Source organism: Streptococcus sp. V728 (assembly GCF_052077995.1).
Lineage (GTDB): Bacteria > Bacillota > Bacilli > Lactobacillales > Streptococcaceae > Streptococcus > Streptococcus infantis_B.
The window spans coordinates 110,389-168,059 of record NZ_JBQJJH010000002.1; the positions used below are offsets into that span (position 1 = coordinate 110,389).

A 57,671-nucleotide genomic window follows, 5' to 3' on the forward strand; every position below is an offset into this window, starting at 1 on the left:
AATTCCTTCAATCGTTATCCTACCTTATGTGGACTTCATATTGGTCAGTAATTTTTTATAAGTTCTTTAAAAATAATAAAAATAATAAAGATTGAGGAGGTGGAGTGATGTCTCTAAATAAAACACGAAAACGATTGATTATGAAGTTTCGTAGAATTTATAACAGTTATCCGATAGGTTTTAAATTAAGCACAGATGGAGGAAATACTTTCTCAGCTTTGGGGAGTATTGTTGAAACTTTTATCCCAGATTTTAGTGTTGTAAAATCTGGAAACATTAAAGCAAGTAAATTACAATCTGATGAAGTTGATTTTAAAAACTTTGAAATAACTATTACTCAAGGATTCACTAAAGAAGAATGGAATAAATTGCATGGAGGTGTTTTGTAGTGATGAAAAGACCAAACAGATACCCTTACACAAGAAGACAGTGGGGTGAAGAAATCACAATAGCTCATATGAGCGATGGCACAACTTTTAAGTTCCGAGTGGAGCGAAATGAAATTACGGGGGAAACCAGGTAATGAAAAACACACTAATTCGCATCCTTTTAGCTTGGTCGCTTGTCGCTACTTGCTTACTTTTCATGCAGCGTGAAGCACAGAAACCATTGCTAGTCTATCACGCTGATAGTAAATATCAGATTACTGGCAAGGTTGAAGCTAAGAAGAAAATCGGAAGTTTGTTCACTATCACGGTAAACGGGAATGTGTTTGTGGTTAGTGAAGAAAAGTATAAAAATATTGAAGTGGGAGATGATATTGAATTATGAACACACTAGAAAATGTAAAGCAATGGTTTATTGATCGTGACCTTGAGAATGGTGGACGATTAGACAAGCAGTCGTTAAAGCTCAGTGAAGAATTTGGTGAGCTATGCGCTGGTTATCTCAAGAAGAATGAGAAAGTAACCAAGGACAGCATCGGAGATTGTGCAGTCGTGATTGTCGGTCTTGCCTTGCTCATCGAGGAAGATGTCAATCAGATTTTTGAAGAGTCTGATGGTTTACGGAAAAAAGAAATCACGGAAACATTAATCTCAATCAATGCAAATATCAGTGAGTTTCAACTGTCACAAGGATTTGCTAGTAAAGAGATGTGCAGACATAATCTAGTACGTTGTATTGGATATCTGAAGAACCTTGGATATGATTTCGATGAATGTTTTGAAATAGCTTACCAAGAAATTAAAGACCGTAATGGTCGCTGGATTGATGGTAGTTTTGTAAAATGGGAGGACTTACCTGATGAACTACGAGCAAAGATTAAATGATAATCAACGTAAACGATTTGCATTCATGCTAAAGCAAAAGCGAAAAGACAATAAGTTATCACAAGAAGCGCTAGGTGACATTTTAGGATACAGTCAAGCATATATTTATAAATGGGAAGCATGCAAGATAAGACCTAACTTGTATCAAGTGGAAGATGTAGCAACGTACTTCAACTTACCTATAAATGTATTTATCGGAGAAAAGTAGAAAAGTTATAATACTAGAAAAAATAATCCATCAAGGAGGTAACACTTGAGAGCACTGAATAGTCGTGAACTATATTATCTAGATAGAGAACTTTTAAAATTTAAAGAAGTGGATCGTGATATATGGGTTAGAACAGCTGAAGTTATGTCAAAAAACGGTGAAGAACTCGTTGGCAGTCGAGGAAATAAAATTAGTAGACCGACCGAAAACACTGTCATAAAGTTATCTAGTGATGTACCTTTAAGGAATCTTGAGCTATTCAAAGAAACCGTTGAAACGTTTTTGAAGGAACTTACATCAGAACAAAAAGAAATTTTTGATTTAAGATGGGGGCAATCAGAATTAGAATGGGAAGAAATTGCTGATAAACTATTCGTGAGTGACGCAACCATTTATCGCAAAAGGAAAACAATTTTAAAAACCTATGCAAAAATCAAAGGGATTGCATAAAATGAGAATAAAACCTCTTGTATTCTCACTTTAAACGAAATATCATGATAGCATGAACTTCTGAAACAAAAACACACATCACACTTTGGGAAACATCCTTAATTCTAGTCAAATAAGTTGTCAAACAGAAGTGTCATCAAGAGTCAGCAAACGCTGGCTTTTTGCTTTACAGAAAGGAGGTAAAACATGGAATATGTATCACCAATAAAAGATAGCGACGACATCCAGGCCATGAAAGATTATCTGAAAGAATGGAATGAGATGTATTACATGCTTTTTATCACAGGTCTGAATACTGGATTGCGAGTTGGAGATATACTTACCCTGAAAGTGAAAGATGTCCAAGGATGGCACATTAAACTAAGGGAACGTAAGACTGGTAAGCAGATAACTAGACGAATGACCAAAGAACTCAAAAAAGAAATGAGAAGATATGTCGAAGGCAAACCATTTCATCACTTCTTATTCAAGAGTAGACAAGGACAAAATAAAGCGATCACTCGTGAGCGAGCCTATCAAATCATTCATGAAGCAGCTGAAGAACTTGGTATTGATAACGTAGGGACTCACACGATGCGTAAGACTTTTGGTTATAAATACTACAACAAAACAAAGGACGTAGGAACATTACAGAAAATGTTCAATCACTCATCACCAGCAATCACGCTTAGATACATAGGAATTGAACAAGCAGAACTTGATGATGCACTACGGAACTTTGTTATTTAATTTTTTATTTATTACTTTCACATAATGAGTTAAGCATAAATTAAAAAAATGAAACGCTTCAAAACCTATGAGTAGTGAGGGTTTAAGATTTATAGTGAGTTTAACAAAATATAAGATATGTGAAAGTGAGGGGTAAAATTGGTATAGTCCGAGGAGAAAAAAATAATGGAGCTATTAGGATTAATTGTTGGATATCCAGTCATATGCTATGCGATAATAATTTGTCTTTTACATGTTTTTGATTGGTCAGAAAGTGAAGTAGATGATTTATTATTCTCATGGGTTATATTCCTCACTTTGCCTTTTATCTTTTTATTTGTAGCAACTAGATTCTATCTAGGAAAAATAATAGGCAAAATAAAAAGATGAGAATAGAAGCTATTGTTTTCTCACAAAAAAAGAATTATTATGATAGCATGGATTTCTTGTATGAGATGGGATAGGTCGCTGGCCTGTCCCTTTTAGTATCGAGAAAGGAGGTTTGATATGTATAACAAACCTATCAGACAAACCTTGAAGTCTAAGAAGTGGGAGAAGTTCCGTGATAAAGTAATGCGCAGACATGACTATCTTTGTCAAGAAAGTTTACGCTATGGAATTTCTACTCAAGCAGAAATGGTCCATCATATTTTCCCTGTGTCAGAATATCCTGAACTTGAATTCGTTGAATGGAATTGTTTGCCATTGACAAACAAAAAACATAACACGTTTCATGATAGAGTTAATGACAAAGTAATTAACCAGGGATTATATTGGCAGAAAAAACGAAAAAAGGATTTTGAGGATTTTTTTAAAAATCAAAAAAATGAAATTTTGTAAAAATCGAATTTTTAAAATTTTCGATTTTTTATTTTTACCCCCCCACCTAAAAAAAATATTTTTTTGGCTGTTGGGTACCGGTGAAGGGAGCTTTTTCCAAGTCGGGACCCTTCAAACAAAAAGGGGATAAAAACTAAGCAATTTTGGCAGAAGGAGGTAGTTTTTGGCTAAACCTATTACAGCTAAGTCAATCAAGTCAAAAGTAGTCAAGCAGATGAAAGACTTGGGCACTTATCGTAAAGAGTTTGAAATGATCATTGACATCTTTGCAGGAATGCTATATCAGTATCAAAAGCTTGCTCAAGATTATGCTGACATGGGTTATCCAGTAACAGATACCTACGTCAATAAGGCTGGTGCTGAAAATGAGCGCAAAGTTCCAATCTTGACAGCAATGGAAATTTTGAGGAAAGACATTCTCAGCTACTCTAACCAGTTGATGATGAATCCGAAGTCGCTCGGTGAGATAGTGGAACCTGAAGGAGAATCCGTTCTATCTGAAGTCTTGAAGTTTAAGAATGAAATCAAGAAGAAGCGAGTGACTGGCAATGGGTAATCTTGATAAAGCAAAAGAGTATGCCCAGCACGTCATATCCCACAAAGATGAACATTGTGAAGAGAACATTCTTGCAGCTGAAAGATTCATTCGTGATATTGATAATCCAGAATTTGACATGGATGAGGAAATCATTGATTTCGTTGTCCACTTCATCGAAAACACAATAGTCCATCAACAGGGTGATGATATGTTTGCGGTGTCTATCCGCAATAAACCATTACTCTTACAACCGTGGCAACACTTTGTAGTAGTCAATCTGTTTGGATTCTACTACAAGGGTACTAATGAGCGTAGGTTCAAAGAAGCGCTTATCATGCTCGCTCGTAAGAATGGAAAAACATCGTTTACTGCTGCAATCGCTCTAGCTTATCAGATATTAGACACGGATAGCGGTTCAAAATGCTACATCGTAGCCAACTCGGTCAAGCAAGCGATGGAAGCCTTTGGTTTCTTGAAGTTCAATGTTGATCGATGGAATGACAAGAATATTCGTATCAAGGATAACAACCAGGAACACTCAATAACCGCAAACTTTGGTGATGAAGGTTCTTTCTTTATCCAGGCGCTAGCCAACGATGAGAGCCGTTTGGACTCTTTGAATGGGAATGTTATCATCTTGGACGAAGCTCACACGATGAGAAACAGTAAGAAATACGGACTTATGAAGAAAACAATGTCAGCATACCGAAATAGTATGCTTTTTGTTATCTCTACGGCTGGTGATATACCTACTGGTTTCCTTGCCAATCGTTTGAAATATTGTCAAAAGGTCCTCAAGCAATTGGTCAAAGATGATTCCTTGTTCATATTTATCTGCAAAGCTGACCAAAACATAGATGGCGATGTAGGAGATTACCTGGACGAGAACGTTCTTAAAAAAGCCAATCCTTCATGGGGTGTGACGGTATCGCTCAAGGCTCTGAAAGAAGAAGCAGAACAAGCTATGAATGATCCACAGACTAGGAATGAGTTCTTCAACAAGACCTTGAATGTCTTCACAAATTCTATGAATGCTTATTTCAATCCTGATGAATTCATCGCTTCAGATAGTCAATACGATTGGACATTGGAAGAGTTAGCACGTTTACCTATTCAGTGGTATGGTGGTGCTGACTTATCAAGAATGCATGACTTGACCGCTGCTGCTCTCTATGGAGTCTATCATGATGGTGAGAAAGACATTGATATTTGTATCACACACGCTTTCTTCCCTCGTGTTAACGCTCAGAAAAAAGCCAACGATGACGGGATTCCACTCTTTGGTTGGCAGTCTGATGGTTGGTTAACGATGAGCAACACTCCGACTGTTCTCTATGATGATATCGTTAAATGGTTCATCAAGATGCGAGAAAAAGGGTTCAAGATTGCTGCTGTCGGAATGGATAGGAAATTTGGTCGAGAATTCTTAACCAAGATGAAACAAGCTCGGTTTAAGATGATTGACCAACCCCAACTTTTTTGGCTGAAATCAGAGGGATTCAGACGGATTGAGTTTAAGGTAAAAAATAAAGAATTTTATTATCTTCATTCTGATGCTTACGAATATTGTGTGAGCAATGTTAGAGCAATTGAAAAGGTGGACGATGCTGTGCAATATGAAAAATTAGACGGTGACGGTGGTACTGCAAGAATTGACTTGTTCGATGCCAGCGTTTTTGCTTGCATTCAAGCTCTTGCTAACCTTGGTAAGAACCAGGATGTTATGAGCTTCTTCAAGTAGAGGGAAAGGAGGTGAGAAAATGGGGCTTTTAGATAGGATTTTGAAACGAGGTAAAACTAAAAGTGGCACAAATGTTATCACTCATTCAGACTTTGGTTTATTTCTGGACGGTGACGGCTACGTTCCTTTGGCTCGCAATCCTGATGTGATTGCAGCAGTCAACAAGGTTGCTGACATGGTATCTAACATGACCATTCACTTGATGGAAAATACCGACAAAGGTGACATCCGAATTAAAGACGGACTAGCTAGAAAAATTGATATCAATCCATGCGACAATATGACTCGTAAGACTTGGATTTTCAAGATTGTGCGTGACCTATTGTTGTTTGGTGACGGGAATTCGGTTCTTCATGTTGAGTATGATCCTGTGAATGATTACATTTTGAACTTGAGACCATTCGCAATGAGTGAAATTTCTTTCAAAAGTGATGATGTCAGTTATGTCGTGAGTTATCGTGGCACTGATTACAACCCAAGCGAAATCGTACACTTTGCAATCAATCCAGACCCAGACAATCCTTTTGTCGGTACTGGATATAGACTTGCTCTGAAAGATATTATTAGGAATCTAAACCTTGCTACTCAAATCAAAAAAGGATTTATGAGCGGGAAGAATGTTCCAAGCTTGATTGTGAAAGTCGATTCTTCTAATGGAGACTTAGGAACTCAAGAAGGTCGTGACCTGGTCGCTAAGAAATATCTCAGCACTAGCCAGTCTGGTGAACCGTGGATTATCCCTGATGCTCTTATGAGCGTTGAACAGGTTAAACCGCTAAGTTTGAAAGACATCGCTATTAATGAATCTGTTGAAATTGACAAGAAAACAGTTGCTGGACTTTTGGGTGTTCCAGCTTTTATTTTGGGAGTCGGGAACTTTAACAAAGAGGAATATAACAACTTTGTCAATACAACGGTAATGAGTATTGCCACTACAATCACTCAGACCTTAACTAGAGATTTACTAGTTTCAAACAATCGGTATTTCAAACTTAACGCTCGCTCGCTGTATTCTTACGACATTACAGAATTATCATCAGTAGCACAACAGATGACTAATAGCATGGCAATGCGTAGAAACGAGTGGAGAGACTGGTTAGGAATGCCACCTGATCCTGATATGGATGAGCTCCTTGCTCTTGAAAACTATATCCCACAAGATAAACTTGGGGACCAGAAAAAGTTGAAAGGAGGTGAGGAAGAAGATGAATAAACGCAATAGTTATCGCACCGCTCAATTCAAAACACGAGAAGAAACCGAAACTGGTGATTTGATTTTGAGTGGGTACTTTATCAAGTTCGATGAAGTTACTGAATTATGGCCAGGTTACTTTGAAGTGATTAAGCGTGAAGGTGTTGAAAAAGCAATCCAAAACGCTGACATCAGGGCATTGTTTAACCATGATGATAGTTTAGTGCTTGGTCGTACTGGAAATGGAACGGTCATTTTGAGAGTTGATGAAATCGGACTTTTCGGAGATATCATCATCAATAAAGAAGACCCGCAAGCTATCGGAGCCTATGCTCGTGTTCAACGTGGAGATGTAGTCGGATGTAGCTTTGGCTTTATCCCAATTAAAATCGACACAGAAGAACGTGCTGATGGTTCGTACCTGGACACTATCTTAGAATTAGAAATCTTTGAAGTGAGCCCATGTACTTTCCCAGCATATCCACAAACGGAAATTGCTGCACGACAAAAAGACTTTGAAAGTCAACAGCGTGCCAATCGTGAAGCGCTAGACAAGCGCAAGAAAGAAATTAAGGAGAAATTTAATCTATGCACAAATCATTGATTTTAGGCGCTCGCATGCGCAACAAAGCAGATAAGGTAGTAGAGATTGAACAATTAATCGAGGAATTGAACAAACGCTCTGAACTTGAAGCTGCTAAATTGGAACAAGCTAGAAATGATGAAGAAGTTTCAGCAGTTGAAAAGAACCTTGAAGAACTCCAAAAAGAATTGGATGAAAAGGAAGCAGAAAAAGAAAAACTTGAAGCAGAAATCGAAGATTTGAAAAATCAAATCGAAGAACAAAACCGTAAAGCACCAACTTATCCAAAAAAAGAAGAACAACGTGGAGGACAAAAATTGGAACAACGTGATGCAATCGCAAAATACATTCGCTCTGGTCAAACTCGTGACATCGTAGGATTGAAAACTACTGATTCAGGAAGTGCAGCTCTAATCCCTACTGAAGTATTAAAACCACACTTTGTAGACAAAACACGCAATCCACTTTTGGACCTTGTGAAGCGTGTAAAAGTTAACAGCGGTGGTGGTAAATATCCAGTTATCAAGAAAAGTGATGCTAAAATGTCATCAACAGATGAATTGAAGGCTAATCCAGAGCTTGCAAAACCAAACATCACTGATGTTACTTACTCAATCAAAACATATCGTGGCTATATCCCAGTATCACAAGAAATGATTGATGATGCAGATTACGACATCATGGAAATCGTCGAAGAAGAAGTGTTTAACCAAGGGGAAAACACTGAACTTTCATTGGTTGCAGAAGTTCTAAAAACAGCTACTCCAGCCGATGCTACTGGATTTGATGGTATCAAAGACATCTACAACAAAAAACTTAAACCAATTTATAAAGCAAGTATCGTAGTAACTCAATCAATGTTTGCAGCTCTTGATAAAGTCAAAGACAAAAATGGAAACTATATGCTCCAACCAGATGTCACATCACCTACTGGTTACTCATTCGGTGGCAAGACTATCTACACAGTAGACGATACAGTATTTGGTAGCGAGCGTGATATGAAATTCTTTATCGGTGACATCGCTGAATTCGTTGGATTATTTGACCGTTCTCAAGTATCTGTTAAATGGGTGAACAACGACATCTATGGACAATTGCTTGGACTTTTCATTCGCTTGGATGTTAAGAAAGTGGATGAAGCTGCTGGATTCTTTGGTACTTATACTGACGCAGTCGGGTAAGGAGGTGGCCATTGAGCTATACAGTAATCCGTCCATTTAAGGACTTGAACGATCCTGAACAACATGACTACTCAGTTGGTGATACCTTTCCCCGTGAAGGGCATAAACCGACTGAAACATTCATCAACGGTCTTTTGAATGGGTTGAATAGTGCTGGCTCAATCTTCATCGAGGAAGTGCCAGACGAAAAATCTAAAAAAACAAAACCTAAACAAGTTGTAGAAGAGCCCGTTGCAGAAGAAGAGGAATAAACATGAATGAATTTCAGCTTTTAGAGTTGCTGAAACTCAAGTTAGGTATTTCAACCAAACTGAGAGACAAGCCGCTAGAAAAAATCATTTCAAGTGTCATCACTGAATTGACCGACAATCTCGGTGTTGAGCTTGTCGGTGACCGTGCTGATCATGAAATGTTTATCGTTGACTACGCTGCATATCGCTACGAGGGTGGAGTGGACATGCCACGACACCTTCAATGGCGATTACACAATTTGCAATTAGCGTCAAAGAAAGAGGTTAAGAATGTGGAACAATGAAATCACACTGACCTCTAGGAAAATCAAAGGTAAGGACAAGCTCAAACAACCAATCTATGGAGATGTTGAAGTGACAATTTTGTGTCGCAAAAAGAAAGTTACTCGCTCTGAATTTTATCAAGCCAATCAAGCAGGATTAAGACCGAGCTTGGTTGTCGAAGTTCACAATTTTGAATACGATAACCAAGAAAATGCCGTTTTTGAAGGCAAGAAATATCGTGTCTTAAAAACCTATCCAATCGATTCTGAAATTTTGGAATTGACTTTATCGGAGAAATTAGAATGAGCATTGACCTCGCTGATTTCATAGCAAAAGAGCTAGCTTCATATTCGACCGAGTTTTCTGAAGGAGTAGAAAAGATTGCTGAAGAGGTAGCAGAGGAAGCAGTACAAGAGTTAAGACAAACGAGTCCGAAACGATACGGGAAATATCGCAAAGGCTGGAAAAAGAAGAAGCTAGCAAATGGTTCTTACGTTGTCTTTAATTCTGTCGCTAGTCTTACCCACCTACTCGAGAACGGACACATCTTACGAGGTGGTGGTCGTGTATCTGGTATAGTCCACATTAAACCAGTTGAAGAAAAAGTTATCGAGAATTTTGAAAAAAGAATCAAGGAGATTGGTCAATGAAACTTTCAGAGTTTGCTGATATTTTAGAGAAATCAGCCTTACCTGTAACTTACCGAGTATATCAAGAGGGGAATGTCCCTGATATGCCTTATCTGATTTACTACGAATCTAGTCCAGCAATCAATGCAGCCGACAACACAATTAATCATGAGATTAAGAGCGTGACAGTCGAGCTTGCATTTGAGCGCAAGGATGAAGATTTGGAAGAGCAACTAGAAGAGCTGTGGAAATCCCACGAGCTCTTTTTTGAAGCTCAAGAAGAAACATTTATCGAGACTGAAAGGTTATATGTCAAGCCTTACACAGTCTATCTATATTAAGGAGGAATGACATGCCCGAAAACAAAGTAACGTTTGGTTTAAAAAATGTTCACATTGCACCCGTAAAAACTATTGGTGCAGATGGAGTGATTACTTACGATGAAGTATTCCGTTTCCCTGGAGCAATGGACTTGACTCTGGATCCAAAAGGTGATTCTGGAGCAGTTAAAGCAGATGATATCGACTATCATTTCATCAATTCAAATGAAGGATATGACGGAAAACTCAAAGTACCTCATATTATCGAAGCATTTGCGACTAAGATTTTGGGAGAAATCAAAGACTCTCAAACTGGTGTCATGACTGAAAAAGGAGATGCAGAACCAACAGCATTCGCTATTATGTTTGAATTCTCTGGTGATAAGAATAAGACTCGTCACGTTCTTTACTACTGCTCAGCAAGTCGCCCATCAAACGGATCATCAACTAAAAACGGTACAAACGTAAATGAACGTGAGCTATCTTTTAAAGCTAGTCCTCGCCCACTTGACTCAGTTATCAAGCGTTCAATCACTTCAGCTGATAACAACGAAGTCTATAACAAATGGTTCGAAAAAGTTTATGAACCTAATTCCGTAGGTTAAGGAGAAATAAATGCGCAAAATCATTATGGTTGGCGAGCAAGAGTATGAGTTAGGAACAAGTGCTTATACTCCAATCGCTTATAAACAACAATTCGGCAAGGATTATTTTCAAGATTTATTCTCAATGTTGCAAAATCAATCCCTTATGTCTGAATTAAACAGACTTAATTCTGGCGAAAAAGAATCTAATGAAGTTGACATTTCAATCTTGTCAGACTTTGACATGACATTCTTTAACCGTCTGTTTTGGACCTTTGCTAAAACTGCAAATCCTCACATCAAACCTTACGAACAATTCTTCATGGAAATGGAAAGTTTCCCGATCCAGGAAGTCGGACCTGAGTTGATGGAAATGCTAAATGCAAGTATGTCAACAAAAAAGTCCCAGACCAGTCAGAAACAGCTAGCGAAGAAATCTTCACAGTAGAATCTTATCTGTCCTGTTGCAAAGAAACAGGGTTGTCTATTGATGATTTGAAGAATATTTCAATCGGAATGGCTTTAGATTATCAAACAGATTATGTGAATTTACGAAGCGAAAGTAAAAAAGGTGAGCGAAAAGCCAACCAAGCTGATTTTGACAATTTTTAAAATAAAAGGAGTGCTGAGAGAGCGATTCTGAGGTCAAGTTCCTTGACCTGACTGCATTTATCAGTCATAGAAGTTCTCTCAGCGCTTTTTATTTTTTAGAGAAAGGAGGAAACATGGCAGGGAATATTAAAGGCATCAAGATTGAAATTGATGGAGACACGCAACCCTTACAAAAGGCACTCAAGAATGTCAATAAGGCTGCAACAGATGCAACACAAGAATTAAGACAGATTGACAAAGCCTTAAAATTCGATACAGGGAATGTCACTCTATTGACTCAAAAGCAAGAGCTTTTACAAAAACAAGTTTCTACAACCAAAGAGAAACTAGAGACCCTAAGACAAGCACAATCTCAGGTCGAGCAACAATTCAAGAGTGGGAACATTGGTGCTGATCAGTATCGAGCATTTCAGCGTGAAGTTGAAACCACCAAGAATGTCCTTAAAGGTTACGAAGGAAAACTTGCTAATGTCAACCAAGCACTAGCAGAAAATGGTAATGCCACTCAAAGCAATAAGAGTCAGCTCCAAAATTTACAGAAAGAGCAAAATCGCCTTGCTAGTGAGTCTGAAAAAGTTGTAAGTTCATTCAAACTACAAGAAAGCCAGTTAGGTGCTAACGCTAGCGAATCTAAAAAACTAGCTCTGGCACAGGAAAAGGTCGGTGCACAATCCTCTATCGTTGCTAAACAGATTGAAAATCTTGAAAAGCAGTTAGAGTTAACTAAGCAAGAGTATGGAGAGAATTCAGTTGAAGCTAACAAAATGGAAGCACAACTGAACCAAGCTAAAGCATCGTATTCAAATCTTTCTCAAGAAATGAAGAATTTGGGTAGTGCTGGCAAACAAGCAGCTGGAAACCTGGCTGAAACGAATAACCTCCTAAAAGCCGAACTATTAAACCAATTTTCAGAAAAACTGGCTGACATTAGTCAGAAGTTTGTGGATTTTGGGAAAAGTGCATTAGAAGCCTTCAGACAAGTCGATGAAGGCATGGACACTATCGTGACCAAAACTGGTGCAACTGGCGACAGCTTGAAAGAGATGCAAGATATCGCTTCAAGCATCGCAACAACTATCCCAACCGATTTCAGCAAGGCTGGTGAAGCAGTCGGAGAGGTTAACACACAATTCGGACTAACAGGAGATGCTCTCAAAGATGCATCCATCGAAATGATTAAGTTTGCTGAAATTAACGGTACAGACATTACCAATTCAACCATTTCAGCAAGTAAAGCCTTGGAAGCTTACGAGTTATCAACTAGCGATTTAGAGAAAGTCCTAGACTCTACAACCTACACAGCTCAATCAACAGGTGTGTCAGTCGATGACTTGATGAAGAAAGCTATCGAAGGAGCACCACAGATTAAAATGCTAGGCCTCTCATTTGAGGAAGGCGTTGCATTGCTCGGACAATTTGAAACAAGCGGTGTGGATGCTTCAAGTGCTTTGTCAGGATTAACGAAAGCGGCAGGCTCCTACGCTAAGAAGGGCAAGACTCTGAAAGAGGGACTTGTCGAAACCATCGATAAGATAAAGAATACAACTAGTGAAACTGAAGCAATGGGGCTCGCCATGGAAATTTTTGGTGCTAAGAAAGCTCCTCAAATGATCGATGCAATCAAGCGTGGAGCATTTGATTTTCAAACATTCTCCGAAGCAGCTGAAAATTCAGTAGGTTCAGTTTCTAAAACCTTTGAAGCAACTCTGGACCCTATTGATAAATTTAAAACAGCACAAAACTCAGTTACGCTAGCTATGTCAGAACTGGGCGCAGCAATCGCTGAAACTCTAGCACCTGTCTTTGAAGCGCTTGGAAACATGGTCAAAGATATAGCAGAGTGGTTCAGTGGTTTGCCTGGACCTGTTAAAGAATTTATCGTGATTTTAGGAGGGGTAGTCACAGTTGCTGGTATTCTAGTCCCGATATTCTTAACCTTACAAGCAGCAGCAGTCGCACTTGGAACATCCATTGGAGCGATGATTGCAGCAGCCGCACCCATTATTGGTATCGCTGCTTTAATTGTTGCCGCTATTGCAGCGATCGTAATTGGTATCAAGTACCTTTGGGACACGAACGAAGGGTTCAGAGAGGCGGTAATGACCGTCTGGAATGCCATCATGGAAGTCATCAACAGGGTTGTTAGTGAAGTTTCTAACTTCATCATGAGTATGTTTGGAGTGGTTGTCAGTTGGTGGACAGAAAACCAAGAACTCATTCGTGCGAGTGCAGAAACTGTCTGGAATGCTATCCAAACCGTAATTGATGCGGTCATGACTTTCTTGGGTCCATTAATCGAGGGTGCATGGGCGAATATCCAACTGGTCATCACGACCGCTTGGGAAGTCATCAAGACAGTAGTCGAAACTGCAATCAATGTTGTTTTAGGCATCATCAAGGCAGTCATGCAGATCATCACAGGTGACTGGTCAGGAGCATGGGAAACAATCAAGGGAGTGTTCTCAACTGTATGGGATGCTATCCAAAGCATTTCTCAAACAGTCATGGGTGCACTTCAATCATATATTTCAAATACCCTTAACGCTATTTCAGGAGCAGTTTCAAGTATTTGGAATGGGATTAAAGCAACCGTAGAATTTGTACTAACTAGCATTTACAACAATGTAACAAACACATGGGATGGTATCAAGAATGCAATCGGGAGCGCCATCAATGGTGCAAAAGACCTTGTAAGTTCTGCAATCGATGCTATCAAAGGGCTATTTAATTTCAGCATTAGTTGGCCACATATTCCACTACCTCACTTCTCAGTAAGTGGTTCAGCAAATCCGCTCGATTGGCTAAAAGGTCAAATACCTAGAATTGGTATCGAGTGGTATGCTAAAGGCGGTATCATGACGAAACCGACCTTATTTGGTATGAATGGAAATAATATGATGGTTGGTGGCGAAGCTGGAAATGAAGCTGTATTGCCACTTAATGAAAGAACACTTGGAGCGATTGGTCGTGGTATTGCTCAGACTATGGGAGACAATCCAACAAGCATCAACATTACAATTACTGGAAACATCGTAAGAGAAGAAGCAGATATCAGCAGAATTGCTGACCAAGTAGCACAGCGAATTGCTGATGAACTGCAACGTAAGACACAATTGAGAGGAGGTATGGCATGATAAAACATAACGAACTTGTGATTGACGGTGTAAGAACATCGTCTTTTCCTTTTAAGGTCATTGTCCACGATTCTCCCTCAATTGCTTTGGGAGAAAGTAAGACAGAACTCTTGGAGCATGGTGGTATCAGTGGAGCGATAGTTCAGACAAATAAACATCGTAAACTAGTTCAGAAACCTTATACGATTTATCTAGTCAAACCTACTGAAGAACAAATGAATCAATTCATGAGTCTATTTATCCGTGAGAAATTTTGGTTAGAAAGTGAGCGAGTTAAAACAACTCGTCTCTGGTGTTACAAGGCAAATGCTAGTGATCTTGAAGAAACACAACCTGGTTTATATATGACAAAAGTAACATTCACTTGCCACCCTACAAAATATCTCAAAACAATTGACACACAAAGATTGACTGGAAATGGTGTTTTAACTACTCAAGGCTCTGCCCTTGCCTTTCCTAAAATCACAATTGTCGGACAGAGTGCTACTGAAACTTCATTTACTATCGGCGGACAAGTTATCAGACTTGAAAACCTCACAGAACCGCTTGTAATGGTCAACAATCCAGATAATCCAAGTTTTAAGACCACAACAGGAAAAACAGTTAAATGGTCAGGTGATTTTATTACTATTGATCCATCAAAACTGAAAAATGTCGGTGTCGTTCTAGGTACTGGTATTCAATCGCTTGAAATCGAGACGGTTTGGGGGTGGGCATAATTGCTTTATTTACTTGACAAAGATGTAAGAACCGTGCGCTGGAACGGAGAGCCACTTCATGAAGCGACTTCAGCGATTGTTAAAGAGACCATGAATAATGATTTCATTCTTACTGTAAAATATCCAATTTCTGACACAGGGATTTACAAACAAATCAAAGAGGATATGCTGATAAAATGTCCCACACCAGTCCTGGGGCCTCAGCTGTTTCGTATAAAGAAACCTGTTGAGGAAAATGACTATCTTGAAATTACAGCATATCATATCACAGATGACATCATGCAGCGTTCTGTGAAGCCTGTCCGGGTTGCAAACCAAACTTGTTCAATTGCACTTTCTCAGATGGTTCAAAATGCTAAAACAGATTTAGGAGATTTCTCATTTACAAGTGACATCCAAGATCATAGAACCTTCAACATGTCTGAAACAGAGAACATCTATTCTGTACTGTTAGATGGTAAGCATAGCATCGTTGGAACCTGGGAAGGTGAGCTAGTACGCGATAACTTTTCACTAACGGTTAAAAAAAATCGTGGTGAGAATCGTGGTGTTGTAATTACTACACATAAGAATCTAAAATCTTATCAACGTTCTAAAAACTCACAAAATGTCATCACTAGAATACATGCTCGGTCTACATTCAAACCTGAAGGTTCTGAAAATGAAACAACAATAAAGGTGACAGTAGACAGTCCACTTATCAATTCTTATCCGTACATCAATGAGAAAGAGTATGAAAACAACAATCTAAAATCAGTCGAGGACTTGAAGAAGTGGGCACAGGCTAAATTCACGAATGAAGGCATTGACAAGGTCTCTGACTCTATCAAACTTGAAGCTTATGAACTAGATGGGCAAGTCGTCCATTTAGGCGACACAGTCAATCTCAAGAGCTTAAAACATAATGTCGATATTTTCAAAAAGGCTATTGCTTACGAGTATGATGGACTAAAAGAAGAATACCTTTCTTTAGAGTTTGACGACAAGCCTAGTTTTGGAGGTTCAGGAGTTTCTAACGGACTTTCAAACGTAGCAAGCACGATCCTTGGGGCAACTTATTCAGCTCAAGAAATTGCAATTGAAAGAGCTGCTAGAAATGCTGATTTAGCTTTTGAACATCAATCAAATCAACTAAAGAAAGAAGTTGAAGACGGTATTGAGTTAATCAAAGCCAAATCCGAAGAAAACAAGCGTGCTTTGTCTGATGAAATCAACAGAAAGTTTCATGATTTCAGTCCAGAAGGATTTGAAGAAGCCAAAGCCAAAGCAGAAGAAGCTTTGAAAAAAGCTGACACAAGCGAAGATTTAGCGAAAGAAGCTAAACTCATAGCAAACAACAGCATTAATGAACTAAACGCTGTTAGAGAGATAGCAACAGATAACGTTGTACGTTTCGTAGAATACAAGCAAGACACAGAAGGAAGGTTTGCTAATATTGCAAGTCAAATGGCTGGCAAAGTCAATGAAGTAGACTTCCAACGTGTTAAAGAAACTAGTCAACTCTATGAGCGCATTTTGGGTGGCGCTGAAAATGACGTATCTAACAACGTTTCACGAATGGTTTTGACTAGCCAAGTATTCCAGACTGAGGTTGGGAAATATGTAACAGATGATAACAATTTGATTGTTAATTCATTAACGATGGGAACCAATACACTTGCAAATGCTACTAGAGACGGTGTGAATGTATCCGTAAGCGATGGTGTTTTCACAATCAAGGCGCAAGGGCTAACAAGCTATAATTTTAGCGGGTTCACGTTGCCAATTTACGTTAAAAAAATCTATCAGGGTGAAACATACACACTAGGTTTTAAATATCGGATACTTTCAAAACTTGATAGTGTATTCGCATTTAACATCAAGAACCATGGATTAAATAAAATTTTGCTAAATGCTGATATCGGGGAACCTACTAGTCAGGCTTCTGATGAGTGGCAAGAATTTCAGAAGACTTTCACAGTCACAGAAGATTTTGCTTTTGGTGAGGAAAGAAGTTATCCATTTTATATTTACCTCGCAAAAAATGGATGGATTGAGTTTAAAGAACCTATTTTGGTTCGAGGTAGTAGAACTGGTCCATATAAGCCAAGCCAGTTTGATGATGCTTATAAAACGACAGACGAAGCTAAAGGACTTGCTACGGATGCACAGACAAGGGCGATACAGATTGCTCAAGGCTTAGAAGCAACACGGACACAAGTCACACAGCTTGCTGGTTCATACGCTATCCAAAATTTGAACAGCGCAGGCGACATCATTAATGGTATCAACCTTGGAGCAAATGGTAATAACCGTATTATTGGGAAGGCTACCCACATTACTGGAGACACGCTGATCGATAATGCAGTCATCAAGTCGGCAATGATTGACAAACTCAAGACCGCTAACTTTGAAGCTGGTTCAGTGACTACCAACATTTTAGGAGCTGAAGCAGTAACCGCTGAGAAGGTTAAGTTTGATACAGCGTTCATTCAGAGGTTAGTATCACAACAAGCATTTGTTGATGAGCTTTTTGCAAAACAAGCGACAATTACTAAAATCCAGTCGGTTGATTTCACAGCTAACCACATTAAGGGTGGGGTGTTATCAGGCTTGAACGGGAACGCAACCTTTGACTTGAATAACGGACAAATTCGAATGCAGAGTAGCCCAACAAGTTGGAAGACAACATGGGACCCTAATGGGATAGCGTTCAGAGGTCCAGGGAATGACGTTTGGGGTGCAATGGGTGGCAGCTCTGGTGGTGGTGTTGGTATCTATATGCGTGGAGACCATGCGTTTAGCGTAGTGGTAGGTCACTCAGACACTGGGAATTCAAAAAATTATTACACACCATTTTTAGTTAGATATGGACATGGGACGTGGCTTCAATTTTCTCCAGGAGGACCAAATTACAATTTATTATTGTTATTTAATGATATTTATAGAAATATTGAGCAATTACACAAAGTAAAAGCAACTAGTGAAAATTACAGATGGACGACAATCGGGCCTCTTAAATAGAAAGGTAAACATGAACACACACGATAAAGTTATTAATAACTTAGGCATTCAACTTGCAAACAAGACGATTACAGAAGCGTTCAGCAATGCTGAACGTGATGAAGCTCAAGCACAACTTCAAGAAGTTAATAGCCAACTTGAAAAAATCAACAAAATTTTACAGTCAAATGAAGAGTTAAAGGCTCTATTTGACAAAGTAGCAGAAGAATTAGATAAATCAAAGGAAGAAGGATAATATATGACATTTAAAGTAATTAATAAATACTTACAAGAAAACAACCGCACATTCGTAGCAATTCGCCAAGATGCACCTTACACGGCATTTGACCGTGTGTTAATTGGCAACCGTGTGAATGACTCAGATGAGGAATTGATTAAAGCGGTTCTTGGTCAGGTAGCTACTGAACTGAACCCAGCTGAAGGTGTGAAGAAACTTCAGGAAGATTTACAAACACAGGCTCAAGAATATGAAACTAAGTTAGCTGAGAAAGATGCTAAAATTGCAGAAGTCAAAGCCGTCGCTGACTGGGCAGTGTTGGCTCGTGTAACAGATACAGATAATCCACTTGATCCAACAGTCTTTAAACGTGGTCTTGAATTGGTTGACCTTGGTCAGGTCGGTAAAACTTATAAACCACAAGAAATCTTCACGCTTGTGGACCCTGGGCATATTGAGAAGTTCCAGGAAGGCCAACGTGTCATGGTTCAAGTAAATGAAGCATTCACTTATCAAGGTCAAACGCTTGAAGAACTTGCAAGCCTTGATCAAAACGGAAAATTAGGCATCTGGAAATGGACAGAACCGAAGAAAGAAGAACCATCTAGTGAGCTAAACACTCAACCTATTCAGTAAGAGGTAGCTTATGCAAGATTTAGCATTTCATGAATTATTAGAACACCTCAAAAATCTTTCATATAGCCCGTATATTCATTTCTTTTTTTGGTTGATGATTTTAGATATCGTGACAGGATATATCAAAGCATTCAAGACCAAGCGTTTTGATAGCAAGATTGGGACAATGGGATTGATTCGTCATTTCATTGTCTTTCTTGTAATTCTGCTTGTAGCTATGTATGCCCGTTCTCTTGGTTTTCGTAGCTTCGGGATTGCTTGGACTATGTTTTTCTCATTCAATTACTTATTCTCGGTGATTGAAAATTGGGAAATGATTGGCCTTGCATTTCCAGAATTCCTAAAACCGTATATCAATCAAATCAAGAAAGATAACGCTCGTAAAATCGGGCAGTTATTGGTCAATATTGACCAAAAAGACAAAGTAGAAGTTGAAATAAAGGAGAAAGACGATGCAACAAATCAATGAAATTTTACTTAATGGAGCTATTAGTATTCTAGTTATCTTGGTAGGTATCGCAGTTAAGGCTGTCAAAGAATACCTAATCCAAAAAGGCGGAGAGAAAACAATCAAGATTGTTGAAATCTTGGCTAAAAATGCTGTAAATGCAGTTGAGCAGGTATCCGCTGAAACTGGTTATAAAGGCGAAGAGAAACTAGAGCAAGCTCGTATTAAAATTCGTGCTGAGCTTAACAAATACAATATCCACATGACCGACAGTGATCTCGATACATTCGTTGAGTCAGCGGTCAAACAGATGAATGATGCTTGGTCTGAAAAATAAATCAGAGAGCCCTTTTGGGGTTCTCTTTCTTTTTGAAGAAAGGAGGTAGCAATTGAAGAAGGTTATTGAGAAAAAATTAACCATTTCAGCTAACAATCGAGATGTAGACAGGCTTTATCAAGAATTTTATAGCAAAGATAAAAGCATTTCTGAATTCAAATTCACGCTTGATAATTTGACTGCTACTAAGGTTATCTGCTTATTCTATTTCAAGGGAACTAAGCGGTACCAGGAAGTAGATGCAGCTATTGAAGAGAATTCATTTACGGTTCAATTTGATACATCACTAATTACAACAGATGAGACCGTTATTGGTTATATCTACTTTGAGAAGGTAGAGCAGTCAGCAGATGTGTATAACTTCTTATTCAGCGTTCATGTAAGCGAGATTGATAAGGCAGTTAAAACACCACTCATTGAACGTGAGTCAGGGCGCATTGTCAATGTTAAGGATGTAGTAACCAAGCAAGAATTGGACGAACTCTTTGCCAAAATCAAAGAGCAAGGCGGAACTTATGATGACAGCAATATTCGTAGTGAAATAAGCCATATTTCAGCCGATATTGAAGCGTTGAAGACAAAGGCGGACAATAACACAATCTATGATGATAGCGCCTTAAAACAGCGTGTATTGGCTTTAGAAAACAAACCGGAAAAAGACACTAGCAATCTAGTAACAAGACAAGAACTTGAAAATAAAGGCTATCTCACTCAACATCAAGATATTTCACGTTTAGCAACCAAAGATGAATTAAGCGATCTAGTAACTAAGCAAGAATTAAGAGATAAGAACTATCTTACATCACATCAATCTTTAAGTGACTACGCTTTAAAATCTGAAATTCCAACACCTTATGATGATTTAGAATTAAAGAAACGTGTTGAACGTTTAGAGAATAAACCTAGCGTTGATACAAGTAACTTTGTAACAAACGAGGTATTAAATAGCAAGGGTTATCTTACTGAACATCAAAGTCTAGAGGGTTATGCTAAAAAATCAGAAATTCCACAACCTTATAATGATACTGAGGTCAAGCAAAGACTTTCAGTTGTCGAGCAAAAAGGGGAAAGCTACGCAACAAAACAAGAACTAGCTTCAATACCGAAAACGCCACAAAAGTTGACACTAACAGGTAACACGCTCATTCTTTCAGACGGGGGCGGTAGTGTTAACTTACCAACTTCAACAAGTAGCAATGCTGGACAAGTAAATGAGTACGAGATCCACGGTACAGGTATGCCTAATGGAAAGGTCAGCGCCCCCGTAGGTACTACCTATGTTGATACGGCGGTTACAAATGGTGCTTTGAAATGGATTAAGCGATCAGGCGCTGGCAATCAGGGCTGGGAGGTGTTAACTGGAGACACAGGCTGGCGGACTTTAAATATTAAATCTAAACTCGGAAACTCATTCTTGAAAGTTAGACGAAAAAATGATTTAGTTACTTACCAATTTGGCGGTCTTTCGTGGGGTTGGTTCGGTGTTGTTCGCAGAGGTGGCGTAGGATACGAGGCACAAGGTAGTGACAAAGAACGAAATTGCTATATTTTAGGATTGAGTGGAGTCCCTCAAGGTTTCAGGTCTGAGGCTAGTTTGATTGGCAGCATTTACAATGACAAGGGCACGCCTTACGGGACATGGTACTTAGGAGGTTACGGAGACAGCAACATGTTGCGTTTTCAATTTACAGACCCAGTACCAACTGACCGTGATATCGGAGATATTCGTGTAAGTTCAATCTCTTACTTGACTAGTGAGCCTTGGCCTGGCGTTTTGCCATAAAATGAAAGGATAAAATAAAATGGATATTGATACAAGCAGATTAAGAACTGACTTACCGCAAGTAGGAGAGCAACCTTACAGACAGATACATGCTCACTCAACAGGAAATCCAAACTCAACAGCACAAAATGAGGCTGATTATCATATGCGCCGTCCTGTCGATTCAGGCTTCTTCTCGCACGTTGTAGGTAACGGACGTGTAATGCAGACCTGGTACACTGATATGGGTGCCTATGACGTGGGAGGTGGCTGGAATGTTGAAGGATATGGCCAAGTCGAGTTGATTGAAAGCCACGAAACGAAAGAAGAGTTCATGCGTGATTACAGGCTTTACGTCCAATTGTTGCGTGACCTCGCAGATGAAGCAGGGATTCCTAAAACGCTGGATTCTGATAGTCTAGCAGGAATCAAGACACATCAATATTGTACATACAATCAACCTCGAAACTACTCTGACCATGTGGATCCATACCCTTACCTCGCCAAATGGGGTATCAGTCGTGAACAGTTCAAGAAGGATATTGAAGGTGGTATTTCTACTGAAGCTGGTTGGCGTCAAGATGCTTATGGATGGTGGTGGGAAGAGTCAGACGGCTCTTATCCAACAAACGATTGGAAACAGATCAACGGAGAGTGGTTCAGATTTGACGACAAGGGTTATTGCCTAATTAATAAATGGTTCTTCGATGGCAAATACTGGTTCTACCTCGATAAGCGTGGTGCGACCGTAACTGGTTGGGTATTCATCAACCATCGCTGGTATTACTTCGATAATGACGGTGGCATGGTTAAAGGATGGGTTAAGTATCGTGAAACATGGTACTACCTTGACGATAAAGATGGATATATGTTATCTAAACAATTCGTTAAATCGGGTGATGGCTGGTACTATTTGAAAGCTAACGGTGAACTCCACACAGAACCAGCATTCAAAGTAGAGCCAGATGGGCTAATTACGACAGGTTAAAATATAAATAGAAAGGATTTCAAAAATTTAATTACACTAACCGCTGGCAATCGCTAGCGGTTTTTTGTTTTGGTACCCATTTTGGTACCCAGAATTATTTTTTATGTATTTTTTTAGCATCTGAATACCTCTAAACTTTCTTTATTTAACAAACTTTTAATACTATTTAACATTTTTTTCTTCCTATATTTATAAAACAAGTTTCTGTTTACCCAATCGCAAAATAAAAAGGTCCAGTGAATCTTTTTATCCTGAGCCTTGAAATAAAAAGGCGAGGATGCTGAAAGTAGCATTAAATAAGGCTTTCCGAGATATTCGGGAAGCTTTTTTTATAAATAAAAAGCAGTGATAGACGAACTGATAAAATTTAACCTAAAACTAGTAGAAATTACTTGAGAGGTTAGCAATATATTTCATTTATATTGATAGATAATAAGAAAGAAATATGGTATAATATAAGGTGAGACCTTATTAATAAATAGTGAAAGAGTATATAGTAACTAATGAAAAAAATTGTCATTAACGGTGGCCGTCCTTTAAAGGGTGAGATAACCATTAGCGGAGCAAAAAATAGTGTGGTAGCTCTGATTCCGGCTATTATTTTGTCAGATGATGTTGTTATCTTGGACTGTGTACCAGACATCTCAGACGTAGCCAGTTTAATTGAAATTATGGAAATCATGGGAGCTAGTGTTAAGCGCTATGATGACGTTTTAGAAATTAATCCTCGTGGTGTTCAAAATAAACCAATGCCATATGGTAAGATTAATAGTCTTCGGGCATCCTATTATTTCTACGGTAGTCTGCTTGGACGTTTCGGTGAAGCAACAGTTGGTTTACCTGGTGGATGTGACTTGGGTCCTCGTCCGATTGATTTGCACTTAAAAGCCTTTGAAGCTATGGGAGCAAAGACAACATACGAGGGAGATAATATGAATCTCTCAACTAATGGTTCAAAGTTACAAGGTGCAAGTATTTATATGGATACTGTCAGTGTCGGAGCAACTATTAATACGATGCTTGCAGCAGTAAAAGCTAAAGGACGTACAGTCATTGAAAATGCTGCTAGGGAGCCTGAAATTATTGATGTGGCTACTTTGTTAAATAATATGGGAGGTCATATTCGTGGTGCTGGTACGGATATGATTATTATTGATGGTGTTGAATCCCTTCACGGCACACGACATCAAGTTATTCCAGACCGTATTGAAGCTGGTACTTATATCTCAATGGCTGCTGCAGTTGGTCAAGGAATTCGCATCAATAATGTACTCTATGAGCATTTAGAAGCCTTTATTGCTAAACTTGAAGAAATGGGTGTTCATATGACTGTTTCAGAAGACAGTATCTTCGTCGAAGAGCAAACAAATCTTAAGGCTGTTAATATCAAGACAGCTCCATATCCTGGATTTGCAACGGACCTCCAACAGCCAATTACACCTTTGCTATTAAAAGCAGAAGGACGTGGGACACTGATTGATACCATATATGAAAAACGCGTTAACCATGTCTTTGAATTAGCAAAAATGAACGCTGATATTTCAACTACTAATGATCACATTATCTATAAAGGTGGGAATCCTTTACATGGTGCAAGCGTAAGAGCTACAGACTTGCGTGCAGGTGCAGCTTTGGTTATTGCTGGTCTAATGGCTGAAGGTAGAACAGAGATTACAAGTGTTGAGTTTATTTTGCGAGGATACTCAAATATCATTGAGAAATTACGTAAGCTTGGAGCAGATATTGAGCTGATTGAAGATTAGCAATTTGAGGATAAGAATGAATATCTGGACAAAATTAGCAATGTTTTCTTTTTATGAGACGGAACGTTTGTATTTCCGTCCATTCTTTTTTACAGATGTTGATGGCTTTCATGAGTTGGCATCAAACCCTGAAAATCTTCAATTTATTTTTCCTACGCAAGCTAGTATTGAAGAAAGTCAATATGCGCTTGCTAACTACTTTATGAAATCACCTTTGGGTATTTGGGCCATTTGTGATAAAAAAACAGAAAAATTGATTGGAGCAATCAAGTTTGAAAAGTTAGATGAAATTAGGAAAGAAGCAGAGATTGGCTATTTTTTGAGGAAAGATTTTTGGTCTCAGGGATATATGACTGAAGCTGTTAGCAAATTGCGGGATTTATCCATGACCGAATTCGACATAAAGCAATTATTGATTGTGACGCATCTGGAAAATACTGCCAGCCAAAAGGTTGCACAAAAATCAGGCTTTGTTTTATCACGTCGTTTCAAAGGTAGCGATCGCTATACTCGTAAGATGCGAGATTATCTAGAATTTCGCTATACAAAAGGGGAACTAAATGAGTAAACACCAAGAAATATTAGCCTACTTGGAAGAATTACCAGTTGGAAAACGGGTCAGTGTTCGAAGTATATCCAATCGCCTGGGTGTTAGTGATGGTACGGCTTATCGTGCTATCAAAGAGGCTGAAAATAGAGGTTTAGTAGAAACACGGCCTCGGAGTGGGACTGTTCGTGTCAAATCAAAAAAAGTTGCCATTGAGAAACTCACTTTCGCGGAAATTGCAGAAGTCACTGGTTCAGAAGTTTTAGCTGGTCAAGCTGGTTTGGACAGAGAATTTAGTAAATTTTCCATCGGAGCGATGACTGAGAAGAATATCCTTTCTTACCTTCATGATGGTGGGCTAGTCATTGTCGGTGACCGAACACGCATCCAGTTGTTGGCACTAGAAAACGAAAATGCTGTCTTGGTCACAGGTGGATTTGAAGTTCATAAAGATGTTTTGAACGCAGCTGATAAGAAGAATATCCCAGTATTACGAAGCAAGCATGATACATTTACAATTGCGACGATGATTAACCGTGCTCTTTCAAATGTTCAGATTAAGACGGATATTTTAACGGTTGAAAAGATTTATCGTACTAGTCATGAATATGGATTTCTACAGGAAACGGATACTGTCAAAGATTATCTAGATTTGGTTCGAAAGAATAGGACCAGTCGTTTCCCTGTCATCAATCAACACCAGGTTGTCGTTGGGGTAGTTACCATGCGTGATGCTGGAGATAAATCTCCTGGAACGACCATTGATAAGGTCATGACAAGAACAGTCTACATGACAGGTTTAGCAACGAATGTCGCTAACGTTAGCCAGAGAATGATTGCTGAAGACTTTGAAATGGTACCCGTTGTTCGTAGCAATCAAACTTTGCTAGGTGTCATTACTAGACGGGATGTCATGGAAAAAATGAGTCGCTCTCAGGTATCGGCTCTACCAACATTTTCAGAACAGATTGGTCAGAAATTATCTTATCATCATGATGAAGTTGTCATTACAGTTGAACCCTTTATGCTTGAAAAGAATGGTGTCCTTGCAAATGGAGTTCTTGCAGAAATATTGACCCATATGACTCAGGATTTGGTCGTTAATAGTGGGCGTAACCTGATCATTGAGCAGATGTTGATTTACTTCTTACAGGCTGTTCAGATTGATGATGTTCTACGTATTCAAGCTAGAATTATTCACCATACGAGACGATCGGCTATTATTGATTATGACATTTATCTCAATCATCAAATTGTATCAAAAGCAAATGTTACTGTAAAAATTAATTAGAATCTAGGAGAGAACATGATTACATTAAAATCAGCTAGAGAGATTGAAGCTATGGACAAGGCTGGTGATTTTCTTGCAAGCATCCATATTGGCTTGCGCGATATCATCAAACCAGGTGTAGATATGTGGGAAGTAGAAGAATATGTGCGCCGTCGTTGTAAAGAAGAAAATTTCCTTCCTTTACAAATTGGTGTTGATGGAGCAATTATGGATTATCCTTATGCAACATGCTGCTCACTCAATGACGAAGTAGCTCATGCTTTTCCTCGCCACTATATTTTAAAAGAAGGTGATTTGCTGAAGGTTGATATGGTCCTTGGTGGGCCAATTGCTAAGTCTGACCTCAATGTTTCTAAACTCAATTTTAACAACGTTGAGCAGATGAAAAAATATACTCAAAACTTTACAGGTGGATTGGCTGATTCTTGTTGGGCATACGCTGTTGGCAAACCGTCAGAAGAAGTTAAAAACTTAATGGACGTGACCAAAGAAGCTATGTACATCGGTATTGAAAAAGCTGTTGTAGGAAACCGTATTGGTGATATTGGAGCTGCCATTCAGGAATATGCTGAAAGTCGTGGTTATGGTGTTGTACGTGATCTTGTAGGACACGGTGTTGGCCCAACCATGCATGAAGAACCAATGGTTCCTAATTATGGTGTAGCTGGTCGTGGTCTCCGTCTTCGTGAAGGTATGGTTTTGACAATCGAACCAATGATTAATACAGGTGATTGGGAAATCGATACAGATATGAAGACAGGATGGGCTCACAAAACTATCGATGGTGGACTATCATGTCAGTACGAGCATCAGTTTGTTATTACTAAAGATGGACCTGTAATCTTGACAAGTCAAGGCGAAGAGGGAACTTATTAAACAAAAAAGGGAGCTGAGCTCCTTTTTTTGATTCTTTCAAGTTGAAAATAAATTTACGTAGCAGATATCTTACAAACGTTTTCTTTTATAGTAAAATAAAATATAACTAAATGAAAGTAGGTTCTTAATTGGAAAGTATTTTATTTTTTATCTCTGTATTTTTAGCTGGGGTTTTATCATTCTTTTCTCCTTGTATCTTTCCCCTGCTACCAGTATATGCAGGTGTTCTATTAGATGATCAAGAGGAGTCAAAGACATTTCTTTTTTTAGGTAAAGAGGTTGCCTGGTCAGGATTAATTCGGACACTCTGTTTTATTGCAGGTATCTCTTTGATTTTCTTTATTCTAGGGTTTGGAGCAGGATTTCTAGGTAACTTACTCTATGCTGATTGGTTCCGTTATGTCATGGGAGTCATTATTATCATATTGGGGTTGCATCAGATGGAAATCCTTCATCTACGTAAATTAGAGTTCCAAAAAACAGTAACATTTAATCAAAAACAGTCTAGTAAATATCTGTCGGCATTTTTACTTGGTATCAGCTTTAGCTTTGGTTGGACTCCATGTATTGGTCCAGTTTTAAGTTCTGTTTTAGCACTGGCTGCCTCGGGAGGAAATGGAGCTCTTCAGGGGGCCTTATTAACCCTTATCTATACTCTCGGAATGGCGCTTCCATTTTTAGTATTGGCCTTAGCATCAGGTCTTATTATGCCCTATTTTAGTAAAATCAAATCTCACCTCCTCTTATTGAAGAGAATTGGTGGTTTACTGATTATCCTTATGGGAATTTTATTAATGTTGGGACAATTAAATATCTTATCTGGAATATTAGGATAAAAGGAGTTATCTATGAAAAAAATTATCTATTTTGGACTTAGTTTCTTATCTATCTTTCTTTTGATTGCTTGTGGCAAAGAAGAAAAAAAATCAAGTCAAGAAACTCAAACGACTCAAACACAGCAGCAAGCAACTGTAAAACAAGTTGCTGTAGGAGTCGAAGCACCAGATTTTACCCTCCAATCGATGGATGGAAAAGAAGTCAAATTATCTGATTATAAAGGTAAAAAAGTTTATCTTAAATTTTGGGCTTCTTGGTGCGGACCTTGTAAAAAGAGTATGCCTGAATTGATGGAGCTTGCTGCAAAAGAAGATCGTGATTTCGAAATATTATCTGTTATTGCACCAGGCCTTCAAGGTGAAAAAACTGTAGATCAATTTCCAAAGTGGTTTGAGGACCAAGGCTATAAAGACATTCCCGTTTTATATGATACAAAAGGATCTGTTTTTCAAGCCTATCAAATTCGTAGTATCCCTACAGAGTATTTAATTGATTCACAGGGTAAAATTGCTAAGATTCAATTAGGGGCAATTAGTAACGCAGATGCTGAAGCAGCTTTTGCTCAAATGAATTAGAGTTATAAAAAATGTCTAGACAATTTTGTCTAGACATTTCTTTTTTAACTTTAATATAATTAGTTTTTAGAAGCAGCTTGGAATTCTGGATTTTTCCATGCTTCATCGATAATTTCTTGTAATTCACGAGCAGATGCTTGCATTTTTTGAAGTTCAGCATCATTCAATGGGATATTAACTGGACGAACGATACCGTGAGCACCAACGATAGCTGGTTGACCGATAAAGACGTTTTCAACACCGTATTGACCTTCTTGGAATACTGAAAGTGGAAGAACAGAATTTTCATCATCCAGAATAGCTTTTGTGATACGAGCAAGAGCTACCGCGATACCGTAGTATGTTGCACCTTTTTTGTTGATGATTGAGTAAGCAGCATCACGAACTGAGATGAAGAGTTCTACAAGGTCAGCTTCATCCAAGTCACGGTTAGCTTGCAACCATTGTTCCAATTTTACACCGGCAACGTTAGCGTGTGACCAAACGGCAAACTCAGAGTCACCGTGTTCACCCATGATGTAAGCGTGAACTGAACGTGCATCAACACCGATTTTTTCAGCAAGAGCTTGACGGAAACGAGCTGAGTCAAGTGAAGTACCTGAACCAATAACACGTTCTTTAGGGAAGCCTGAGAATTTCCAAGTTGAGTAAGTCAAAACGTCAACTGGGTTAGCTGCGACAAGGAAGATACCGTCGAAACCAGATGCAACAACTTGTTCAACGATTGATTTGTTGATAGCAAGGTTTTTACCAACAAGGTCAAGACGAGTTTCACCTGGTTTTTGTGGAGCACCAGCAGTGATAACTACAAGGTCAGCGTCTGCACAGTCTTCATACTTAGCTGCGTAGATTTTCTTAGGTGAAGTAAAAGCAAGCGCGTGGCTAAGGTCTTCTGCATCACCAACTGCTTTTTCAAACAATTGAGGAATTTCAATGATACCAAGTTCTTGGGCAATTCCTTGGTTAACAAGAGCGAAAGCGTAAGATGAACCTACGGCACCGTCACCAACGAGGATAACTTTTTTGTGTTGTTTAGTTGCTGTCATTAGTCTAAACATCTCCTTTGTTTTTTTAAGGGTAATACCCTGTTTGATTTCATTCTATCACTTTTACTAAGTTTTGTCACGGATATACCTTCGGGATAAATATGTAAACGTTTTAGACGTGTTGTTAGACTGTAAAATAGTCCAAACTATGGTATAATATATCTAGTTACTAATAGTGAAATGAGGCATTTTTTAATGCAAGATAAAAATCTAGTGAATGTCAATCTGACAAAGGAGATGAAGACTAGCTTTATCGACTACGCCATGAGTGTAATCGTATCGCGTGCTCTTCCTGATGTTCGTGATGGGTTGAAACCTGTTCATCGTCGTATTTTGTACGGAATGAATGAATTAGGAGTTACGCCTGATAAACCTCATAAGAAATCTGCCCGTATTACAGGGGACGTCATGGGTAAATACCACCCACACGGAGACTCATCTATCTACGAAGCTATGGTTCGTATGGCTCAATGGTGGAGCTACCGCTACATGCTTGTAGATGGGCACGGTAACTTTGGTTCTATGGACGGTGATGGCGCTGCCGCGCAACGTTATACTGAAGCACGTATGAGTAAGATTGCTCTTGAAATGCTTCGCGATATCAATAAAAATACCGTTGACTTTGTTGATAACTATGATGCCAATGAACGAGAACCTGTTGTTTTACCAGCTCGTTTTCCAAATCTTTTGGTTAATGGTGCCACAGGTATTGCCGTTGGTATGGCGACCAATATTCCGCCACATAACTTGGGTGAGACCATCGATGCTGTTAAGTTGGTGATGGATAATCCAGAAGTCACAACCAAAGAATTGATGGAAGTTCTTCCTGGTCCAGACTTCCCAACTGGTGCCCTTGTTATGGGGAAATCAGGTATTCATAAGGCATATGAAACAGGGAAAGGTTCTATTGTTCTTCGTTCTCGTACAGAAATCGAAGAAACGAAAACAGGTCGCGAACGGATCGTTGTTACAGAATTTCCATATATGGTTAACAAGACTAAAGTGCATGAACACATTGTACGTTTAGTTCAAGAAAAACGTATTGAAGGAATTACAGCTGTACGTGATGAGTCAAACCGAGAAGGTGTACGTTTCATCATTGAAGTGAAGCGTGATGCGTCAGCCAATGTCATCTTGAACAACTTGTTCAAGATGACTCAGATGCAAACTAGCTTTGGTTTTAATATGTTGGCTATCCAAAATGGTGTTCCAAAGATTCTCTCTCTTCGTCAAATCTTAGATGCCTATATTGAGCACCAAAAAGAAGTGGTGACTCGTCGTACTCAATTTGATAAAGAGAAAGCCGAAGCACGTGCACATATCTTGGAAGGTTTGCTGATTGCTCTAGATCATATTGACGAAGTCATTCGTATCATCCGCGCTAGTGAAACCGATGAAGAAGCTCAAGCAGAATTGATGAGCAAGTTCAAGCTTTCTGAGCGTCAAAGTCAAGCTATCCTTGATATGCGTCTCCGTCGTCTGACAGGTTTAGAACGTGATAAGATTCAGTCAGAGTATGACGAATTGATTGCCTTGATTGCTGATTTGGCAGATATTCTTGCTAAGCCAGAACGTGTTGCTCAGATCATCAAAGAAGAATTGGATGAGGTCAAACGTAAGTTTGGTGATAAACGTCGTACAGAGTTAATGGTCGGAGAAGTTTTGACACTTGAAGATGAAGATTTGATTGAAGAGTCTGATGTCCTCATTACTTTATCAAATAAAGGCTATATCAAACGTTTGGACCAAGATGAGTTCACCGCTCAAAAACGTGGTGGACGAGGTGTTCAAGGTACTGGTGTTAAGGATGATGATTTTGTTCGTGAGTTAGTTTCCACAAGTACTCATGATCACTTACTCTTCTTTACAAATAAGGGACGTGTCTATCGACTTAAGGGATATGAAATTCCTGAGTATGGACGTACAGCCAAAGGTTTACCTGTTGTTAACCTTTTGAAACTAGATGAGGGTGAAAGTATCCAAACCATCATCAACGTAGAATCAGAACGTAGTGATGATGCTTACCTCTTCTTTACAACACGTGCAGGTATCGTTAAGAGAACGAGTGTAAAAGAATTCGCAAATATTCGTCAAAATGGTCTCAAAGCCTTGAATTTGAAAGATGAGGACGAATTGATTAATGTCTTACTAACTGAAAAAGATACCGATATCATCATCGGAACCAAATTAGGTTATGCTGTTCGTTTCAATCAGTCTTCGGTTCGTAGCATGAGCCGTAGCGCCACAGGTGTTAAAGGGGTTAACCTTCGTGAAGGGGATGCTGTGGTTGGAGCGAGAGTGATTACTGACCAAGATGAAGTCCTTATCATTACTGAAAAAGGATACGGTAAGCGTACAGTTGCTACTGAATATCCAACAAAGGGCCGTGCTGGTAAAGGGATGAAAACCGCTAATATTACTGATAAAAACGGCCGACTTGCCGGCCTACTCACAGTAAAAGGTGACGAAGACTTGATGGTCATTACAGATACCGGTGTGATGATTCGAACAAATGTTGCCAATATTTCACAAACTGGACGCTCTACTATGGGAGTAAAAGTAATGCGTCTGGATGAAAATGCTAAGATTGTAACCTTTACAACAGTTGCAGCAGCAGAGAAGGAAGAAGTTGAGGCAAAAAACGAAACAGAAAGTGAAGAATAATGTCTCAAAAAAGAAGAAAAAGTAAAAAGAATAAGCGTAAGAATCTGCTGATTAATATTTTGGCTGGCTTTCTAATTCTTTTGTCTCTAGCCTTGATTTTTAATTCGAAGATACGTGATATTTTTATGATTTTAAATACTAATAAGTATCAGGTTAGTCAAGTAACGAAGGAAAATATTGAGAAGAATCAAGAAACAGAAGGAAATTTTGACTTTAACTCTGTTAAAGCACTTTCATCAGAGGCAGTGCTTTCAGCTCAATGGAATTCTCAGCAACTCCCGGTTATTGGAGGAATTGCTATTCCAGAACTTGAAATGAATCTACCAATATTTAAGGGACTCGATAACGTCAACCTTTTTTATGGTGCTGGTACAATGAAAGCTAATCAAGTAATGGGAGAAGGAAACTATTCTCTAGCTAGTCACCGTATATTTACTGGTAATAATGCAGACAAGAAGTTATTTTCACCTCTAGCTCGAGCTGAGAAAGGGATGAAAATTTATCTAACAGATAAAGAAAAAGTCTATACGTATGAGATAGATGAAGTTAAAATTGTTACTCCTGACCGAGTAGATTTAATTGAGGATCGTGAGGGGATTAATGAAATCACCCTAGTGACCTGTGAAGATGCTAATGCAGCTGAAAGAATTATTGTTAAGGGAAATTGGATTGAGACAAAATCTTATTCAGATACTCCATCAAATATTTTAGATGCTTTTAATAAACCATATAAACAATTTTATGAATAGTAGAAGAGGTTCGCTAGCAATAGCGAGCCTTTTTCTTGTAATTTCAGAAAATAGATAGGGTAAAGACTTTTCAATTTTTTTAAAAAGTAGTATAATGTTTCTATTATAGAAATTTTTAGAAAATTCAAAAAGAGGTTTGTTATGGGATACACAGTTGCTGTTGTCGGCGCTACAGGTGCCGTTGGTGCTCAAATGATCAAAATGTTGGAAGAATCAACTCTTCCTATCGATAAGATTCGTTACCTTGCGTCTGCACGTTCTGCAGGAAAGGTCTTGCAATTCAAAGGTCAAGATGTGACCATTGAAGAAACAACAGAAGACGCTTTTGAAGGCGTTGATATTGCGCTCTTCTCAGCCGGTGGTTCAACTTCTGCAAAATATGCACCTTATGCGGTAAAAGCAGGTGCAGTAGTGGTTGATAACACTTCTTATTTCCGTCAAAATCCGGATGTCCCATTGGTTGTTCCTGAAGTCAATGCACATGCGCTTGATGCTCATAACGGAATCATCTCTTGTCCAAACTGTTCGACCATTCAAATGATGGTAGCGCTTGAACCAGTCCGTCAAAAATGGGGCTTGGACCGTATCATCGTGTCTACTTACCAAGCTGTTTCAGGTGCTGGTATGGGAGCTATTCTTGAAACCCAACGTGAGTTGAAAGAAGTCTTAAATGATGGAGTTAATCCACGTGATGTTAAAGCAGAAATCTTACCTTCAGGTGGAGATAAGAAACACTATCCAATCGCCTTCAACGCTCTTCCACAAATTGATGTCTTCACAGATAATGACTACACATACGAAGAAATGAAGATGACAAACGAGACTAAGAAAATTATGGAAGACGATAGCATTGCCGTTTCAGCAACTTGTGTGCGGATTCCAGTCTTGTCAGCTCACTCAGAGTCAGTCTACATTGAAACAAAAGAAGTGGCACCAATTGACGAAGTGAAAGCTGCTATTGCAGAATTCCCAGGTGCAGTCCTTGAAGACGATGTCGCTCACCAAATCTATCCTCAAGCAGTCAATGCTGTAGGTTCACGTGATACCTTCGTTGGACGGATTCGTAAAGACTTGGATTCTGAAAAAGGAATCCACATGTGGGTTGTTTCAGATAACCTCCTTAAAGGAGCTGCTTGGAACTCAGTCCAAATCGCAGAAACACTTCACGAACGTGGTTTGGTTCGCCCAACAGCTGAATTAAAATTTGAATTGAAATAACATGTTGGAGTTCATTTGAACTCCTTCTTTAAAATAGAGAGGAATTATTGTATGTCTTATCAAGATTTAAAAGATTGTAAAATTATTACAGCTTTTATTACTCCTTTTCATGAAGATGGCTCTATCAATTTCGATGCGATTCCAAATTTAATTGAACACTTATTGGCACATCATACAGATGGAATTCTCTTAGCAGGTACGACTGCTGAGAGTCCAACCCTAACCCACGATGAGGAGTTGCAGTTGTTCGCAGCTGTACAAAAGGTTGTTAACGGCCGTGTTCCTTTAATTGCGGGTGTTGGTACTAACGATACTCGCGACTCGATCGAGTTCGTTAAAGAAGTAGCGGAGTTTGGTGGTTTTGCAGCCGGTCTAGCGATTGTTCCTTACTACAATAAACCATCTCAAGAAGGTATGTACCAACACTTTAAAGCCATTGCAGACGCATCAGATTTGCCAATTATTATCTATAACATCCCAGGTCGTGTAGTTGTCGAAATGACTCCAGATACTTTACTTTGTTTGGCTGACCATCCAAATATTATCGGTGTCAAAGAATGTACTAGTCTTGCCAATATGGCCTACTTGATTGAGCATAAGCCTGAAGACTTTTTGGTATACACTGGTGAAGATGGGGATGCTTTCCATGCTATGAATCTTGGTGCTGACGGGGTTATTTCTGTTGCTTCTCATACGAATGGTGATGAAATGCATGAAATGTTCACTGCGATTGAAGAGAGTGATATGAAGAAGGCGGCAGCGATTCAACGTAAATTTATTCCTAAAGTCAATGCTCTTTTCTCTTATCCAAGTCCTGCGCCTGTCAAGGCAGTACTCAACTATATGGGATTTGAAGTTGGTCCGACTCGATTGCCGTTGGTTCCTACGCCTGAAGAGGATGCAAAACGCATTATCAAGGTAGTTATTGATGGGGACTATGAAGCTACCAAGGCAACTGTTACAGGAGTCCTTCGCCCTGATTACTAACATAACAAAGATAAATAGAAACTTCCTAACAAGTAAAATTGTTGGGAGTTTTTTTCTTTTTCTACGAATAGATAAATAGAGAGAGAAAAAGGAGTCGATCATGAAAATTAAGATTGATAATTTCGAGATTTATAAGTTAAAGCAAGCAGGATTAAGTAATCAGCAGGTTCTGAAAGTTCTTCAATATGGAGAAATTTATGATCAGGAATTGAGTTTAGAGACTATAGCAGAAGCCTCAGAGTGTCGCAATCCAGTAATCTTTATGGAACGGTATCATAAATTGAACCTTGAAAGTTTGGAACGTCTACAAAAAGATTTTGCAAAGTTCCCATCGTTTTCGATTCTGGATGATGTTTATCCAATTGCACTCAGTGAAATTTATGATGCACCAGTCTTACTTTTCTACAAAGGAGACTTAAATCTCTTAAAATTACCAAAGATAGCAGTTGTAGGTAGTCGCTCTTGTAGTCAAACCGGAACCAAGTCGGTTCGAAAAGTCATCGAAGAACTGGAAAATGAATTGGTTGTGGTGAGCGGTCTTGCTAGAGGAATCGACACAGCAGCCCATATGTCAATTCTTCAAACTGGTGGCAGAACAATTGCGGTAATAGGGACAGGATTGGATGTCTATTATCCTCGTTCAAATAAACGTCTTCAAGAATATATTGGAAACAATCATTTAATACTAAGTGAGTACGGTCCGGGAGAAGAACCCTTGAAATTTCATTTTCCAGCAAGAAATCGCATTATTGCAGGATTGTGTCGAGGAGTTATCGTTGCAGAAGCTAAAATGAGGTCTGGTAGCTTAATTACCTGTGAGCGAGCTATGGAGGAAGGTCGAGATGTATTTGCGATTCCAGGATCCATTTTAGATGGACGCTCGGACGGCTGTCATCATTTGATTCAAGAAGGAGCAAAACTAGCAAGATGTGGGCAAGACATTCTAGCAGAATTTGAATTTTAATGAAGGAAATGATTTCATTTAGCTAACTTTTCTTCTAGCTAACTTTTCTTCTATTATATGGGTGTTATGTCTTGACAGGTTTTTAAAAATGGTTTACACTTTATAAAGTTTAATTACTTTGAGAAGGTGTGATACTGTGGTAACAGCAACCAAAAAGAAAAAATCAACAAGTAAAAAAAATCTTGTAATCGTAGAGTCACCTGCTAAGGCGAAGACGATTGAAAAATATCTAGGACGTAATTATAAGGTTTTAGCTAGCGTCGGTCATATCCGTGATTTGAAAAAGTCAAGTATGTCAGTTGACGTTGAAAATAATTACGAGCCGCAATATATTAATATTCGTGGTAAAGGTCCTCTTATCAATGATTTGAAAAAAGAAGCAAAGAAAGCCAACAAAGTCTTTCTTGCAAGTGACCCGGACCGTGAAGGAGAAGCTATTTCTTGGCATTTGGCTCATATTTTAAATCTTGACGAGAATGACACCAACCGTGTTGTTTTCAACGAGATTACCAAGGATGCAGTTAAAAATGCCTTTAAAGAACCACGTAAAATTAATATGGATTTGGTAGATGCCCAACAAGCACGTCGTGTTTTGGACCGTTTGGTGGGGTATTCAATCTCTCCAATTTTATGGAAAAAGGTCAAAAAAGGTTTATCAGCTGGGCGTGTTCAATCTGTTGCGCTTAAACTAATCATTGATCGTGAAAATGAAATCAATGCTTTCCAACCTGAAGAATATTGGACTATTGATGGTACCTTTAAAAAAGGAACCAAGCAGTTCCAAGCTTCTTTCTATGGAATGAATGGCAAGAAGATGAAATTGACTACTAATGATGAAGTCAAAGAAGTTTTATCTCATTTGAAAAGCAAGGATTTTACAGTTGATCAAGTAGATAAAAAGGAGAGAAAGCGGAATGCTCCTCTTCCATATACAACGTCTTCTATGCAGATGGATGCTGCTAACAAGATCAACTTCCGTACACGCAAAACCATGATGGTCGCCCAACAACTCTATGAAGGTATCAATATTGGTACAGGTGTTCAAGGTTTGATTACCTATATGCGTACGGATTCTACTCGTATCAGTCCGGTTGCCCAGAATGAAGCAGCAAGCTACATCAATGAACGTTTTGGTAGTAACTATTCTAAGCATGGTAGTCGGGTAAAAAATGCTTCTGGTGCTCAGGATGCCCACGAAGCTATCCGTCCTTCAAGTGTTTTCAATACACCTGAAAAAATTGCTAAGTATTTGGATAAAGACCAGCTTAAACTTTATACCCTCATCTGGAACCGCTTTGTGGCGAGTCAGATGACTGGTGCTATCTTTGATACCATGGCTGTTAAGCTTTCGCAAAATGGGGTTCAATTCGCTGCTAATGGTAGTCAAGTTAAGTTTGATGGTTATTTGGCCATTTACAACGATTCTGATAAGAATAAGATGCTACCCGATATGAAAGTAGGAGATGTAGTCAAACAGGTCAATAGCAAACCTGAACAGCATTTCACACAACCTCCTGCACGATATTCAGAAGCAACATTGATTAAAACTTTGGAAGAAAACGGAGTTGGTCGCCCATCTACCTATGCTCCAACCATTGAAACCATTCAAAAACGTTACTATGTAAGACTTGCATCTAAACGTTTTGAACCGACTGATTTGGGACAAGTCGTGAACAAGCTGATTGTCGAATACTTCCCTGACATTGTTAATGTGAAATTTACTGCTGAGATGGAAGGCAAGCTAGATGATGTCGAAGTCGGAAAAGAACAATGGCAAAGAGTCATCGATGAGTTTTATAAACCATTCTCTAAAGAGGTTGCAAAAGCTGAAGAAGAGATGGAAAAAATTCAAATCAAGGATGAACCAGCTGGATTTGACTGTGAAGTCTGTGGTAGTCCGATGGTGATTAAGATTGGGCGCTTCGGTAAGTTTTACGCATGTAGTAATTTCCCAGATTGTCGACATACACAGGCCATTGTCAAAGAAGTAGGTGTTACCTGTCCAACTTGTCATCAAGGGCAAATCATCGAACGTAAAACTAAACGTAATCGCATTTTCTATGGATGCAATCGTTATCCAGAATGTGACTTTACTTCTTGGGATAAACCGGTTGGACGTGATTGTCCTAAGTGTGGCCACTTCCTCATGGAGAAGAAAATCCGTGGTGGTGGCAAACAAATTGTATGTAGCAATGGTGACTACGAAGAAGAAAAGATTAAATAATAGTGAGAGAGCTGAAGTACCTACTTCAGCCCTTTTTCTAATTTAAACTTGACAGATTTCATCTTTTTATGCGAAACTAGAAGAAGATTATTCTTAACTAGGAGTAGAAATGCGCATCATTTATCTCAGTATTGGCTTTATTTCATTATCTTTGGCTATCGTTGGTGTAGTCTTACCGCTATTACCAACAACTCCCTTCCTCTTATTATCAATTGCCTGTTTTTCTAAATCTTCTAAGCGTTTTGAAGATTGGCTCTATCATACCAAACTTTATCAAACATATGTTGCTGACTTTAGAGAAACCAAGTCTATTGCGCGTGAACGCAAGAAAAAAATCATTGTTTCGATTTATATCTTGATGGGAATCTCCATTTATTTCGCTCCGCTTTTACCCGTAAAAATTGCTTTAGGATGTTTAACAATATTTATAACCTATTATCTCTTTAAGGTGATTCCAGATAAGGAATAGCTTTAATAAGTAGCGTTTTTCCTTGATAAAAAGTAGGGGGTACTTAAAACAATATGATATAATAATATCAAATAAATCGTCAAGGAGTATCAAATGATTTACGAATTTTGTGCTGAAAATGTAACCTTGCTTAAAAAGGCCATGCAGGCTGGCGCTCGCCGTATTGAGCTCTGTGATAATCTTGCTGTTGGTGGAACGACACCAAGTTATGGAGTAACTAAGGCAGCTGTTGAACTGGCATCTGACTACGATACGACTATCATGACTATGATTCGTCCACGTGGTGGTGACTTTGTTTACAATGACCTCGAGATTTCTATTATGCTTGAGGACATTCGTGTGACTGCTCAGGCAGGGAGCCAAGGTGTTGTATTTGGTGCATTGACAGCAGATAAGAAACTGGATAAGTCCAACCTTGAAAAATTGATTGCTGCTTCTAAAGGCATGGAAATTGTTTTCCATATGGCTTTTGATGAATTAAGTGACGAGGACCAGTTGGAAGCCATTGATTGGCTTAGTCAAGCTGGAGTGACACGCATCCTGACTCGCGCTGGTGTATCTGGAGATTCGTTAGAGAAACGATTTGCTCACTATCGTAGAATTCTAGAACACGCTGCAGGTAAAATTGAAATCCTACCAGGTGGAGGGATTGACATGGACAACCGTCAAACCTTTATCGATCAACTAGGTGTGACACAATTACATGGAACCAAGGTTGTCTTTTAAAAAATAGAAAGGAACTGCTAGCTTATGGTAGCAGTTTTCGCTTATGTTTGAAATTTTTAAAGCCTATCAGTTTAATAGTAAAAAGGCCAAAGAGTATGGATTTGTAGAAAATCAAGGTGTATGGACCTTTAGCTCGAATGTTTTACAGGGTGACTTTCTTGTGAGAGTTATAGTTGTGGACGGAGACTTATCTTTTCAAGTTTATGACCAAGAAACTGGTGACCTCTATCCTCAAGTTCATATGGAAAGTATGAGAGGTACTTTTGTCGGAAGTGTTCGTGAAGCTTGTTTAGAAGTTCTTTATGATATCCGAAAGTCCTGTTTTGAGGTGCAGGAATTTCTATGTCCGCAGACAAAAAGAATTATGACTCATGTTCACGAAAATTATGAGGATCAATTAGAATACTTATGGGAGAAATCGCCTGATACGGCAGTTTTACGTCATGATGACAATCAGAAGTGGTACGCTGTATTAATGAAGATTTCCTGGGAAAAACTAGATAAGTCACGGGAAGGACAAGTAGAAGTCGTTAATCTTAAGCATGATCAAGTAGCTGATTTATTAGTAGAAAAAGGCATTTACTCAGCTTTTCATATGAATAAACGCTATTGGATAAGTCTGCCACTTGATGATACTTTATCGGATGAACAGGTTCTTGAACTATTTGAGAGAAGTTGGGACTTGACCAGAAAAAAGAAATAGGATAAAACAACTGACAAGGAGACTTATACGTAGATGATTGATTTAAAACAAGTTGCTAGCATTCTACTCTTGCTATGGAATTTTTTTATCTTTATTCTATATGGAATTGATAAATATAAGTCCAAACGCGGCCATTGGAGGATTCCAGAGAAGTATTTACTTTTAGGAGCTTTTATATTTGGTGGCTTTGGAGCCTGGTTTGGAGGACTCATTTTCCATCATAAAACTCGAAAATGGTATTTTAATACGGTATGGATTTTGGGGATGGCAGCAACAGTATTGCTGATGTATTTCCTTTTCAAATAGTAAAAAAGCAGATATCAACCAACTAAAACCGAATATTATCTATTAAAATACATAATTATTGACAAAAATATGAATATATTGTAAACTATTCAGAGTGATTGTCTGGAAAAGACAAGGATATTCCTAACAATAGGGGATCCAAAACTAGAAATGAGAGAAATATGTTAAACGAATTTCCGATCTTTGACTATGAAGATATTCAGCTAATTCCTAACAAGTGTGTCCTTAAAAGCCGAGCTGAAGCCGATACACAAGTGACACTTGGGAAGCACACCTTTAAATTACCAGTTGTTCCTTCAAATATGCAAACAATCCTAGATGAAGATGTTGCTGAACAACTTGCAAAAGGTGGTTATTTCTATATCATGCATCGATTCGATGAAGCTGGACGCATCCCTTTTGTGAAACGCATGCATGCCCAAGGTCTAATTGCTTCAATCTCAGTTGGTGTTAAGGATTATGAGTATGACTTTGTTAGTCAATTAAAAGATGATGCTCCAGAGTACATCACGATTGATATCGCTCATGGACATGCCGACAGTGTGATTTCAATGATTCAGCATATCAAGAAAGAATTACCTAATACTTTTGTCATTGCAGGAAATGTAGGAACTCCAGAAGCAGTACGTGAATTAGAAAATGCGGGAGCAGATGCTACTAAGGTTGGTATCGGTCCAGGTAAAGTATGTATCACTAAGGTTAAAACTGGTTTTGGTACAGGTGGTTGGCAGCTTGCGGCTCTTCGTTGGTGTGCTAAAGCTGCGCGTAAACCGATTATTGCCGATGGTGGTATCCGTACACACGGAGATATTGCCAAGTCAATCCGCTTTGGTGCAAGTATGGTTATGATTGGTTCTTTATTTGCAGGTCATATCGAAAGTCCTGGTAAAACAGTTGAAGTTGATGGTAAACAATTTAAAGAATACTATGGTTCGGCTTCAGAATACCAAAAAGGTGCTTATAAGAATGTTGAAGGAAAGAAAATTCTTCTTCCTGCCAAAGGACATTTACAAGATACCTTAACAGAGATGGAACAAGATTTGCAAAGTTCGATTTCTTATGCTGGAGGTCGTAAAGTAGCTGATCTTAGACATGTAGATTATGTGATCGTGAAGAACTCTATCTGGAATGGAGATGCTCACTAAAAATTATCATTACTTATTTATGCCACGAATTGGCGTGGCGTTTCTACAAGGTACCGTAAATACCTAACAATGAGTAAGTCGAAGAGAGATAAAAAGAAGCAGGGCTATCTGTTTCGTTATTTCCAAGGGACTTACGTTGTAAGTCCCTTTTTATTTCGGAGGTTAATGTGAAATTACTAGAGGAACGTATTTTAAAAGATGGGAATATTCTAGGTGAGAATATTCTTAAGGTGGATTCCTTCTTGACTCACCAAGTTGATTATTCCTTGATGCGTGAGATTGGTCGTACCTTTGCAGAGCATTTTAAAAATGCAGGCATTACAAAAGTAGTGACCATTGAAGCATCTGGGATTGCACCAGCCTTATATGTGGCAGAACAGTTAGATGTACCCATGATTTTTGCTAAAAAGGCAAAAAACATTACCATGAATGAAGGAATTTTGACTGCTGAAGTCTATTCTTTCACGAAACAAGTAACTAGTACCGTATCCATTGCAGGGAAGTTCTTATCTCCTCAAGATAAAGTATTGATTATCGATGATTTCTTGGCAAATGGCCAAGCAGCTAAAGGTTTGATTCAGATTATCGAGCAAGCTGGTGCTACAGTTGAGGCCGTCGGAATTGTGATTGAAAAATCCTTCCAAGATGGTCGTGAGCTGTTAGAAAAATCAGGTCATCAAGTAGTATCACTAGCGCGTTTAGAGCGTTTTGAAAATGGAAAAGTTATCTTCAAGGAGGCAGACATCTAATGAAACAACAAGAAAAACACTCACAGGCAGCCGTTCTTGGTTTGCAACACTTGTTAGCCATGTATTCAGGTTCAATCCTGGTTCCAATCATGATTGCAAGTGCTTTGGGGTATTCAGCTCAACAGTTGACCTACCTTATCTCAACAGATATCTTTATGTGTGGGGTTGCAACCCTCTTACAATTGCAACTCAATAAACACTTCGGTGTTGGATTGCCAATTGTTCTTGGTGTAGCCTTCCAGTCTGTTGCTCCTCTTATCATGATTGGTCAGAGTCATGGTAGTGGTGCTATGTTTGGAGCCTTGATTGCTTCAGGGATTTATGTCATCCTGATTTCAGGTATCTTTTCTAAGGTTGCCAATCTGTTCCCTGCTATCGTAACTGGTTCTGTTATCACAACTATCGGATTGACCTTGATTCCAGTTGCTATTGGAAATATGGGAAATAACGTAGAAAAACCAACTGGTCAAAGTTTAGCTTTGGCAATGATTACAGTTCTCATTATTCTTTTGGTTAATATTTTTACAAAAGGATTTATCAAATCTATTTCGATTTTGATTGGTTTGATTGCCGGTACGATTATTGCAGCGACTATGGGTTTGGTTGATTTTTCTCCAGTAGCAGAAGCTCCACTTGTTCATATCCCAACTCCATTCTACTTCGGTGCTCCACAATTTGAGATTTCATCTATTGTCATGATGTGTATCATCGCAACTGTATCAATGGTAGAATCAACAGGTGTATATCTTGCTCTCTCTGATATTACTAAAGATCCAATTGATAGCACTCGTCTTCGTAATGGTTATCGTGCTGAAGGTCTCGCTGTCTTACTTGGTGGACTTTTCAATACCTTCCCTTATACAGGATTTTCACAAAACGTAGGTTTGGTGAAACTTTCAGGTATTCGTACACGTTTACCAATCTACTACGCAGCAGGATTCCTTATCTTACTTGGTCTCTTGCCTAAGTTTGGTGCCTTAGCACAGATTATTCCAAGCCCTGTACTTGGTGGAGCTATGCTCGTCATGTTTGGTTTTGTTTCGCTCCAAGGGATGCAAATCTTGGCTCGTGTAGACTTTGAGCACAATGAACACAACTTCCTCATTGCAGCGGTTTCTATCTCTGCAGGGGTGGGATTAAACGGAAGCAACCTCTTCAATACTTTACCAACTGAATTACAAATGTTCTTCTCAAATGGTATCGTTATTGCAAGTACAGTAGCTATTATCTTGAACGCTATTTTGAACCGTAAAAAATAAAAATTAGTGAGAAGGGATAGAAAAGCCCTTCTCATTTTCTTTTTTAGAGTTTGAGTATTGTTTCTATGGCCCTTTTTATGGTAAAATGGTTTTATGAATGAAAGAATGAAAGAGCTCGTTGAGTTGCTCAATCGCTATGCGACAGAGTATTATACAAGTGATAATCCATCTGTATCTGATAGTGAGTATGACCGTCTTTATCATGAATTGGTAGAGTTAGAAAAAGCTCATCCGGATCAAGTCTTGCCAGAAAGTCCGACACATCGTGTAGGTGGAAAGATTCTTGATGGATTTGAAAAATACAGTCATCAGTATCCTCTCTATAGTTTGCAGGATGCTTTTTCACGTGAAGAATTAGATGCCTTTGATGCGCGTGTTCGTAAAGAATTGGAGGATGTCACTTATATTTGTGAGTTGAAGATTGATGGACTATCGATTTCCTTGACTTATGAGCAAGGACTTTTTGTTGCTGGAGCAACTCGAGGTGATGGCTCTATTGGTGAAAATATCACTGAAAATCTTAAACGAGTGAAAGACATTCCTTTAACTTTACCGGAAAAATTAGATATTACGGTTCGTGGTGAATGTTATATGCCCAGGGCATCATTTGATCAGGTTAATCAATCGCGTCAAGAAAACGGCGAGCCTGAATTCGCCAATCCACGAAATGCTGCTGCAGGAACACTTCGCCAATTAGATACAGCAGTAGTAGCCAAACGTAATCTTGCAACCTTCCTTTATCAAGAAGCAAGTCCTTCAACACGAGATAGTCAAGAGAAGGTGTTGGAACATTTGGAACAATTGGGCTTTGTTGTCAATCCGAGACGTTTATTGGCTCACAGTATGGATGAAGTATGGGATTTTATCCAGGAAGTAGGTCAAGAAAGAGACCAGTTACCTTATGATATCGATGGAGTTGTGATTAAGGTTAATGACTTAGCCGGTCAGGAGCAACTAGGTTTTACAGTCAAAGCACCCAAGTGGGCAGTGGCTTATAAGTTTCCGGCAGAAGAAAAAGAAGCAAAGCTTCTTTCTGTTGACTGGACAGTTGGACGAACAGGAGTCGTAACTCCGACTGCTAATCTTAGCCCAGTGCAACTGGCAGGTACTACTGTGAGTCGTGCAACTCTTCATAATGTTGACTATATTGCTGAAAAGGATATCCGTAAGAATGACACAGTCATTGTCTATAAGGCAGGGGATATCATTCCAGCTGTTTTACGTGTCGTTGAATCTAAGCGTGTGTCTGAAGAAAAACTCGATATTCCAACAAACTGTCCAAGTTGTGATAGTAAGCTTTTGCATTTTGAAGATGAGGTTGCCCTTCGATGTATCAATCCGCGATGCCCTGCTCAAATCAAGGAAGGCTTGACGCACTTCGCATCGCGTGATGCCATGAATATTTCTGGCCTTGGGCCATCTGTCGTCGAAAAACTTTTTGATGCACAATTGGTCAAGGATGTAGCAGATATTTATCGTTTGACTGTGGAAGATTTCCTCTTGCTAGAAGGCATTAAGGAAAAATCTGCCCAAAAACTCTATCAAGCTATTCAAGCATCTAAGGAAAACTCTGCTGAGAAACTCTTGTTTGGTTTGGGAATTCGTCATGTAGGAAGCAAGGCAAGTCAGTTGTTACTTCAAAACTTTCATTCTGTTGAAGCTTTGGCTCAGGCAAATCCAGAAGAAATTGCAACTATCGAGAGTTTGGGTTCTGTGATTGCTCAAAGTTTGCAGACTTACTTTGCAACTGAGGGTTCTAAAATACTTTTAAGCGAATTAAAAGAATTAGGTGTTAATCTAGATTATAAAGGACAGATAGTTGCAGCAGATGCGGCCTTGTCAGGACTAACTGTTGTATTAACAGGAAAACTTGAACGTCTTACTCGTTCTGAAGCAAAAAGTAAACTAGAAAATCTTGGAGCTAAGGTTACTGGAAGTGTATCGAAGAAGACAGATTTCGTAGTAGCAGGAGAAGATGCAGGTAGCAAACTCCAAAAAGCTCAAGAACTAGGAATTGACATACGTGACGAAGCTTGGTTGGAGAGTTTATAACCAATACACACTTGGAAATATTCATCTATGATTTCTTGGTTCAACTCGAAAACTTTTACAAGAAATTATATGATTTACATTTAATAATTAGAAATTAGGGAGATTCATGTACAATTATCCTGTACTTATTCATTATCATCGCAAGGATGAAGCATACGAGGTATGTAACTTTAGTAAAATTCCAGAAGATTCCGAAGAACTTATCCGAGAAGAAGAATATTTTGGAACTACATTTTCATTGACTCAAGCAAGTGAAACACCTCTTGAACAATTTATTTTTAGAGTAGAAAAAGATGGGGAGATAAAAGAATACCCTATCCGATTTAATTATTATCCACTTCTAACGGAAGTTTGGATTTTAGATGGAGATGACACTGTTTATTATTCAGAAAATCCAGCCATTGCAAGTCCACACTATAAAGATCAAAATCCATTTGCTTTTGACAAAGCGATAAACAGTGCTAGTTTTGATCACCACTGGGGTTACCAAGGAGAGTTGGGATGTCATGTTTCTGAAGAAGAAACAAGCTTTAAACTTTGGTCGCCAACAGCAACAACTGTACAAGTTGTAGTTTATGAATCAGCAAGCAATGACGCTCCTATCCTAAAAAAGTATGAGATGAAACGTGGAAATAGTTATTCCTATAGTCACAAGGATAATACAATTGGCGTTTGGAATTTGACAGTTCCTGAAAGTCTTGCAGGTCGTGCCTATCAATATCAGATTGATTTTCCACATCATCAATCATTGACACGTGATCCGTATACCATTGCGACAAGTCCAGATGGCAAACGTTCAGCGATTCTTTCAGAAAAAGAACGTCAAGTTGAAGGTTTTGAAGTTAAGAATGGAACGGAAGCAACTTGGCGATTAGAAAATCCTTGTCAAGCGGTTATTTACGAAATGCATATTCGTGACTTGACCAAGTCTGAAACTTCTGGTGTTGCTCCAGAATTAAGAGGTACTTTCTTGGGTGCTGCCCAAACTGGAACAGTTAATCACTTCGGTCAGTCTACTGCATTTGATTACATCAAAGAGCTTGGTGTGAACTATGTTCAACTGCAACCAATTGCTGATCGTCACAAAGAGTATGATGCAGATGGAAATGTGACCTACAACTGGGGTTACGATCCACAAAACTACAATGCACCAGAAACCAGCATGTCTACGAATCTAAATGATCCAGGTCAAGTCATCCGCGATTTGAAGACGATGATTCAAGCTTATCATGATGCTGGAATTGGCGTCATTATGGATGTGGTATACAACCATACGTTTTCAACTGTTGATGCCCCTTTCCAAACAACGGTTCCAGACTATTATTACCGAATGAACCGCGATGGAAGTTATCAAAATGGTACTGGTGTAGGAAACGAGACTGCTAGTGAACATGAAATGTTCCGTAAGTACATGATTGATTCACTTCTTTATTGGGTGAATGAGTTTAATATTGATGGTTTCCGCTTTGACTTGATGGGAATCCATGACATTAAAACCATGCAGATGATCCGTTGGGCAATGGATGAAGTCGATCCTAAAATCATCCTTTATGGAGAAGGTTGGGATATGGGTACTGGTCTAGCACCTTACGATAAGGCTAAGAAAGACAATGCTTATCAGTTGCCAAATATTGGATTTTTCAATGATGATCAACGTAATGCGGTTAAGGGTGCTGAAGTTTATGGTGATATCAAATCAGGCTTCGTAAGTGGTGCTGCCACTGAACCAATTGTTGCCAAAGCTATTCTTGGTAGTCGTGAACTGGGCTCTTATCTAAGCCCTAACCAGGTTGTCAACTATGTAGAAGCCCATGATAATTATAATTTGCATGATTTGTTAGCGACACTCCATCCAACAGAAAATCAAGCTAGCATCATGAAAAAAGTAGAAACAGCAACTGCTATGAATCTGCTTATGCAAGGTATTTCCTTTATGGAACTCGGTCAAGAGTTTGGGCGTACCAAGCTAGTTCCTACAGGTGAAAATGGGGAATTGACCCATGCCGACCGTGAACGCGCTATGAACAGTTACAATGCTCCAGACTCAGTTAACCAGGTAAACTGGGACTTGATTCATGAACGTCAGGATAGCATTGAATTTATTCGTCAGATAATAGGTCTTAAAACAAAGAGTAGTGCCTTTTCATACCCTACATATGAGGAAGTTTATCGTCATGTCTTTGTCCATACAGCCATTGAAAATAGTGGGTGGATTGTTTATGAGATTCAAGGAGATGATGAGCATTACCTAGTTGTCTTTAATGCTAAGGGTGAATCTCACTATTATGAAAATGCTGGTAATCTCGAAATGTTGATTACGAACAGTTGTTCAAATCAAGAAAATACCCTTGACAACGTGAGTGTGGCTGTTATGAATGTTTTATCATAAATCTTTAATGAAACTCAAGATTTTATCTTGAGTTTTTTTTGTTGTGGTTATCTATAATTTATCCTAATAATAAAAAATATGGAAAAATACAATAAATAGTTGAAAATTTCAGAAAATTTGATAAAATTGTACTCAAGATACTTTATCCGAACAAAATGAAAATTATTTGAAAATAATGTTAGGTTTTTAAAGCGTCTATTTTATAAAATAAAGATTGGTGAAAATATTGTAAGTGATTTGATGTATGGAAGCTTAAATCATGTAAAAATATCGACAATACTGAAACTTTTAGAAATGTCAAGATAATAATTTGAAGATTTTCAAAAAAATATTTATGATAATTCGGAAATTGGTTGAAACTTTTCTAAAAAGATAGTATAATACAAATATAGAAAACGCTTACAATATAAAGGGGGATTTATGGATACATTAGAAGCTTTAAGAACTTTTACAACAGGCGAAAATTTCCATCTTCAGCACTATTTGGGCGCACATCGTGAGGAGAAAGACGGGGAATGGGGTTACACATTCCGTGTTTGGGCTCCAAATGCGCAAGCTGTTCATCTAGTTGGTGATTTCACTAATTGGGTTGAAAATCAAATCCCTATGGTTCGAAATGAATCTGGAGTTTGGGAAGTTTTTACAACTTTAGCCCAAGAGGGTCAGATTTATAAATATCATATCACACGGGCTAACGGTCATCAGCTTATGAAGATTGATCCTTTAGCTGTACGTTATGAGGCTCGCCCTGGGACAGGCGCTGTTCTAACAGAAATTCCTGAGAAAAAATGGAAAGATGGGCTTTGGTTAGCTCGTAGAAAACGTTTGGGATTCTTTGAAAGACCAGTTAATATTTACGAGGCTCATGCAGGTTCATGGAAGAGAAATCCAGATGGAACTCCATATAGCTTTGCTCAATTAAAAGAAGAGTTAACCCCTTACCTAGTTGAGATGAATTACACGCACATCGAGTTTATGCCTTTGATGGCTCATCCGCTTGGTTTGAGTTGGGGTTATCAACTCATGGGTTACTTTGCTTTAGAGCATTCTTATGGTAGTCCAGAGGAGTTTCAGGACTTTGTCGAGGAGTGTCATTTAAATAATATCGGTGTTATTGTAGACTGGGTGCCAGGTCATTTCACTATCAATGATGATGCCCTAGCTTATTATGACGGAACACCAACTTTTGAATATCAAGACCATAACAAAGCTCATAACTATGGTTGGGGAGCACTAAACTTTGATTTAGGTAAAAATGAAGTTCAGTCTTTCTTGATTTCAAGTATTAAGTTCTGGATTGATTTCTATCATTTGGATGGTATCCGTGTTGATGCTGTAAGTAATATCCTTTATCTTGATTATGATAATGCGCCTTGGACTCCAAATAAAGACGGGGGCAATCTCAACTATGAAGGTTATTATTTCCTACAACGTTTGAATACTGTTATCAAGCTAGCTCACCCCGATGTCATGATGATTGCTGAAGAATCTTCTTCTGGTACTAAGATTACTGGGATGAAGGAGATGGGCGGTCTTGGTTTTGACTACAAGTGGAACATGGGGTGGATGAATGATATCTTACGTTTCTACGAGGAAGATCCAATTTACCGCAAGTATGACTTTAACCTTGTTACCTTCAGCTTTATGTACATCTTTAATGAAAATTACCTCTTGCCATTCTCACACGATGAAGTTGTCCATGGTAAGAAGAGTATGATGCATAAGATGTGGGGAGACCGTTACAATCAATTTGCTGGCCTGAGAAATCTCTACACTTATCAAATCTGTCACCCTGGGAAGAAATTACTATTTATGGGTAGTGAATTTGGTCAATTCTTAGAGTGGAAATCAGAAGAGCAATTAGAATGGTCAAATCTCGAAGATCCAATGAATGCCAAGATGAAATACTTCACATCTCAGTTGAATCAGCTTTATAAAGATCACCGTTGTCTTTGGGAAATTGATACAAGTTATGATGGAATTGAAATCATCGATGCTGATAATAGAGATCAGAGTGTTCTATCCTTTATTCGTAAAGGTAAAAAAGGTGAGATGCTAGTCTGTGTCTTTAACATGGCACCGGTTGAACGTCCTGATTTTACAATTGGATTACCAGTTGCAGGTATTTACGAAGAAATTTGGAATACAGAGTTGGAACAATGGGGTGGAGTTTGGAAAGAACACAACCAAACTGTTCAAACTCAAAAAGGGTTATGGAAGGATTATGAGCAGACATTGACCTTTACTTTGCCAGCTATGGGTGCAAGTATTTGGAAAATCAAACGTCGCATAAAACCTGCTAAAAAAGTCGCTAATAAAACTCAAAAAGGAGTAGAAAATGAAGAATGAAATGCTAGCTTTAATCCTTGCTGGTGGGCAAGGAACTCGTCTCGGTAAACTCACTCAAAGTATTGCCAAACCTGCCGTGCAATTTGGTGGGCGCTACCGTATCATTGACTTTGCTCTTTCAAATTGTGCCAACTCTGGTATCCATAATGTTGGGGTTATTACGCAGTATCAACCACTAGCTCTCAACAGCCACATTGGTAATGGATCTAGTTGGGGTCTAGACGGTATTGACACAGGTGTTTCTATCCTTCAACCATACTCTGCAAGTGAAGGAAACCGTTGGTTTGAAGGTACAAGTCATGCCATTTACCAAAATATCGACTATATCGACAGCATCAATCCTGAGTATGTTTTGATTCTTTCAGGTGACCATATCTACAAGATGGACTATGATGATATGCTCCAATCGCATAAGGATAACAATGCCAGCTTGACTGTAGCTGTTTTGGATGTACCATTAAAAGAAGCTAGCCGTTTTGGTATCATGAATACAGATGCTAATAATCGTATTGTTGAGTTTGAAGAAAAACCAGCTGAACCAAAATCAACTAAGGCATCAATGGGGATTTATATCTTTGACTGGAAACGACTTCGCAATATGCTAGTTGCAGCTGAAAAAGCTAATCTAGATATGTCCGACTTCGGTAAAAATGTTATTCCAAATTATCTTGAAACAGGTGAAAGTGTCTATGCTTATGAGTTCAATGGATACTGGAAGGACGTTGGTACTATCGAATCACTCTGGGAAGCAAATATGGAATACATCTCTCCAGAGAATGCTCTAGATAGCCGTAACCGTCAATGGAAAATTTATTCTCGTAACCTTATCGCTCCACCGAACTTTATTGGAGAACATGCTCATGTAGAAGATTCTCTTGTTGTGGACGGCTGTTACGTAAATGGTACTGTGAAACACTCTATCCTTTCTACAGCTGCTCAAGTTCGTAAGGGAGCAGAAGTCGTTGATTCTGTCATCATGAGTGGAGCAGTTATCGGTAGAGGTGCTAAAATTACACGTGCAATCATCGGTGAAGGTGCAGTCATTGCCGATGGTGTAGAAATTGATGGTACAGAAGAAGTACAAGTAGTCGGATATAATGAAGTAGTGGGGGTAGCAACAGATGAAGATTGATAAATATTCAGCGATTTTAGGAAACACCGTTGGTTTCCATGATATGTCAACCTTGACAAGTAACCGTCCAGTGGCAAGTTTGCCATTTGGAGGAAAGTATCGTCTGATTGACTTCCCACTCTCAAGTTTGGCTAATGCTGGTGTTCGTAGTGTCTTTGGAATCTTCCAACAAGATAATATCAGCTCGGTATTTGACCATATTCGTTCAGGACGTGAATGGGGCTTGAATACACTACTTAGCCACTACTATCTTGGAATCTATAATACTCGTGTAGAAAGTAGCACTGTTGGTAAAGAATACTATCAACAACTTTTGACTTACTTAAAACGTTCAGGTTCAGACCAAACAGTTTCCTTGAACTGTGATGTTTTAGTGAATATCGATCTCAATCAAGTTTTCCATTTGCATAATACAACAAAATCACCAATTACAGTTGTTTATAAGAAATTGCCTAAGAAGGACATTTCAGAAGTAAATGCAATCCTTGATATCGACGAAACTGACCATGTGGTTTCTCACAAACTCTTTGATAAAAAATCAAATCAAGATTTTTACAACATGTCAACAGATATCTTTGTTGTAGACACTCAATGGTTGATTAAACGTTTGGAAGAAGAAGCTCAAAAAGAATATCCAGAAAAATTACGTTATGTTCTTCGTGATTTGGCAGCAAAAGAAGGTGCTTTTGCATATGAATACACAGGATACTTAGCCAATATTCATTCAGTAGAAACATACTACCAAGCTAATTTAGATATGCTTGATCAGCATAAATTCTACTCTTTGTTCTCGCCAAATCAAAAGATTCACACTAAAGTTAAAAACGAAGAACCTACTTACTATGCACCAGGTTCAAAAGTAAACACATCACAATTTGCATCTGGTAGTATCGTTGAAGGCGAAGTGATTAAATCTGTTATTTCGCGTAATGTTCAGATCCGTAAAAATAGCTTAGTTAAAGAATCTATTATTTTCCCTCTTGTTCTCATTGGTGAAGGTGCGCAAGTCGAGTATGCAATCGTAGATAAGGGTGCTGAAATAGCTGAGGGAGTTGTCATTCGAGGTACAGCAGAAAATCCTGTTGTCATCAAAAAAGGCGAAAAAGTAACAGAGGATATCCTTTCATGAAAATTTTATTTGTAGCAGCCGAAGGTGCGCCCTTTTCAAAAACAGGTGGCTTGGGAGACGTTATCGGCGCTCTTCCAAAATCATTAGTAAAAGCAGGACAAGAAGTTGCTGTTATCTTACCCTACTATGACATGGTAGAAGCTAAGTTTGGTGACCAAATTGAAGATGTTCTTCAATTTGAAGTGTATGTTGGTTGGCGCAGACAATTTTGTGGAATTAAGAAAACAGTTTTAAACGGTGTTACTTTCTACTTTATTGACAATCAATATTATTTCTTCCGTGGTCACGTTTACGGTGATTTCGATGATGGTGAGCGCTTTGCCTTCTTCCAACTTGCAGCCCTAGAAGCTATGGAGCGTATTGGATTCATCCCTGACGTTCTCCATGCCCATGATTACCATACAGCAATGATTCCTTTCTTGTTGAAGGAAAAATACAGATGGATTCAAGCTTACCAGAATATTAAAACCATCTTAACCATCCATAACTTGGAATTCCAAGGTCAGTTCTCTGAGGGTATGCTTTGGGACTTATTTAGAGTTGGTTTTGAGCGCTATGCGGATGGTACTGTTCGTTGGAATGATTGCCTTAACTGGATGAAGGCTGGTATTCTTTATGCCGATCGTGTTTCAACTGTATCACCAAGCTATGCTCATGAGATTATGACTACTGAATTCGGTTGTGGTTTGGATCAGATACTCCGTATGGAATCTGGTAAGCTTTCTGGTATCGTAAACGGGATAGATACTGATCTTTACAATCCAGAGACGGATCCTTTATTGGATTACCATTTTAACAAATCTGATCTGTCAGGAAAAGCTCAGAACAAAGCTAAATTGCAAGAGAAGCTTGGTCTTCCGGTAAGACCTGATGTTCCAATGATTGGTATAGTGTCACGTTTGACAAGACAGAAAGGTTTTGATGTCGTTGTTGAAGGTCTGCATCGCATGCTTCAAGAAGATGTTCAAATCGTTCTATTGGGTACAGGTGACCCTGGTTTCGAAGAAGCCTTCTCATGGTTTGGTCAAGTATTCCCAGACAAATTATCCGCTAATATTACTTTTGATGTGAAACTGGCTCAAGAGATTTATGCAGCAAGTGATATTTTCCTTATGCCAAGTCGCTTTGAACCATGTGGACTTTCTCAAATGATGGCTATGCGTTATGGAACATTACCACTTGTTCATGAGGTAGGCGGCTTGAGAGATACTGTTCAACCGTTCAACCCAATTGAAGGAACAGGTACAGGATTTAGTTTTGATAACTTGACTCCATATTGGCTTAACTGGGCTCTACAAACTGCCTTGGATGTTTACTATAATCATCCAGATGTTTGGAAAAATCTTCAAGTTCAAGCTATGGAATGTGACTTCTCTTGGGATACAGCTTGTCAGTCTTACCTTGATTTGTATCACAGTTTAGCAAACTAAATAGTTAAAATCGTATGAAGTTTTCATACGATTTTTTGAGATGATGAGAGTAAGGAAGATAGATGAATAAAGCTAGAGGACTTTGTATACTAGATGTTGATGGGACCTTGATAGAAGAAGAGGTAATTGATTTATTGGGGAAAGAGGCAGATTGTGATAAGGAAGTAGCTCTGATAACTGCTCAAGCGATGAGAGGGGAATTAGACTTTGAATCGAGTCTGAAAAAACGTGTCTCCCTCTTAAAAGGACTTTCTATAGATGCCTTTGATAAGATTTATCATGAACTTCACCTTAGTAAAAATGCTGTGCAGTTTATTAAAACTCTCAAAGAAAGTCAGATTGAAGTTGGTTTGGTTTCAGGTGGATTTACTACAATTGTTGAAAGATTAGCAAAGGATTTAGGACTTTCATTATTTGCTGCTAATCAACTAGAAATCAAAGTTGGGAACTTAACTGGAAATCTTTTTGGGCCAGTGATCACTAGAGAAGTCAAAGAAGAAACTCTAGTAAGATGGGCAGATCAATTAGAGGTGCCAATCGAGAAAACAATTGCTATTGGGGATGGGGCTAATGACCTAATAATGCTTAAAAGAGCTGGGATTGGAATAGCTTTTTGTGCTAAGGATATTGTGAAAAAAGAAATAAATCTTCAGGTAGATGATAGAGATATGATGAAGGTGTTAGATAAGATAGGATACCTTTAGGTAGAAAGAGAAATCAAGATGAAAATTATTATTGCACCTGACTCTTTTAAGGAGAGTCTCCCTGCTAACCAAGTGGCTGAAGCTATAAAACGGGGCTTTAAAAAAGCTCTGCCTGATTCAGAATGTGTACTTTTGCCTGTAGGCGATGGAGGAGAAGGAACCGTTGCTGCTATAAAAAATTCTTTAGGTCTTGAAGAACATACAAGTCAGGTAACAGGACCTTTTGGTGATGAGGTTCAAATGCCCTATTTTCAAAAAGGTCAACTAGCTCTATTTGAAGTTGCTGATTTGGTAGGTCTTGCTAAGATACCTTATGAAAAACGAAATCCACTAGAGATTCAAACAAAGGGAATTGGACAGCTGATTCTACGTTTAATAGAGCAAGGTATAAAAGATATCTACATCGGTGTCGGTGGAACAGCTAGTAACGATGGGGGTATTGGTATTGCTTTAGGTCTTGGATATCAGTTTTATGATGAACACGGAATTGAGTTTAAAGCTCGTGGCCAATCCTTGTTTGAAATCAATGAGATTTTGGATAGTCGTGTTAGTCTCATTCCTGATGATATTCATATCAAAATTTTAGCGGATGTAACCAATCCCCTATGTGGACCTCATGGCGCCACCTATACATTCGGAAAACAAAAAGGATTAACCCCTGCTAAATTCCAAGAAGTTGATACTTTAATTAAAAACTTTTATGGTAAAGTCGCACCTGAAATATTAAAATTAGAGGGTGCTGGAGCTGGTGGTGGGATTGCAGCTGGTTTGTGTGCCTTTGCTGGAGCAGGGATTGTATCTGGTATCCAAACTTGTTTAGATTTAGTAAAATTTGATGAACAGGTTGTAGATGTGGATCTCGTTATCGTTGGTGAAGGTAGGTTGGATACTCAAAGTTTGGCAGGTAAGGCGCCAATCGGTGTAGCAAAAAGAACACCCAAGGGTGTTCCGGTCATTGCAATTTGTGGTAGTTTGGCAGAAGATTTACCTCCCCTACCATTTGAGAATATCGTCGCTGCATTTTCTATTCTAGAAAAAAGTGAACCATTAGAAGATAGTTTAAAAAATGCAGCAACTTATTTAGAAAATACTGCAGCAAATATCGGTCAAATCTTATCATTGAAACAGAGTTAACCAAACCATTTTTTCCAGAGAGAAGTCGTAGTTTTTTTCATCACTTTTTCCTGCCACAAGTCTGAGAAGGCCTTTCTGAGGTCTTTTTCACTTGTTTGAACTGGAGCATCGCTATGGATAATGAGACCAAAAGGAGAAGAGTTGTGGTCTTCGGAAACGATGGTTGCTTGACATTCAGCTTCTTTGGCTTGTTTTAGATAAAAGACTTGTTTGTCAAATTCAACCTTAGGAGAAATTTTGACAAATAGAGGTTCAGACTCTTTTTTAAAGGTTTCTAAAATTGTTAAAAATCCTTTTTGAAAATTATCATCATCAGCTGTTTTAAGGTCTGCATAGCCAAGGACACGTTCTTCAAAGGTACCAAGAAAACGTCTTTGTTCATCAGGATTTAATTTAAGACCACCATTGGCCTTTTCTAGGATTTGTTTAGATACATCAGTCATAAATATAGTATATCACAAAAGACTCAAGATAAAAGGAAAAAGAAAGCGATTACTTGATCAACTTAAGGAAAATTTGCACAAAGATAACGTTTTTTCTTGAAAAAGGTCTCTTTTTAAGGTATCATAGAGGTGTAAAAAATTTAACTCATAAGGAGAGTAAAAAATGTCAATTATTACTGATGTTTACGCTCGCGAAGTCCTAGACTCACGCGGTAACCCAACACTTGAAGTAGAAGTTTACACTGAATCAGGTGCTTTCGGACGTGGTATGGTTCCATCAGGAGCTTCTACTGGTGAACACGAAGCAGTTGAACTTCGTGATGGTGACAAATCTCGTTACGGTGGTCTTGGTACACAAAAAGCTGTTGACAACGTAAATAACATCATTGCTGAAGCTATTATCGGCTACGATGTACGTGACCAACAAGCTATCGACCGTGCTATGATCGCTCTTGACGGTACTCCTAACAAAGGTAAATTGGGTGCTAACGCAATCCTTGGTGTGTCTATCGCTGTAGCTCGCGCTGCTGCTGACTACCTTGAAATCCCACTTTACAGCTACCTTGGTGGATTTAACACTAAAGTTCTTCCAACTCCAATGATGAACATCATCAACGGTGGTTCTCACTCAGATGCTCCAATCGCTTTCCAAGAATTCATGATCGTACCTGCCGGTGCACCTACATTCAAAGAAGCTCTTCGTTGGGGTGCTGAAATCTTCCACGCTCTTAAGAAAATCCTTAAATCTCGTGGTCTTGAAACAGCCGTAGGTGACGAAGGTGGATTCGCTCCTCGTTTCGAAGGAACTGAAGATGGTGTTGAAACTATCCTTGCTGCTATCGAAGCTGCTGGTTATGTTCCAGGTAAAGACGTATTTATCGGATTTGACTGTGCTTCATCAGAATTCTACGATAAAGAACGTCAAGTATACGACTACACTAAATTCGAAGGTGAAGGAGCTGCTGTCCGTACTGCTGCAGAACAAATCGACTACCTTGAAGAATTGGTAAATAAATACCCAATCATCACTATCGAAGATGGTATGGACGAAAATGACTGGGACGGTTGGAAAGCTCTTACTGAACGTCTTGGTGGTAAAGTTCAATTGGTTGGTGACGACTTCTTCGTAACAAACACTTCTTACCTTGAAAAAGGTATCGCAGAAGGTGCTGCTAACTCAATCCTTATCAAAGTT

The 57,671-nt window shown here is 38.8% G+C and carries 60 protein-coding genes and 1 riboswitch (1 of these 61 running past the window's edge); of the genes, 58 read left to right on the forward strand and 2 right to left on the reverse strand.

The features are described from left to right. The first annotated feature begins 107 nt into the window (after positions 1-107). The 36 genes from ACTO1Y_RS01915 (at position 108) to sdbB (ending at position 28,505) form a co-directional block, all read left to right on the forward strand. Positions 108-389, forward strand: a complete 282-nt coding sequence (locus ACTO1Y_RS01915; protein ID WP_441348147.1) for a hypothetical protein — start codon at positions 108-110, stop codon at positions 387-389. Positions 390-522: 133 nt separating this feature from the next. Beyond that, complete coding sequence (locus ACTO1Y_RS01920; RefSeq protein ID WP_441348148.1) at positions 523-771, forward strand: DUF1372 family protein; 249 nt, start codon at positions 523-525, stop codon at positions 769-771. Then, complete coding sequence (locus tag ACTO1Y_RS01925) at positions 768-1,271, forward strand: MazG-like family protein (RefSeq protein ID WP_441348149.1); 504 nt, start codon at positions 768-770, stop codon at positions 1,269-1,271. Before ACTO1Y_RS01920 ends, ACTO1Y_RS01925 begins: the two co-directional genes overlap by 4 nt. Next, positions 1,246-1,479, forward strand: coding sequence for a helix-turn-helix domain-containing protein (locus tag ACTO1Y_RS01930; RefSeq protein ID WP_441348150.1), 234 nt, complete (start codon positions 1,246-1,248; stop codon positions 1,477-1,479). The genes ACTO1Y_RS01925 and ACTO1Y_RS01930 overlap by 26 nt, the downstream gene beginning before the upstream one ends. 45 nt (positions 1,480-1,524) lie before the next feature. After that, positions 1,525-1,929, forward strand: coding sequence for a transcriptional regulator (locus ACTO1Y_RS01935; protein ID WP_441348151.1), 405 nt, complete (start codon positions 1,525-1,527; stop codon positions 1,927-1,929). 186 nt (positions 1,930-2,115) lie between these two features. Next, positions 2,116-2,658, forward strand: a complete 543-nt coding sequence (locus tag ACTO1Y_RS01940) for a site-specific integrase (protein ID WP_006150443.1) — start codon at positions 2,116-2,118, stop codon at positions 2,656-2,658. Between the two features lie 165 nt (positions 2,659-2,823). Next, a complete protein-coding gene (locus ACTO1Y_RS01945; RefSeq protein ID WP_441348152.1) occupies positions 2,824-3,027 on the forward strand; it encodes a hypothetical protein in 204 nt (67 codons plus the stop codon). A gap of 117 nt (positions 3,028-3,144) precedes the next feature. Then, a complete protein-coding gene (locus tag ACTO1Y_RS01950; protein WP_441348153.1) occupies positions 3,145-3,477 on the forward strand; it encodes an HNH endonuclease in 333 nt (110 codons plus the stop codon). Positions 3,478-3,640: 163 nt separating this feature from the next. After that, positions 3,641-4,033, forward strand: coding sequence for a P27 family phage terminase small subunit (locus ACTO1Y_RS01955; RefSeq protein WP_084881525.1), 393 nt, complete (start codon positions 3,641-3,643; stop codon positions 4,031-4,033). Next, positions 4,026-5,756, forward strand: coding sequence for a terminase large subunit (locus ACTO1Y_RS01960; protein ID WP_441348154.1), 1,731 nt, complete (start codon positions 4,026-4,028; stop codon positions 5,754-5,756). Before ACTO1Y_RS01955 ends, ACTO1Y_RS01960 begins: the two co-directional genes overlap by 8 nt. Positions 5,757-5,775: 19 nt before the next feature. Next, entirely contained in the window at positions 5,776-6,969 is a 1,194-nt protein-coding gene (locus ACTO1Y_RS01965) for a phage portal protein (protein WP_441348155.1), read from the forward strand. Next, on the forward strand, positions 6,962-7,552 hold the full coding sequence (locus ACTO1Y_RS01970) for an HK97 family phage prohead protease (protein WP_441348156.1): 591 nt from the start codon (positions 6,962-6,964) through the stop codon (positions 7,550-7,552). The genes ACTO1Y_RS01965 and ACTO1Y_RS01970 overlap by 8 nt, the downstream gene beginning before the upstream one ends. After that, complete coding sequence (locus ACTO1Y_RS01975) at positions 7,537-8,712, forward strand: phage major capsid protein (protein WP_441348157.1); 1,176 nt, start codon at positions 7,537-7,539, stop codon at positions 8,710-8,712. The genes ACTO1Y_RS01970 and ACTO1Y_RS01975 overlap by 16 nt, the downstream gene beginning before the upstream one ends. Positions 8,713-8,723: 11 nt before the next feature. Beyond that, positions 8,724-8,963, forward strand: a complete 240-nt coding sequence (locus ACTO1Y_RS01980) for a hypothetical protein (protein WP_441348158.1) — start codon at positions 8,724-8,726, stop codon at positions 8,961-8,963. A gap of 2 nt (positions 8,964-8,965) precedes the next feature. Beyond that, the gene (locus tag ACTO1Y_RS01985; RefSeq protein ID WP_441348159.1) at positions 8,966-9,247 is read left to right on the forward strand and encodes a hypothetical protein; all 282 of its coding nucleotides are present in this window, start codon (positions 8,966-8,968) and stop codon (positions 9,245-9,247) included. Further along, complete coding sequence (locus tag ACTO1Y_RS01990; protein ID WP_441348160.1) at positions 9,234-9,533, forward strand: phage head closure protein; 300 nt, start codon at positions 9,234-9,236, stop codon at positions 9,531-9,533. Before ACTO1Y_RS01985 ends, ACTO1Y_RS01990 begins: the two co-directional genes overlap by 14 nt. Then, complete coding sequence (locus tag ACTO1Y_RS01995; protein ID WP_006150475.1) at positions 9,530-9,877, forward strand: HK97 gp10 family phage protein; 348 nt, start codon at positions 9,530-9,532, stop codon at positions 9,875-9,877. The genes ACTO1Y_RS01990 and ACTO1Y_RS01995 overlap by 4 nt, the downstream gene beginning before the upstream one ends. After that, a complete protein-coding gene (locus ACTO1Y_RS02000) occupies positions 9,874-10,197 on the forward strand; it encodes a hypothetical protein (protein ID WP_441348161.1) in 324 nt (107 codons plus the stop codon). The genes ACTO1Y_RS01995 and ACTO1Y_RS02000 overlap by 4 nt, the downstream gene beginning before the upstream one ends. A gap of 11 nt (positions 10,198-10,208) precedes the next feature. Beyond that, on the forward strand, positions 10,209-10,781 hold the full coding sequence (locus ACTO1Y_RS02005; protein ID WP_424847402.1) for a major tail protein: 573 nt from the start codon (positions 10,209-10,211) through the stop codon (positions 10,779-10,781). Positions 10,782-10,791: 10 nt separating this feature from the next. After that, entirely contained in the window at positions 10,792-11,208 is a 417-nt protein-coding gene (locus tag ACTO1Y_RS02010; RefSeq protein WP_006150477.1) for a hypothetical protein, read from the forward strand. Between the two features lie 32 nt (positions 11,209-11,240). Continuing rightward, the gene (locus tag ACTO1Y_RS02015) at positions 11,241-11,372 is read left to right on the forward strand and encodes a hypothetical protein (protein WP_006150490.1); all 132 of its coding nucleotides are present in this window, start codon (positions 11,241-11,243) and stop codon (positions 11,370-11,372) included. A 113-nt stretch (positions 11,373-11,485) separates the two neighbouring features. Beyond that, the gene (locus tag ACTO1Y_RS02020; RefSeq protein ID WP_441348162.1) at positions 11,486-14,506 is read left to right on the forward strand and encodes a phage tail tape measure protein; all 3,021 of its coding nucleotides are present in this window, start codon (positions 11,486-11,488) and stop codon (positions 14,504-14,506) included. Next, positions 14,503-15,225 (forward strand): phage tail protein, encoded by a 723-nt coding sequence (locus ACTO1Y_RS02025; protein ID WP_441348163.1) that lies wholly within the window; start codon positions 14,503-14,505, stop codon positions 15,223-15,225. Before ACTO1Y_RS02020 ends, ACTO1Y_RS02025 begins: the two co-directional genes overlap by 4 nt. Beyond that, positions 15,226-18,228: a phage tail spike protein gene (locus ACTO1Y_RS02030; protein WP_441348164.1), complete on the forward strand. Its 3,003-nt coding sequence runs from the start codon at positions 15,226-15,228 to the stop codon at positions 18,226-18,228. 10 nt (positions 18,229-18,238) lie between these two features. Next, positions 18,239-18,463, forward strand: coding sequence for a hypothetical protein (locus ACTO1Y_RS02035; protein WP_441348165.1), 225 nt, complete (start codon positions 18,239-18,241; stop codon positions 18,461-18,463). Between the two features lie 3 nt (positions 18,464-18,466). Next, positions 18,467-19,081 carry a hypothetical protein gene (locus ACTO1Y_RS02040; RefSeq protein WP_441348166.1) on the forward strand — a complete coding sequence of 205 codons (615 nt, stop codon included), beginning with the start codon at positions 18,467-18,469 and terminating at the stop codon, positions 19,079-19,081. A gap of 10 nt (positions 19,082-19,091) precedes the next feature. Then, positions 19,092-19,550, forward strand: coding sequence for a phage holin family protein (locus ACTO1Y_RS02045; protein ID WP_441348167.1), 459 nt, complete (start codon positions 19,092-19,094; stop codon positions 19,548-19,550). Further along, positions 19,534-19,866 (forward strand): phage holin, encoded by a 333-nt coding sequence (locus ACTO1Y_RS02050; protein WP_441348168.1) that lies wholly within the window; start codon positions 19,534-19,536, stop codon positions 19,864-19,866. The genes ACTO1Y_RS02045 and ACTO1Y_RS02050 overlap by 17 nt, the downstream gene beginning before the upstream one ends. 52 nt (positions 19,867-19,918) lie before the next feature. Next, positions 19,919-21,649 (forward strand): collagen-like protein, encoded by a 1,731-nt coding sequence (locus ACTO1Y_RS02055; RefSeq protein ID WP_441348169.1) that lies wholly within the window; start codon positions 19,919-19,921, stop codon positions 21,647-21,649. 19 nt (positions 21,650-21,668) lie between these two features. Continuing rightward, entirely contained in the window at positions 21,669-22,616 is a 948-nt protein-coding gene (locus ACTO1Y_RS02060; RefSeq protein ID WP_441348170.1) for an autolysin, read from the forward strand. A 503-nt stretch (positions 22,617-23,119) separates the two neighbouring features. Beyond that, positions 23,120-24,379: a UDP-N-acetylglucosamine 1-carboxyvinyltransferase gene (locus ACTO1Y_RS02065; protein ID WP_441348171.1), complete on the forward strand. Its 1,260-nt coding sequence runs from the start codon at positions 23,120-23,122 to the stop codon at positions 24,377-24,379. A gap of 16 nt (positions 24,380-24,395) precedes the next feature. After that, positions 24,396-24,947 carry a GNAT family N-acetyltransferase gene (locus tag ACTO1Y_RS02070; RefSeq protein ID WP_441348172.1) on the forward strand — a complete coding sequence of 184 codons (552 nt, stop codon included), beginning with the start codon at positions 24,396-24,398 and terminating at the stop codon, positions 24,945-24,947. After that, entirely contained in the window at positions 24,940-26,217 is a 1,278-nt protein-coding gene (spxR, locus tag ACTO1Y_RS02075) for a CBS-HotDog domain-containing transcription factor SpxR (protein WP_441348173.1), read from the forward strand. The genes ACTO1Y_RS02070 and spxR overlap by 8 nt, the downstream gene beginning before the upstream one ends. Positions 26,218-26,232: 15 nt before the next feature. Further along, complete coding sequence (locus tag ACTO1Y_RS02080) at positions 26,233-27,093, forward strand: methionyl aminopeptidase (protein ID WP_045615000.1); 861 nt, start codon at positions 26,233-26,235, stop codon at positions 27,091-27,093. A gap of 128 nt (positions 27,094-27,221) precedes the next feature. After that, positions 27,222-27,929 (forward strand): thiol-disulfide oxidoreductase-associated membrane protein CcdA2, encoded by a 708-nt coding sequence (gene ccdA2, locus ACTO1Y_RS02085; RefSeq protein WP_441348174.1) that lies wholly within the window; start codon positions 27,222-27,224, stop codon positions 27,927-27,929. A gap of 12 nt (positions 27,930-27,941) precedes the next feature. Next, on the forward strand, positions 27,942-28,505 hold the full coding sequence (gene sdbB / locus ACTO1Y_RS02090) for a thiol-disulfide oxidoreductase-associated lipoprotein SdbB (protein WP_235083297.1): 564 nt from the start codon (positions 27,942-27,944) through the stop codon (positions 28,503-28,505). Between the two features lie 59 nt (positions 28,506-28,564). Here sdbB and ACTO1Y_RS02095 read toward each other — a convergent pair whose 3' ends face one another. After that, positions 28,565-29,551, reverse strand: a complete 987-nt coding sequence (locus tag ACTO1Y_RS02095; RefSeq protein ID WP_006150492.1) for an L-lactate dehydrogenase — start codon at positions 29,549-29,551, stop codon at positions 28,565-28,567. 195 nt (positions 29,552-29,746) lie between these two features. Between ACTO1Y_RS02095 and gyrA the strand changes: the two genes are divergently transcribed. The 21 genes from gyrA to ACTO1Y_RS02200 all read left to right on the forward strand — a co-directional run bounded on the left by gyrA (position 29,747) and on the right by ACTO1Y_RS02200 (position 56,033). Then, positions 29,747-32,215 (forward strand): DNA gyrase subunit A, encoded by a 2,469-nt coding sequence (gyrA, locus tag ACTO1Y_RS02100; protein WP_441348175.1) that lies wholly within the window; start codon positions 29,747-29,749, stop codon positions 32,213-32,215. Beyond that, positions 32,215-32,964 carry a class A sortase gene (locus ACTO1Y_RS02105; RefSeq protein ID WP_441348176.1) on the forward strand — a complete coding sequence of 250 codons (750 nt, stop codon included), beginning with the start codon at positions 32,215-32,217 and terminating at the stop codon, positions 32,962-32,964. Before gyrA ends, ACTO1Y_RS02105 begins: the two co-directional genes overlap by 1 nt. A 141-nt stretch (positions 32,965-33,105) precedes the next feature. Next, complete coding sequence (locus tag ACTO1Y_RS02110; RefSeq protein WP_441348177.1) at positions 33,106-34,182, forward strand: aspartate-semialdehyde dehydrogenase; 1,077 nt, start codon at positions 33,106-33,108, stop codon at positions 34,180-34,182. Positions 34,183-34,233: 51 nt separating this feature from the next. Then, the gene (dapA, locus tag ACTO1Y_RS02115) at positions 34,234-35,169 is read left to right on the forward strand and encodes a 4-hydroxy-tetrahydrodipicolinate synthase (protein WP_441348178.1); all 936 of its coding nucleotides are present in this window, start codon (positions 34,234-34,236) and stop codon (positions 35,167-35,169) included. A 106-nt stretch (positions 35,170-35,275) separates the two neighbouring features. Further along, complete coding sequence (gene dprA, locus ACTO1Y_RS02120) at positions 35,276-36,133, forward strand: DNA-processing protein DprA (RefSeq protein WP_441348616.1); 858 nt, start codon at positions 35,276-35,278, stop codon at positions 36,131-36,133. A 136-nt stretch (positions 36,134-36,269) separates the two neighbouring features. Then, a complete protein-coding gene (gene topA, locus ACTO1Y_RS02125; RefSeq protein WP_441348179.1) occupies positions 36,270-38,357 on the forward strand; it encodes a type I DNA topoisomerase in 2,088 nt (695 codons plus the stop codon). Positions 38,358-38,466: 109 nt separating this feature from the next. Continuing rightward, positions 38,467-38,826: a YbaN family protein gene (locus tag ACTO1Y_RS02130; RefSeq protein ID WP_441348180.1), complete on the forward strand. Its 360-nt coding sequence runs from the start codon at positions 38,467-38,469 to the stop codon at positions 38,824-38,826. Positions 38,827-38,919: 93 nt separating this feature from the next. Then, positions 38,920-39,552, forward strand: a complete 633-nt coding sequence (locus ACTO1Y_RS02135; RefSeq protein WP_441348181.1) for a copper homeostasis protein CutC — start codon at positions 38,920-38,922, stop codon at positions 39,550-39,552. A gap of 43 nt (positions 39,553-39,595) precedes the next feature. Then, the gene (locus tag ACTO1Y_RS02140; RefSeq protein WP_441348182.1) at positions 39,596-40,255 is read left to right on the forward strand and encodes an MmcQ/YjbR family DNA-binding protein; all 660 of its coding nucleotides are present in this window, start codon (positions 39,596-39,598) and stop codon (positions 40,253-40,255) included. Positions 40,256-40,288: 33 nt separating this feature from the next. Beyond that, positions 40,289-40,561: a DUF1294 domain-containing protein gene (locus tag ACTO1Y_RS02145; RefSeq protein WP_441348183.1), complete on the forward strand. Its 273-nt coding sequence runs from the start codon at positions 40,289-40,291 to the stop codon at positions 40,559-40,561. A gap of 161 nt (positions 40,562-40,722) precedes the next feature. Then, on the forward strand, positions 40,723-41,706 hold the full coding sequence (gene guaC, locus ACTO1Y_RS02150; protein WP_441348184.1) for a GMP reductase: 984 nt from the start codon (positions 40,723-40,725) through the stop codon (positions 41,704-41,706). Then, positions 41,700-41,796: riboswitch (purine riboswitch) on the forward strand. It overlaps the preceding gene by 7 nt. Before the next feature lie 77 nt (positions 41,797-41,873). Continuing rightward, positions 41,874-42,455, forward strand: coding sequence for a xanthine phosphoribosyltransferase (locus ACTO1Y_RS02155; protein WP_441348185.1), 582 nt, complete (start codon positions 41,874-41,876; stop codon positions 42,453-42,455). After that, positions 42,455-43,714 (forward strand): nucleobase:cation symporter-2 family protein, encoded by a 1,260-nt coding sequence (locus ACTO1Y_RS02160; RefSeq protein WP_000813113.1) that lies wholly within the window; start codon positions 42,455-42,457, stop codon positions 43,712-43,714. Before ACTO1Y_RS02155 ends, ACTO1Y_RS02160 begins: the two co-directional genes overlap by 1 nt. Before the next feature lie 93 nt (positions 43,715-43,807). Then, positions 43,808-45,766, forward strand: a complete 1,959-nt coding sequence (ligA, locus tag ACTO1Y_RS02165; RefSeq protein ID WP_441348186.1) for an NAD-dependent DNA ligase LigA — start codon at positions 43,808-43,810, stop codon at positions 45,764-45,766. Positions 45,767-45,872: 106 nt separating this feature from the next. After that, positions 45,873-48,155 (forward strand): type I pullulanase, encoded by a 2,283-nt coding sequence (pulA, locus tag ACTO1Y_RS02170; RefSeq protein ID WP_441348187.1) that lies wholly within the window; start codon positions 45,873-45,875, stop codon positions 48,153-48,155. Positions 48,156-48,575: 420 nt separating this feature from the next. Next, positions 48,576-50,504: a 1,4-alpha-glucan branching protein GlgB gene (glgB, locus tag ACTO1Y_RS02175; RefSeq protein WP_441348188.1), complete on the forward strand. Its 1,929-nt coding sequence runs from the start codon at positions 48,576-48,578 to the stop codon at positions 50,502-50,504. Further along, positions 50,494-51,636 carry a glucose-1-phosphate adenylyltransferase gene (locus ACTO1Y_RS02180; protein ID WP_006151163.1) on the forward strand — a complete coding sequence of 381 codons (1,143 nt, stop codon included), beginning with the start codon at positions 50,494-50,496 and terminating at the stop codon, positions 51,634-51,636. Before glgB ends, ACTO1Y_RS02180 begins: the two co-directional genes overlap by 11 nt. Beyond that, positions 51,626-52,765 (forward strand): glucose-1-phosphate adenylyltransferase subunit GlgD, encoded by a 1,140-nt coding sequence (glgD, locus tag ACTO1Y_RS02185; protein ID WP_006151117.1) that lies wholly within the window; start codon positions 51,626-51,628, stop codon positions 52,763-52,765. Before ACTO1Y_RS02180 ends, glgD begins: the two co-directional genes overlap by 11 nt. After that, on the forward strand, positions 52,762-54,195 hold the full coding sequence (gene glgA, locus ACTO1Y_RS02190) for a glycogen synthase GlgA (RefSeq protein WP_441348189.1): 1,434 nt from the start codon (positions 52,762-52,764) through the stop codon (positions 54,193-54,195). The genes glgD and glgA overlap by 4 nt, the downstream gene beginning before the upstream one ends. Positions 54,196-54,257: 62 nt before the next feature. Beyond that, positions 54,258-54,899, forward strand: a complete 642-nt coding sequence (gene serB / locus ACTO1Y_RS02195; protein ID WP_441348190.1) for a phosphoserine phosphatase SerB — start codon at positions 54,258-54,260, stop codon at positions 54,897-54,899. A gap of 18 nt (positions 54,900-54,917) precedes the next feature. Next, positions 54,918-56,033 carry a glycerate kinase gene (locus ACTO1Y_RS02200; RefSeq protein ID WP_441348191.1) on the forward strand — a complete coding sequence of 372 codons (1,116 nt, stop codon included), beginning with the start codon at positions 54,918-54,920 and terminating at the stop codon, positions 56,031-56,033. Here the strand turns inward: ACTO1Y_RS02200 and ACTO1Y_RS02205 are convergent. After that, positions 56,030-56,476 (reverse strand): DUF1694 domain-containing protein, encoded by a 447-nt coding sequence (locus ACTO1Y_RS02205; RefSeq protein WP_441348192.1) that lies wholly within the window; start codon positions 56,474-56,476, stop codon positions 56,030-56,032. The genes ACTO1Y_RS02200 and ACTO1Y_RS02205 overlap by 4 nt on opposite strands. 163 nt (positions 56,477-56,639) lie before the next feature. On the opposite strand from ACTO1Y_RS02205, the gene eno reads away from it, so the two are divergent. Then, positions 56,640-57,671, forward strand: partial view of a surface-displayed alpha-enolase gene (eno, locus tag ACTO1Y_RS02210; protein WP_006151137.1) — the 5' portion only. It continues 273 nt past the right edge of the window; the window shows 1,032 of its 1,305 coding nt (coding positions 1-1,032); it begins with the start codon at positions 56,640-56,642; its stop codon lies beyond the right edge, outside the window.

What these genes read in the sequence shown, in the direction of transcription:
- ACTO1Y_RS02010 (WP_006150477.1), top strand. Translation starts at nt 10,792, where the DNA reads ATGCGCAAAATCATTATGGTTGGCGAGCAAGAGTATGAGTTAGGAACA.
- spxR (WP_441348173.1), top strand. Translation starts at nt 24,940, where the DNA reads ATGAGTAAACACCAAGAAATATTAGCCTACTTGGAAGAATTACCAGTT.
- ACTO1Y_RS02000 (WP_441348161.1), top strand. Translation starts at nt 9,874, where the DNA reads ATGAAACTTTCAGAGTTTGCTGATATTTTAGAGAAATCAGCCTTACCT.
- gyrA (WP_441348175.1), top strand. Translation starts at nt 29,747, where the DNA reads ATGCAAGATAAAAATCTAGTGAATGTCAATCTGACAAAGGAGATGAAG.
- ACTO1Y_RS02065 (WP_441348171.1), top strand. Translation starts at nt 23,120, where the DNA reads ATGAAAAAAATTGTCATTAACGGTGGCCGTCCTTTAAAGGGTGAGATA.
- ACTO1Y_RS01930 (WP_441348150.1), top strand. Translation starts at nt 1,246, where the DNA reads ATGAACTACGAGCAAAGATTAAATGATAATCAACGTAAACGATTTGCA.
- ACTO1Y_RS02025 (WP_441348163.1), top strand. Translation starts at nt 14,503, where the DNA reads ATGATAAAACATAACGAACTTGTGATTGACGGTGTAAGAACATCGTCT.
- glgB (WP_441348188.1), top strand. Translation starts at nt 48,576, where the DNA reads ATGGATACATTAGAAGCTTTAAGAACTTTTACAACAGGCGAAAATTTC.
- ACTO1Y_RS02005 (WP_424847402.1), top strand. Translation starts at nt 10,209, where the DNA reads ATGCCCGAAAACAAAGTAACGTTTGGTTTAAAAAATGTTCACATTGCA.
- dapA (WP_441348178.1), top strand. Translation starts at nt 34,234, where the DNA reads ATGTCTTATCAAGATTTAAAAGATTGTAAAATTATTACAGCTTTTATT.
- ACTO1Y_RS02110 (WP_441348177.1), top strand. Translation starts at nt 33,106, where the DNA reads ATGGGATACACAGTTGCTGTTGTCGGCGCTACAGGTGCCGTTGGTGCT.
- ACTO1Y_RS01920 (WP_441348148.1), top strand. Translation starts at nt 523, where the DNA reads ATGAAAAACACACTAATTCGCATCCTTTTAGCTTGGTCGCTTGTCGCT.
- ACTO1Y_RS02200 (WP_441348191.1), top strand. Translation starts at nt 54,918, where the DNA reads ATGAAAATTATTATTGCACCTGACTCTTTTAAGGAGAGTCTCCCTGCT.
- ACTO1Y_RS01960 (WP_441348154.1), top strand. Translation starts at nt 4,026, where the DNA reads ATGGGTAATCTTGATAAAGCAAAAGAGTATGCCCAGCACGTCATATCC.
- glgA (WP_441348189.1), top strand. Translation starts at nt 52,762, where the DNA reads ATGAAAATTTTATTTGTAGCAGCCGAAGGTGCGCCCTTTTCAAAAACA.
- ACTO1Y_RS01965 (WP_441348155.1), top strand. Translation starts at nt 5,776, where the DNA reads ATGGGGCTTTTAGATAGGATTTTGAAACGAGGTAAAACTAAAAGTGGC.
- ACTO1Y_RS01940 (WP_006150443.1), top strand. Translation starts at nt 2,116, where the DNA reads ATGGAATATGTATCACCAATAAAAGATAGCGACGACATCCAGGCCATG.
- ACTO1Y_RS01990 (WP_441348160.1), top strand. Translation starts at nt 9,234, where the DNA reads ATGTGGAACAATGAAATCACACTGACCTCTAGGAAAATCAAAGGTAAG.
- glgD (WP_006151117.1), top strand. Translation starts at nt 51,626, where the DNA reads ATGAAGATTGATAAATATTCAGCGATTTTAGGAAACACCGTTGGTTTC.
- ACTO1Y_RS02095 (WP_006150492.1), bottom strand. Translation starts at nt 29,551, where the DNA reads ATGACAGCAACTAAACAACACAAAAAAGTTATCCTCGTTGGTGACGGT.
- ACTO1Y_RS02020 (WP_441348162.1), top strand. Translation starts at nt 11,486, where the DNA reads ATGGCAGGGAATATTAAAGGCATCAAGATTGAAATTGATGGAGACACG.
- ACTO1Y_RS02130 (WP_441348180.1), top strand. Translation starts at nt 38,467, where the DNA reads ATGCGCATCATTTATCTCAGTATTGGCTTTATTTCATTATCTTTGGCT.
- ACTO1Y_RS02070 (WP_441348172.1), top strand. Translation starts at nt 24,396, where the DNA reads ATGAATATCTGGACAAAATTAGCAATGTTTTCTTTTTATGAGACGGAA.
- ACTO1Y_RS02160 (WP_000813113.1), top strand. Translation starts at nt 42,455, where the DNA reads ATGAAACAACAAGAAAAACACTCACAGGCAGCCGTTCTTGGTTTGCAA.
- ACTO1Y_RS02045 (WP_441348167.1), top strand. Translation starts at nt 19,092, where the DNA reads ATGCAAGATTTAGCATTTCATGAATTATTAGAACACCTCAAAAATCTT.
- ACTO1Y_RS02035 (WP_441348165.1), top strand. Translation starts at nt 18,239, where the DNA reads ATGAACACACACGATAAAGTTATTAATAACTTAGGCATTCAACTTGCA.
- ACTO1Y_RS01925 (WP_441348149.1), top strand. Translation starts at nt 768, where the DNA reads ATGAACACACTAGAAAATGTAAAGCAATGGTTTATTGATCGTGACCTT.
- pulA (WP_441348187.1), top strand. Translation starts at nt 45,873, where the DNA reads ATGTACAATTATCCTGTACTTATTCATTATCATCGCAAGGATGAAGCA.
- ACTO1Y_RS01950 (WP_441348153.1), top strand. Translation starts at nt 3,145, where the DNA reads ATGTATAACAAACCTATCAGACAAACCTTGAAGTCTAAGAAGTGGGAG.
- sdbB (WP_235083297.1), top strand. Translation starts at nt 27,942, where the DNA reads ATGAAAAAAATTATCTATTTTGGACTTAGTTTCTTATCTATCTTTCTT.
- ACTO1Y_RS02050 (WP_441348168.1), top strand. Translation starts at nt 19,534, where the DNA reads ATGCAACAAATCAATGAAATTTTACTTAATGGAGCTATTAGTATTCTA.
- ACTO1Y_RS01915 (WP_441348147.1), top strand. Translation starts at nt 108, where the DNA reads ATGTCTCTAAATAAAACACGAAAACGATTGATTATGAAGTTTCGTAGA.
- ACTO1Y_RS02205 (WP_441348192.1), bottom strand. Translation starts at nt 56,476, where the DNA reads ATGACTGATGTATCTAAACAAATCCTAGAAAAGGCCAATGGTGGTCTT.
- guaC (WP_441348184.1), top strand. Translation starts at nt 40,723, where the DNA reads ATGTTAAACGAATTTCCGATCTTTGACTATGAAGATATTCAGCTAATT.
- ACTO1Y_RS02040 (WP_441348166.1), top strand. Translation starts at nt 18,467, where the DNA reads ATGACATTTAAAGTAATTAATAAATACTTACAAGAAAACAACCGCACA.
- ACTO1Y_RS02060 (WP_441348170.1), top strand. Translation starts at nt 21,669, where the DNA reads ATGGATATTGATACAAGCAGATTAAGAACTGACTTACCGCAAGTAGGA.
- ACTO1Y_RS02135 (WP_441348181.1), top strand. Translation starts at nt 38,920, where the DNA reads ATGATTTACGAATTTTGTGCTGAAAATGTAACCTTGCTTAAAAAGGCC.
- ACTO1Y_RS02105 (WP_441348176.1), top strand. Translation starts at nt 32,215, where the DNA reads ATGTCTCAAAAAAGAAGAAAAAGTAAAAAGAATAAGCGTAAGAATCTG.
- ACTO1Y_RS02180 (WP_006151163.1), top strand. Translation starts at nt 50,494, where the DNA reads ATGAAGAATGAAATGCTAGCTTTAATCCTTGCTGGTGGGCAAGGAACT.
- ACTO1Y_RS01945 (WP_441348152.1), top strand. Translation starts at nt 2,824, where the DNA reads ATGGAGCTATTAGGATTAATTGTTGGATATCCAGTCATATGCTATGCG.
- ACTO1Y_RS01995 (WP_006150475.1), top strand. Translation starts at nt 9,530, where the DNA reads ATGAGCATTGACCTCGCTGATTTCATAGCAAAAGAGCTAGCTTCATAT.
- serB (WP_441348190.1), top strand. Translation starts at nt 54,258, where the DNA reads ATGAATAAAGCTAGAGGACTTTGTATACTAGATGTTGATGGGACCTTG.
- ACTO1Y_RS01985 (WP_441348159.1), top strand. Translation starts at nt 8,966, where the DNA reads ATGAATGAATTTCAGCTTTTAGAGTTGCTGAAACTCAAGTTAGGTATT.
- ACTO1Y_RS02080 (WP_045615000.1), top strand. Translation starts at nt 26,233, where the DNA reads ATGATTACATTAAAATCAGCTAGAGAGATTGAAGCTATGGACAAGGCT.
- ACTO1Y_RS01970 (WP_441348156.1), top strand. Translation starts at nt 6,962, where the DNA reads ATGAATAAACGCAATAGTTATCGCACCGCTCAATTCAAAACACGAGAA.
- ligA (WP_441348186.1), top strand. Translation starts at nt 43,808, where the DNA reads ATGAATGAAAGAATGAAAGAGCTCGTTGAGTTGCTCAATCGCTATGCG.
- ACTO1Y_RS02140 (WP_441348182.1), top strand. Translation starts at nt 39,596, where the DNA reads ATGTTTGAAATTTTTAAAGCCTATCAGTTTAATAGTAAAAAGGCCAAA.
- ACTO1Y_RS01975 (WP_441348157.1), top strand. Translation starts at nt 7,537, where the DNA reads ATGCACAAATCATTGATTTTAGGCGCTCGCATGCGCAACAAAGCAGAT.
- ACTO1Y_RS02145 (WP_441348183.1), top strand. Translation starts at nt 40,289, where the DNA reads ATGATTGATTTAAAACAAGTTGCTAGCATTCTACTCTTGCTATGGAAT.